56 protein-coding genes (2 of these 56 only partly in view) are annotated in these 56227 nt (G+C 71.5%); 25 read left to right on the top strand and 31 right to left on the bottom strand.

Translation table 11 applies throughout. From position 1 onward, the window contains the following. Both ACQP00_RS08430 and ACQP00_RS08425 read left to right on the top strand, forming a co-directional pair. Positions 1-775: the end of an RNA polymerase sigma factor gene (locus ACQP00_RS08430; RefSeq protein WP_433216778.1), read on the top strand. Its footprint begins 914 nt before the window's first position; only the last 775 of its 1689 coding nucleotides appear in the window; the start codon falls outside the window, past its left edge; it ends in the stop codon at positions 773-775. 315 nt (positions 776-1090) lie between these two features. Next, entirely contained in the window at positions 1091-1324 is a 234-nt protein-coding gene (locus ACQP00_RS08425; RefSeq protein WP_433216775.1) for a DUF7455 domain-containing protein, read from the top strand. A gap of 531 nt (positions 1325-1855) precedes the next feature. On the opposite strand, the gene ACQP00_RS08420 is transcribed toward ACQP00_RS08425, so the two are convergent. Together ACQP00_RS08420 and ACQP00_RS08415 are read right to left on the bottom strand one after the other, a co-directional pair. Next, complete coding sequence (locus ACQP00_RS08420; protein WP_433216772.1) at positions 1856-3580, bottom strand: DEAD/DEAH box helicase; 1725 nt, start codon at positions 3578-3580, stop codon at positions 1856-1858. 528 nt (positions 3581-4108) lie between these two features. After that, complete coding sequence (locus tag ACQP00_RS08415; protein ID WP_433057605.1) at positions 4109-4387, bottom strand: DUF3039 domain-containing protein; 279 nt, start codon at positions 4385-4387, stop codon at positions 4109-4111. 320 nt (positions 4388-4707) lie between these two features. On the opposite strand from ACQP00_RS08415, the gene ACQP00_RS08410 reads away from it, so the two are divergent. Continuing rightward, positions 4708-5616 carry a pseudouridine-5'-phosphate glycosidase gene (locus ACQP00_RS08410; RefSeq protein ID WP_433216769.1) on the top strand — a complete coding sequence of 303 codons (909 nt, stop codon included), beginning with the start codon at positions 4708-4710 and terminating at the stop codon, positions 5614-5616. Positions 5617-5697: 81 nt separating this feature from the next. Beyond that, entirely contained in the window at positions 5698-6612 is a 915-nt protein-coding gene (locus tag ACQP00_RS08405; protein WP_433216766.1) for a carbohydrate kinase family protein, read from the top strand. Between the two features lie 141 nt (positions 6613-6753). Here the strand turns inward: ACQP00_RS08405 and ACQP00_RS08400 are convergent, their stop codons facing one another. Both ACQP00_RS08400 and mscL read right to left on the bottom strand, forming a co-directional pair. Next, positions 6754-7101: a DUF3099 domain-containing protein gene (locus ACQP00_RS08400; protein WP_433216763.1), complete on the bottom strand. Its 348-nt coding sequence runs from the start codon at positions 7099-7101 to the stop codon at positions 6754-6756. A 38-nt stretch (positions 7102-7139) separates the two neighbouring features. Further along, a complete protein-coding gene (gene mscL / locus ACQP00_RS08395; protein ID WP_433216760.1) occupies positions 7140-7589 on the bottom strand; it encodes a large conductance mechanosensitive channel protein MscL in 450 nt (149 codons plus the stop codon). A gap of 76 nt (positions 7590-7665) precedes the next feature. On the opposite strand from mscL, the gene ACQP00_RS08390 reads away from it, so the two are divergent. After that, positions 7666-8229, top strand: coding sequence for a phosphotransferase (locus ACQP00_RS08390; RefSeq protein ID WP_433216757.1), 564 nt, complete (start codon positions 7666-7668; stop codon positions 8227-8229). Next, complete coding sequence (locus ACQP00_RS08385) at positions 8211-8360, top strand: hypothetical protein (RefSeq protein ID WP_433216754.1); 150 nt, start codon at positions 8211-8213, stop codon at positions 8358-8360. Before ACQP00_RS08390 ends, ACQP00_RS08385 begins: the two co-directional genes overlap by 19 nt. Before the next feature lie 51 nt (positions 8361-8411). Here the strand turns inward: ACQP00_RS08385 and sigB are convergent, their stop codons facing one another. From sigB to ACQP00_RS08350, 7 genes are all read right to left on the bottom strand, one after another. Continuing rightward, complete coding sequence (gene sigB, locus ACQP00_RS08380; protein WP_433216751.1) at positions 8412-9416, bottom strand: RNA polymerase sigma factor SigB; 1005 nt, start codon at positions 9414-9416, stop codon at positions 8412-8414. A 118-nt stretch (positions 9417-9534) separates the two neighbouring features. Beyond that, complete coding sequence (dtd, locus tag ACQP00_RS08375) at positions 9535-9957, bottom strand: D-aminoacyl-tRNA deacylase (protein ID WP_433057592.1); 423 nt, start codon at positions 9955-9957, stop codon at positions 9535-9537. Continuing rightward, the gene (locus ACQP00_RS08370) at positions 9945-11414 is read right to left on the bottom strand and encodes a DUF7059 domain-containing protein (protein WP_433216748.1); all 1470 of its coding nucleotides are present in this window, start codon (positions 11412-11414) and stop codon (positions 9945-9947) included. The genes dtd and ACQP00_RS08370 overlap by 13 nt, the downstream gene beginning before the upstream one ends. 9 nt (positions 11415-11423) lie before the next feature. Continuing rightward, positions 11424-11780: a hypothetical protein gene (locus tag ACQP00_RS08365; RefSeq protein WP_433216745.1), complete on the bottom strand. Its 357-nt coding sequence runs from the start codon at positions 11778-11780 to the stop codon at positions 11424-11426. Between the two features lie 24 nt (positions 11781-11804). Continuing rightward, positions 11805-12239, bottom strand: a complete 435-nt coding sequence (locus ACQP00_RS08360) for a hypothetical protein (protein ID WP_433216742.1) — start codon at positions 12237-12239, stop codon at positions 11805-11807. A 27-nt stretch (positions 12240-12266) separates the two neighbouring features. Continuing rightward, on the bottom strand, positions 12267-12602 hold the full coding sequence (locus tag ACQP00_RS08355; protein ID WP_433216739.1) for a hypothetical protein: 336 nt from the start codon (positions 12600-12602) through the stop codon (positions 12267-12269). Between the two features lie 181 nt (positions 12603-12783). Then, a complete protein-coding gene (locus tag ACQP00_RS08350) occupies positions 12784-13251 on the bottom strand; it encodes a heme-degrading domain-containing protein (protein ID WP_433216736.1) in 468 nt (155 codons plus the stop codon). A gap of 84 nt (positions 13252-13335) precedes the next feature. Between ACQP00_RS08350 and ACQP00_RS08345 the strand changes: the two genes are divergently transcribed. Further along, the gene (locus ACQP00_RS08345; protein WP_433216733.1) at positions 13336-13743 is read left to right on the top strand and encodes an SRPBCC domain-containing protein; all 408 of its coding nucleotides are present in this window, start codon (positions 13336-13338) and stop codon (positions 13741-13743) included. 489 nt (positions 13744-14232) lie between these two features. Here the strand turns inward: ACQP00_RS08345 and ACQP00_RS08340 are convergent, their stop codons facing one another. Then, complete coding sequence (locus ACQP00_RS08340) at positions 14233-15759, bottom strand: glycosyltransferase 87 family protein (protein ID WP_433216730.1); 1527 nt, start codon at positions 15757-15759, stop codon at positions 14233-14235. 396 nt (positions 15760-16155) lie between these two features. Beyond that, the gene (locus ACQP00_RS08335; RefSeq protein WP_433216727.1) at positions 16156-16632 is read right to left on the bottom strand and encodes a toxin-antitoxin system HicB family antitoxin; all 477 of its coding nucleotides are present in this window, start codon (positions 16630-16632) and stop codon (positions 16156-16158) included. Between the two features lie 111 nt (positions 16633-16743). On the opposite strand from ACQP00_RS08335, the gene ACQP00_RS08330 reads away from it, so the two are divergent. From ACQP00_RS08330 to ACQP00_RS08310, 5 genes are all read left to right on the top strand, one after another. Continuing rightward, positions 16744-17790, top strand: coding sequence for a thiamine pyrophosphate-dependent dehydrogenase E1 component subunit alpha (locus tag ACQP00_RS08330; RefSeq protein ID WP_433216724.1), 1047 nt, complete (start codon positions 16744-16746; stop codon positions 17788-17790). 104 nt (positions 17791-17894) lie between these two features. Further along, the gene (locus tag ACQP00_RS08325) at positions 17895-18836 is read left to right on the top strand and encodes an ATP-binding cassette domain-containing protein (protein ID WP_433216721.1); all 942 of its coding nucleotides are present in this window, start codon (positions 17895-17897) and stop codon (positions 18834-18836) included. Beyond that, positions 18833-19585: an ABC transporter permease gene (locus ACQP00_RS08320; RefSeq protein WP_433216718.1), complete on the top strand. Its 753-nt coding sequence runs from the start codon at positions 18833-18835 to the stop codon at positions 19583-19585. The genes ACQP00_RS08325 and ACQP00_RS08320 overlap by 4 nt, the downstream gene beginning before the upstream one ends. A gap of 111 nt (positions 19586-19696) precedes the next feature. After that, a complete protein-coding gene (locus ACQP00_RS08315; protein ID WP_433216715.1) occupies positions 19697-20728 on the top strand; it encodes a virulence RhuM family protein in 1032 nt (343 codons plus the stop codon). A 53-nt stretch (positions 20729-20781) separates the two neighbouring features. Then, the gene (locus ACQP00_RS08310) at positions 20782-21360 is read left to right on the top strand and encodes an HhH-GPD-type base excision DNA repair protein (protein ID WP_433216712.1); all 579 of its coding nucleotides are present in this window, start codon (positions 20782-20784) and stop codon (positions 21358-21360) included. An 8-nt stretch (positions 21361-21368) separates the two neighbouring features. Here ACQP00_RS08310 and ACQP00_RS08305 read toward each other — a convergent pair whose 3' ends face one another. Continuing rightward, the gene (locus ACQP00_RS08305; RefSeq protein WP_433216709.1) at positions 21369-23981 is read right to left on the bottom strand and encodes a GNAT family N-acetyltransferase; all 2613 of its coding nucleotides are present in this window, start codon (positions 23979-23981) and stop codon (positions 21369-21371) included. Between the two features lie 38 nt (positions 23982-24019). Between ACQP00_RS08305 and ACQP00_RS08300 the strand changes: the two genes are divergently transcribed. Next, positions 24020-24289, top strand: coding sequence for a DivIVA domain-containing protein (locus ACQP00_RS08300; RefSeq protein ID WP_433216706.1), 270 nt, complete (start codon positions 24020-24022; stop codon positions 24287-24289). Here ACQP00_RS08300 and ACQP00_RS08295 read toward each other — a convergent pair. Beyond that, positions 24286-25461 (bottom strand): acetoin utilization protein AcuC, encoded by a 1176-nt coding sequence (locus ACQP00_RS08295; RefSeq protein ID WP_433216703.1) that lies wholly within the window; start codon positions 25459-25461, stop codon positions 24286-24288. The two genes, ACQP00_RS08300 and ACQP00_RS08295, sit on opposite strands and share 4 nt — an antisense overlap. Continuing rightward, on the bottom strand, positions 25458-26267 hold the full coding sequence (locus ACQP00_RS08290) for a sulfurtransferase (RefSeq protein ID WP_433216700.1): 810 nt from the start codon (positions 26265-26267) through the stop codon (positions 25458-25460). The genes ACQP00_RS08295 and ACQP00_RS08290 overlap by 4 nt, the downstream gene beginning before the upstream one ends. Before the next feature lie 82 nt (positions 26268-26349). Here ACQP00_RS08290 and ACQP00_RS08285 point away from each other — a divergent pair, with 82 nt between their 5' ends. From ACQP00_RS08285 to ACQP00_RS08275, 3 genes are all read left to right on the top strand, one after another. Beyond that, positions 26350-27000 carry a metal-dependent transcriptional regulator gene (locus tag ACQP00_RS08285; protein ID WP_433066383.1) on the top strand — a complete coding sequence of 217 codons (651 nt, stop codon included), beginning with the start codon at positions 26350-26352 and terminating at the stop codon, positions 26998-27000. Positions 27001-27271: 271 nt separating this feature from the next. Next, positions 27272-27640 carry a winged helix-turn-helix transcriptional regulator gene (locus ACQP00_RS08280; protein ID WP_433223770.1) on the top strand — a complete coding sequence of 123 codons (369 nt, stop codon included), beginning with the start codon at positions 27272-27274 and terminating at the stop codon, positions 27638-27640. A gap of 201 nt (positions 27641-27841) precedes the next feature. Next, the gene (locus ACQP00_RS08275) at positions 27842-28792 is read left to right on the top strand and encodes a hypothetical protein (RefSeq protein WP_433216697.1); all 951 of its coding nucleotides are present in this window, start codon (positions 27842-27844) and stop codon (positions 28790-28792) included. Between the two features lie 174 nt (positions 28793-28966). On the opposite strand, the gene ACQP00_RS08270 is transcribed toward ACQP00_RS08275, so the two are convergent. Together ACQP00_RS08270 and lhgO are read right to left on the bottom strand one after the other, a co-directional pair. Then, positions 28967-29503, bottom strand: a complete 537-nt coding sequence (locus ACQP00_RS08270; protein WP_433216694.1) for a hypothetical protein — start codon at positions 29501-29503, stop codon at positions 28967-28969. Positions 29504-29513: 10 nt separating this feature from the next. After that, entirely contained in the window at positions 29514-30695 is a 1182-nt protein-coding gene (gene lhgO, locus ACQP00_RS08265; RefSeq protein ID WP_433216691.1) for an L-2-hydroxyglutarate oxidase, read from the bottom strand. Positions 30696-30764: 69 nt separating this feature from the next. Here lhgO and ACQP00_RS08260 point away from each other — a divergent pair, with 69 nt between their 5' ends. Beyond that, complete coding sequence (locus ACQP00_RS08260) at positions 30765-31805, top strand: lysylphosphatidylglycerol synthase transmembrane domain-containing protein (protein ID WP_433216688.1); 1041 nt, start codon at positions 30765-30767, stop codon at positions 31803-31805. Between the two features lie 46 nt (positions 31806-31851). On the opposite strand, the gene ACQP00_RS08255 is transcribed toward ACQP00_RS08260, so the two are convergent. Together ACQP00_RS08255 and ACQP00_RS08250 are read right to left on the bottom strand one after the other, a co-directional pair. Then, a complete protein-coding gene (locus ACQP00_RS08255) occupies positions 31852-32589 on the bottom strand; it encodes an SDR family oxidoreductase (protein ID WP_433216684.1) in 738 nt (245 codons plus the stop codon). Between the two features lie 214 nt (positions 32590-32803). Then, on the bottom strand, positions 32804-33952 hold the full coding sequence (locus ACQP00_RS08250) for a LysR family transcriptional regulator (protein ID WP_433216681.1): 1149 nt from the start codon (positions 33950-33952) through the stop codon (positions 32804-32806). A gap of 156 nt (positions 33953-34108) precedes the next feature. Here ACQP00_RS08250 and ACQP00_RS08245 point away from each other — a divergent pair, with 156 nt between their 5' ends. Together ACQP00_RS08245 and ACQP00_RS08240 are read left to right on the top strand one after the other, a co-directional pair. Next, positions 34109-34522, top strand: a complete 414-nt coding sequence (locus ACQP00_RS08245; protein ID WP_433216678.1) for a RidA family protein — start codon at positions 34109-34111, stop codon at positions 34520-34522. A 58-nt stretch (positions 34523-34580) separates the two neighbouring features. After that, positions 34581-35264, top strand: coding sequence for a hypothetical protein (locus ACQP00_RS08240; protein WP_433216675.1), 684 nt, complete (start codon positions 34581-34583; stop codon positions 35262-35264). Here the strand turns inward: ACQP00_RS08240 and ACQP00_RS08235 are convergent. Continuing rightward, on the bottom strand, positions 35247-35645 hold the full coding sequence (locus ACQP00_RS08235) for a GNAT family N-acetyltransferase (RefSeq protein WP_433216672.1): 399 nt from the start codon (positions 35643-35645) through the stop codon (positions 35247-35249). The genes ACQP00_RS08240 and ACQP00_RS08235 overlap by 18 nt on opposite strands. Continuing rightward, entirely contained in the window at positions 35642-36733 is a 1092-nt protein-coding gene (locus ACQP00_RS08230) for an acyltransferase family protein (RefSeq protein WP_433216669.1), read from the bottom strand. The genes ACQP00_RS08235 and ACQP00_RS08230 overlap by 4 nt, the downstream gene beginning before the upstream one ends. A 56-nt stretch (positions 36734-36789) precedes the next feature. Here ACQP00_RS08230 and ACQP00_RS08225 point away from each other — a divergent pair, with 56 nt between their 5' ends. Next, the gene (locus tag ACQP00_RS08225) at positions 36790-38649 is read left to right on the top strand and encodes a hypothetical protein (RefSeq protein ID WP_433216666.1); all 1860 of its coding nucleotides are present in this window, start codon (positions 36790-36792) and stop codon (positions 38647-38649) included. Between the two features lie 9 nt (positions 38650-38658). Continuing rightward, on the top strand, positions 38659-39654 hold the full coding sequence (locus ACQP00_RS08220) for an ADP-ribosylglycohydrolase family protein (RefSeq protein ID WP_433216663.1): 996 nt from the start codon (positions 38659-38661) through the stop codon (positions 39652-39654). 55 nt (positions 39655-39709) lie between these two features. Here ACQP00_RS08220 and ACQP00_RS08215 read toward each other — a convergent pair whose 3' ends face one another. The 3 genes from ACQP00_RS08215 to ACQP00_RS08205 all read right to left on the bottom strand — a co-directional run bounded on the left by ACQP00_RS08215 (position 39710) and on the right by ACQP00_RS08205 (position 44257). Continuing rightward, positions 39710-42547, bottom strand: a complete 2838-nt coding sequence (locus ACQP00_RS08215) for a vitamin B12-dependent ribonucleotide reductase (RefSeq protein ID WP_433216660.1) — start codon at positions 42545-42547, stop codon at positions 39710-39712. Positions 42548-42704: 157 nt separating this feature from the next. Beyond that, positions 42705-43211: a transcriptional regulator NrdR gene (gene nrdR, locus ACQP00_RS08210; RefSeq protein WP_433216657.1), complete on the bottom strand. Its 507-nt coding sequence runs from the start codon at positions 43209-43211 to the stop codon at positions 42705-42707. Positions 43212-43936: 725 nt separating this feature from the next. Continuing rightward, positions 43937-44257, bottom strand: coding sequence for a LysM peptidoglycan-binding domain-containing protein (locus ACQP00_RS08205; protein WP_433216654.1), 321 nt, complete (start codon positions 44255-44257; stop codon positions 43937-43939). 754 nt (positions 44258-45011) lie between these two features. Between ACQP00_RS08205 and lexA the strand changes: the two genes are divergently transcribed. Next, positions 45012-45692: a transcriptional repressor LexA gene (lexA, locus tag ACQP00_RS08200; RefSeq protein WP_433223768.1), complete on the top strand. Its 681-nt coding sequence runs from the start codon at positions 45012-45014 to the stop codon at positions 45690-45692. Between the two features lie 76 nt (positions 45693-45768). On the opposite strand, the gene ACQP00_RS08195 is transcribed toward lexA, so the two are convergent. After that, positions 45769-47403, bottom strand: a complete 1635-nt coding sequence (locus ACQP00_RS08195) for a hypothetical protein (protein WP_433216651.1) — start codon at positions 47401-47403, stop codon at positions 45769-45771. A gap of 111 nt (positions 47404-47514) precedes the next feature. Next, on the bottom strand, positions 47515-48975 hold the full coding sequence (gene hflX, locus ACQP00_RS08190; protein ID WP_433216648.1) for a GTPase HflX: 1461 nt from the start codon (positions 48973-48975) through the stop codon (positions 47515-47517). 94 nt (positions 48976-49069) lie between these two features. On the opposite strand from hflX, the gene ACQP00_RS08185 reads away from it, so the two are divergent. Then, complete coding sequence (locus ACQP00_RS08185) at positions 49070-50515, top strand: NAD-dependent malic enzyme (protein ID WP_433216645.1); 1446 nt, start codon at positions 49070-49072, stop codon at positions 50513-50515. Here the strand turns inward: ACQP00_RS08185 and dapF are convergent. The 3 genes from dapF to ACQP00_RS08170 are packed head-to-tail and all read right to left on the bottom strand — an operon-like array spanning position 50512 to position 52935. Then, positions 50512-51360, bottom strand: a complete 849-nt coding sequence (gene dapF, locus ACQP00_RS08180; RefSeq protein ID WP_433216642.1) for a diaminopimelate epimerase — start codon at positions 51358-51360, stop codon at positions 50512-50514. The two genes, ACQP00_RS08185 and dapF, sit on opposite strands and share 4 nt — an antisense overlap. Before the next feature lie 4 nt (positions 51361-51364). Beyond that, on the bottom strand, positions 51365-52273 hold the full coding sequence (miaA, locus tag ACQP00_RS08175; protein WP_433216639.1) for a tRNA (adenosine(37)-N6)-dimethylallyltransferase MiaA: 909 nt from the start codon (positions 52271-52273) through the stop codon (positions 51365-51367). Next, positions 52264-52935, bottom strand: coding sequence for a class III extradiol dioxygenase subunit B-like domain-containing protein (locus ACQP00_RS08170; protein WP_433216636.1), 672 nt, complete (start codon positions 52933-52935; stop codon positions 52264-52266). The genes miaA and ACQP00_RS08170 overlap by 10 nt, the downstream gene beginning before the upstream one ends. A gap of 196 nt (positions 52936-53131) precedes the next feature. On the opposite strand from ACQP00_RS08170, the gene ACQP00_RS08165 reads away from it, so the two are divergent. Continuing rightward, complete coding sequence (locus ACQP00_RS08165; RefSeq protein ID WP_433216633.1) at positions 53132-54340, top strand: DUF349 domain-containing protein; 1209 nt, start codon at positions 53132-53134, stop codon at positions 54338-54340. Positions 54341-54438: 98 nt separating this feature from the next. Next, the gene (locus ACQP00_RS08160; RefSeq protein WP_433216630.1) at positions 54439-55203 is read left to right on the top strand and encodes a maleylpyruvate isomerase family mycothiol-dependent enzyme; all 765 of its coding nucleotides are present in this window, start codon (positions 54439-54441) and stop codon (positions 55201-55203) included. Here ACQP00_RS08160 and miaB read toward each other — a convergent pair whose 3' ends face one another. Continuing rightward, on the bottom strand, positions 55204-56227 hold the 3' portion of the coding sequence (gene miaB, locus ACQP00_RS08155; protein WP_433216627.1) for a tRNA (N6-isopentenyl adenosine(37)-C2)-methylthiotransferase MiaB. The gene runs 437 nt beyond the window's last position; 1024 of the gene's 1461 nt are visible here — the last part of the coding sequence; its start codon lies off the right edge, out of view; its stop codon occupies positions 55204-55206.

Below are 56227 nucleotides of genomic sequence, written 5' to 3'. Positions count from 1 at the left end.
GCCGATGCAGATGCCGGGCCGCCGCGACTTCCTGTGGATCTCGCGCGACGGCGAGCGGGCCAAGAACCACCTGCTCGAGGCCAACCTGCGGCTGGTCGTGTCGCTCGCCAAGCGGTACACGGGACGCGGCATGGCCTTCCTGGACCTCATCCAGGAGGGCAACCTCGGCCTCATCCGCGCCGTCGAGAAGTTCGACTACACCAAGGGCTACAAGTTCTCCACGTATGCCACCTGGTGGATCCGGCAGGCGATCACCCGCGCCATGGCCGACCAGGCCCGCACCATCCGCATCCCGGTGCACATGGTCGAGGTCATCAACAAGCTCGGCCGCATCCAGCGCGAGCTGCTCCAGGACCTGGGCCGCGAGCCCACCCCGGAGGAGCTGGCCAAGGAGATGGACATCACGCCGGAGAAGGTGCTGGAGATCCAGCAGTACGCGCGCGAGCCCATCTCCCTCGACCAGACCATCGGCGACGAGGGCGACAGCCAGCTCGGCGACTTCATCGAGGACTCCGAGGCGGTCGTGGCCGTCGACGCGGTCTCCTTCTCGCTGCTGCAGGACCAGCTCCAGCAGGTGCTGCAGACGCTCTCGGAGCGCGAGGCGGGCGTCGTGCGGCTGCGGTTCGGCCTCACCGACGGCCAGCCGCGCACCCTGGACGAGATCGGCCAGGTGTACGGCGTCACCCGCGAGCGCATCCGCCAGATCGAGTCCAAGACGATGTCAAAGCTCCGCCACCCGTCGCGTTCCCAGGTGCTGCGCGACTACTTGGACTGACCCTGCCTGAACGATCGTTTTTCGCTCTGCGCGAACCCGGGCCGCCTCTTTTGGGGCGGCTCGGTGTGTTTCGGGTCACCGCGGGCATTACAGACCCGTGGCGGCGCGCCAACCCACTTGTGATCGCAAGCCTGGCGCGATAGGAAGCATGTGGCGGGTATTCGGTGACTGTTGGGACCGGCGCCCGCCGAGCACGACGGAAATGTGACATCGCACTCTCGCAGCCAGTGGGAACGATGTCGGGCACCACGGTGTTGAACCAACTGTGAACGACGCAAGGAAGCGTTCGTCGGTGACGATCAGAGGAGGAAGGCGATGACCCCGACCCTCACGCCGCCGCCGGAGACGGCGGCGCCCCCCGCCGCCGAGGAACGGTGCGACCGCTGCAACGCGGCAGGGAAACTTCGAGTTCGGCTCGCCGAAGGTGGCGATCTGATCTTCTGTGGACATCACGCCAACAAGTACGCCGACCAGCTGGTCAAGATTGCTGTCGAGTACGCCGTGAGCCCGGACTTCTCCTGGCGCGGCACCGAACTCTCGGCCGGCTGAGACCAATACGCCGACCGCAGGGCGGCCCTTCGGGGTCCCCTGCGGTCTTTTTTGTGCCGGTCCCTTTGCGCCGGTCTCTTTGCGCCGGTGGGACGGGTGGACGATATGTCGGGCGCTGACGCGCCGCGACATATCGGATTTATACCCTGACAGGCGATATTTCCGTTTCGTGGAATTGCGCAGCCTGCATAAGGGACGAAACGGTCACGGCGCAGCGCTTCTCCAGGCGGTAGCGCGGGACGCTTCCCCAAGCGCTAGCGGGACGCCCCTCAAGCGCTAGCGGGACGCCCCTCCAAGCGCTTGCGCGCGACGCCTCTCCAAGCGGTAGCGCACGACGCCTCTCCAAGCGGTAGCGCACGACGCCTCTCCAAGCGCCAGCGCGCGACGCCTCTCCAAGCGCCAGCGCGGGATGCTTCTAGAGCGTCCGGATGGGTGGCGATCCGCTCTTCCAGCTCCTCAATCGTCGCCCGCGCCGTGAGCGGCCCCCCGCACAGCCGGCGCAGCGCTTCTCCAAGCGCGAACGCGCGCTTTTCAGAGCGTCTGGATGGTGGCGATCCGCTCTTCCAGCTGCTCGATCGTCGCCTGCGCGCTCGGCGGCCCGCCACACAGCCGGCGCAGCTCCGCGTGAATCTTGCCGTGCGGCAGCCCGGTGCGGTGATGATGGGCCGCGACCAGGGTGTTGAGCTGCCGACGGAGCACGATACGCCGCTCCCCCGCCGTACGCGGCTGCGCCGGAATCTCCGGCGCCGCCTGGGCCGCCGCCGCCGGGGCGCGCCGCTTCTCGGCCGCCATCTGCTCGGCCTGGCGCTTGTTCAGCAGGGCGGTCACCTGGTCGGCGGTGAGCAGGCCGGGCAGCCCGAGGTACTCCTCCTCCTCGGCCGTACCCGTCGCCGCGGGCATGCCGAAGGTCGCACCGTCGAAGATGATCTGGTCCAGCTCGGCCGTGGCGCCGAGGGCCTCGAAGGTGCCCTCCAGCTCGCCGCTGGCCTTCTCCTCGCGGTTGGCCCGGTCCATCTCGTCGTCGTCGTAGCCCTCTTTCGTCTTGGGCTCGCCGAGGACGTGGTTGCGCTGGGCCTCCATCTCGCTGGCCAGCTCCAGCAGGTGCGGGACGCTCGGCACGAAGACGGTGGCCGTCTCGCCGGGCCGGCGGGAGCGCACGAACCGCCCGATGGCCTGCGCGAAGAACAACGGCGTGGAGGCGCTGGTGGCGTACACCCCGACGGCGAGCCGCGGAATGTCCACGCCCTCCGACACCATGCGCACCGCGACCATCCACTTCTCCTGCGACGCCGAGAACGCGGCGATGCGCCCCGACGCCCCCACGTCGTCGGAGAGCACGACGACGGCCTTCTCGCCGGTGATGTCATGGATCGCCTTGGCGTACGCCCGCGCGTTCTGCTGGTCGCTCGCGATCACCAGCCCGGCCGCGTCCGGCATACCCCCCGCGCGAAGCTTATTGAGCCGCGCGTCGGCCGCCCGCAGCACCTGCGGCATCCAGTCACCCTTGGGATCGAGGGCGGTCCGCCAGGCCTGCGCGATGAGGTCCTGCGTCATCGGCTCACCCAGCCGCGCCGACAGCTCATCCCCGGCCGACGTGCGCCATCGGGTCTCCCCGGAGTACGCCAGGAAGATCACCGGCCGCACGACGCCGTCCCGCAGCGCCTCGGAGTAGCCGTACACGGTGTCGGACCGCGACCGCTGAATCCCGTCGGGCCCCCGCTCGTACTCGACGAACGGAATAGGGTTCTCGTCGGAGCGGAACGGCGTCCCCGTGAGCATCAGCCGCCGCACGGCCGGCTCGAACGCCGCCTTCACCCCGTCACCCCAGGACTTCGAGTCCCCGGCGTGGTGGATCTCGTCGAGCACCACGAGGGTCCTTCTGGTGACAGTCCGCCTCTTGTGTACCGCCGGTGCGATCCCCACCTGCGCATACGTCACCACGGTGCCGTGGAAGTCGGTGGACGTGTGCAGGTCGGAGTTCCGGAACCCGGCATCGAGGTCGATCCCGACCCGAGCGGCCGCCTCGGCCCACTGCGTCTTGAGGTGCTCGGTCGGCGTGACCACCGTCAGGTTGTCGATGGTCCCGTCGCTGAACAGCTCGAGCGCCACCCGCAGCGCGAACGTGGTCTTCCCGGCACCGGGCGTCGCGACCGCGAGAAAGTCCTCCCGCTTGCCGCGCAGATACTCCATGAGGGCCTTGCGCTGCCACAACCGAAGCGTCTGACCTTGCTGCAGAACCACCGGACGCGGCGGCATGCGGCACCCCTCCCCGATACGTCTCCCACGCCCCGGCCTCAGTCCCGGACCGCGCCGTCCCCTCACGCGCGCAAGCACGCCATTCCGTCCCGCGCCCGCGCCTCGCACTGCCGCTGGCACGACTCGCACCGTCTCCGGCCCGACCCACGCCACGCGGCCGACTCACAGCGCCGCCGGCCCGACTCGCACCGCGCTGGCACGACTCGCACCGTCTTCGGCCCGACTCACGCCCACGCGGCCGACTCGCACCGTCTCCAGCCCGACTCGCGCCGTCGGCAGAAAGCCCGTGGTCGCACGAACGCGCGCTCTGCGGCCTCACAACGCCCGGTTCAGCCGTGGCGCACCGGAGGTCCGGCGCGTGCACGGCAAATCCCCCACCGCGCGTGATGCGGCCTCTTCACGCGGACCCGGCGCGCGGATGATCTCGGCCGGGCAGGCGCATGAAAACGCCCTCGCGTCAGCGCGGACCGCGAAGGCGTTGACAGCCTAGCGGGCATCGGCCGGCCATGCGCCGAACCGAGCCGAACGTCACGAAGTCGGGTCGTCGTTCTGGACGACGTTCTCGTACAGGTCCTTGCACACGGGGCAGACGGGGAACCGGCTCGGGTCGCGCGAGGGCACCCAGAGCTTCCCGCACAGCGCGCGCACCGGCGTGCCCTCGATCATGGCCTGCATGATCTTGTCCTTCGGCGCGTAGTGCGAGAACTTCTCGTGGTCGCCGGCGTCGTAGCGGTAATCGGTGCTGGTCTGCTCGTCGACGCGCTCGTCGGTGAGAGTCCCGCCACCGTTCTCGGGAGTGGTCGTCACGCCCCCCAGTCTGCCAGGCCCAGCCGAAATTGGCCCGCACCGCCGTCCCCCTGTGGACAACCCGGCTCACCCATGTGCACAACTCGACCCGAGCATGTGGAGGAACCCGACGCGAGCAAGCTGACGAACCCGACGCGAGCATGTGGAGAAACCTGACGCAGGCATGTGCACAACCCGACGCGAGCATGTGCGCAGCCGGGCGCGAGCGTGTGCGCAACCTGACGGGAGCATGTGCACGAACCCGGCGCGAGCATGTGGGCAAGCCGACGAACCAAGCTCGCGCTCCCGGCCCCTCAGACCCCGGCAGCTATCGTGAGCTGGTGATCAACCACGTCATCCGGTACGGCGCCGAGGTCGAGGCCGCCCGCAACAGCGGCGCCCCCATCGTCGCGCTCGAGAGCACCATCATCTCGCACGGCCTCCCCCGCCCGGCCAACCTGCGGGTCGCCCAGGAGATCGAGGCGACCGTGCGCGCGGCCGGAGCCGTGCCCGCCACCATCGGCATGATCGCCGGCGAGATCGTGGTCGGCCTGTCCGGCGACGAGATCAAGCACCTGGCCGAGCGGGACGACGTGGTCAAGCTGTCCGTACGCGACCTCGCTCCCGCCGCCGCCGCCCGAGTCGACGGCGCCACCACGGTGGCGGCCACCTCGGCGATCGCGGTGCGGGCGGGGATCGCGGTGTTCGCGACCGGCGGCCTGGGCGGAGTACACCGCGGCGCCGCCACCACCTTCGACGAGTCCGCCGACCTGACCGCCCTGTCCCGCCTGCCGATCGCGATCGTGTGCGCGGGTGTGAAGTCGATTCTGGACGTACACGCGACGCTGGAACGACTCGAGACCCTCGGAGTCAGCGTCGTCGGTTATGGCACCCGCCGCTTCCCCGGCTTCTATCTCACCGACGCCGGCTTCGACCTCGACTGGTCCGCCGACGACCCGGCCGCGGTCGCCGAGATCATCCGCGCCGCCCAGGGCCACGACCTGCACCACGGCGCCCTGGTGGTGGCCAACCCGCTCCCGGTGGACGAGCAGCTCGACCCGGCTCTGCACGACCGCGTCCTGCACGAGGGACTGGAGGGACTCGAGCGGGAGGGCATTACGGGCAAGGACGTCACGCCGTACCTCCTGTCGCACTTCCACACCGCCACCGAAGGCAAGAGCCTGGACGTCAACGTGCGCATCATCCTGCGCAACGCCGACCTGGCCGCCCGCATCGCCGCGGCCATCTGAGCCCCGCACCGTGACCGCCCGCGCACCCCGGCCCGCCCCGCGCCCACACTCGCGCCCGCGCCCGCGGCCACACTCGTGCCCGTGCCTGCGGCCACGGACCGCCGTGGACCGCCGCACGTCGGGGCCGGCGTCGTGACCGTCCTCGTGATCGGTGACGTGGTCACCGACATCCTCACCGTGCACGAGGGCCCGCTCGCCATCGGCTCGGACACGATAGCGTCGGTACGCATCGCCGGCGGGGGCTCGGCCGCCAACACCGCGGTCTGGCTGGCCGCTGCGGGGTCTGCGGTCGCGTTCGCCGGGGTGGCGGGCGAGGACGAGCCGGGCGACGCGCGCCTCGCCGAGCTGCACCAGGCCGGGGTCACCACGAGCGTGCGCCGGGTCCCGGGCGTGGCGACGGGCACCGTGGTGGTGCTGACCTCGGACGCGGAACGCACCATGTTCACCGACCGCGGCGCCAACCGCCTCCTCGCCCGCGCCGACATCGAGCGCGCGCTGGCTCTGCCCGGGCTGCGCCACCTGCACCTGTCGGCTTACGTGCTCTTCGATCCCGACTGCGCCCCCGCGGGCCGGTTCGCGCTCGAAGAGGCCCGCCGCCGAGGGCTCACGACCAGCCTGGACGCGGCCTCGGCGGCACCGTTGGAGCAGTTGGGAGGGGCGAAGTTCCTGTCTTCGGTACCGCGAACAAGCCTCCTCTTCGCCAACCTCGACGAGGCCCGCGTCCTGGGCTCGCCCGACCCGGCGGACCTGCGCCACCTCGCGGACGGGGTGATCGTGAAGTCGGGCGCGGCCGGCGCGTCCTGGGCCGGCCCGGACGGCACCGCGTCCGCGCCCGGCCGGCGCCTACCGGCGATCGTGGACCCGACGGGCGCCGGAGACGCGTTCGCCGCCGGTTTCCTCACGGCTTGGCTGGCTGGAGAGACCCCGCACGCAGCGCTGGATGCGGGCAACAAGCTGGGCGCCCGAGCGGTGGCAAAGCTCGGCGGCCGCCCGTAGCGACCAAGCGATTCAGACGCGCACGACGGTAAGCGAGCGACCAGCGGTCGCGCCCGAAGCGACCAAGCGATTCAGACGCGCACGGCAGTGAGAAAGCGACCGCGGGACCGAGAGGCACACGCGCGGAAGCGACACGCGGTGTTAGTCGGCGTCGATGACTTTGTGTTCGCGGTCGGGGATGGCGTGGCCCGGGTCCGGGTGGGAGGTCTCGCGGCGGCGGAACATGTTGCGGAAGCGGGCCTCGGGGCGTACCGGAGCGTCGTTGGCCAGCAGGACCGCGATCATCGGCAGGAAGACCGCGCCCGCCACGCACAGGGAAAGCCAGAGCCACAGCACAGGCGGGCGGGTCGCCACCAGGATGGCGGCGACCACCACGCACGCGGCGCGCAGGAGCGTCATGAGCACGTAGCGGATCTCGCGGGCGCGAAGCTCCTGTTCGGGGCTCCGCGCCGCGTCGGTGATCAGCTGTGGGCGATCCCTGCGGGCCATTGCTTCGAGTCTGCCACGAGATCGTGGCATGTGGTGACTCAGGTGTCGGTGGGCTTCACCGGCGCGTTCGGCCCGGTGCCGCCGGCGGGGCCGCGGTCACGGTCGGTGGTACCGGTGGCGAGCAGGTCGCGGATCTCGGTGAGCAGCCGGATCTCGTCGCTGGGCGCGGCGGGCTCCGGAGCCTCGGCCCGCTTGCGGCGTTCGGCGAGCTTGTTCATGGGCAGGACGACGAGGAAGTACACCGTGGCCGCCGTCAGCAGGAACGTGATGATGGCGTTGACGAAGCCGGGCCAGTCAAGGACCTGACTTCCGATGTGTACGCCCTGAGCGTCGTTGATCCCGATGCCGCCGCTCAAGTTGATCAGCGGGGTGAGGAACCCGTCGGTGAACGCGTTGACGACTTTGGTGAACGCGGCCCCGATGACGACGGCGACCGCGAGCTCGATGACGTTGCCACGGGAGATGAAATCCCGGAATCCCTTCAGCACAGAGGCACCTTACGACCGGTCGGGTCCCCGCGCATCCGTTGCCGTTCTACCTGTCGGCATGACAGGGTCTCGTGGCGTGGACGGCTTACCGGAAGCGGTCGCGGCGCGCCATGGCGTGCCGCCCGAGAAGGTGCATCCCGCTCCGGTCGGTGGAGCCAACCAGGTGTACCTCCTGGGCGACGACCTCGTCCTGCGCTTCCCCCGCACCCGCGCGGACGCGCCCCGGCTGTTCACCGAGGCCGCCATCATCCCGTCGGCCCGCCGCGGCGGCGTCCTCACCCCGGCCGTCGTCGAGTTCGACGCCACGGTGCCCTACCTCGTGACCGAGCGCGTGCGGGGGGTGGAGGCACAGGGAGTACAAGATGCGCGGTTATTTGAAATGGTGGGCCGGGAACTGGCAAAATTGCACCGCGTCCCGCCCCCGCCCGACCTGCCCGTCGACGGCCCGGCGCTCGATCCGTGGGCCCTGGTGTCGGACCTGCGCGCGGAGGGCCGGCTGGACCAGGACGGCGCCGAGTGGCTGGCCGGCTGGTTCGACCGCCTGGCCCCGCGCGTGCCGATCGCCCCGCTCCGCGTCCCCATCCACTGCGCGGGTACGGGGGCATCAACATGGCGCCGCGGGTGCTCTGGCACCACCTGATCTGGGCGCTGGCCCGGCTGCGGGATCCGGCGCCTTCGCACGACCGGCACTGGTCGGCGCCCCCGGCGAGCCGGCTGCTGGGGCTGCTGCGGTTCTTCGCCACCGACCCGGCGTGGCGCGACCTGGCCTGAACATGGCGGAAGGGCCGCCCCCGCCAGGACGGCCCTTCCTCGGTGTTCGGCTCAGGAGGCGTACGCCTCGAGGCGCTTCGCGCGCGACGGGTGGCGCAGCTTCAGCAGCGTCACCTTCTCGATCTGCCGGATGCGCTCCCGCGACAGCCCGAACTCGCGGCCCACCTCGTCCAGGGTGCGCTGGCGGCCGTCGTCGAGGCCGAAGCGCAGCCGGATCACGGCCTGCTCGCGCTGCGAAAGGGTGGAGAGCACGATCTCGACCTCGGAGCGGAGCATGCCCTGGGACACGCTGTCCGCGGGCTCCTCGCGGGGGTCGATGCGGGCCACGAAGTCGCCCAGGGCGCTCTCGCCGTCCTCGCCCACGGCCTGGTCCAGGCTGACCGGCTCGCGGTCGTACGAGATGAGCTCGATGACCTGGTACTCCTCGACGCCCAGGGCGGCGGCGATCTCGGCGACCACCGGCTCGCGGCCCAGCGAGGCGGCGAGGTCGCGGCGGACCCGGACCATGCGGTTGACCTGCTCGACCATGTGCACCGGGATGCGGATGGTGCGGGCCTGGTCGGCCATGGCGCGGGTGATGGCCTGGCGAATCCACCACGTCGCGTACGTCGAGAACTTGTAGCCCTTGGTGTAGTCGAACTTCTCGACGGCGCGGATGAGGCCCAGGTTCCCTTCCTGGATGAGGTCCAGGAAGGCCATGCCGCGGCCGGTGTACCGCTTGGCGATGCTCACGACCAGGCGCAGGTTCGCCTCGAGGAGGTGGGCCTTGGCCGCGCGGCCCTCGCGGACGACCACGTCGTACGTGTTCATCCAGGCCGGGTGGACCATGCCGGTCGCGAGCTTCTCCTCGGCGTACAGGCCGGCCTCGATCTTCTTGGAGAGGTCGACCTCCTGCTCGGCGGTGAGGAGCTTGGTGCGGCCGATCGTGTTGAGGTACGCGCGAACCAGATCCGCTGAGACGCCCGTGTTGTCGAGCGCGTGCTCCTGCTCGTGCTGCTCGTCGGCCTCAACGTCGACGGCACTGAAATCCGTGTTCTCACTCAGCGGCTGGGCCACTTCGCTCGCCTCCCGTGTGGATTGACAAGTGGCGCGATCATTCCTGCGAGAAGTAGCTTCGCTGAGCGGGCGTGAAGTGACGGTGAGGCGACCGAGCCGTGGCACGAATCCGTGAGTCTTAGACCTCCAGCAATACGGTCCGCGGTCCGACGTTCACACTTTCGACGAGCATGTGCGTGCGGAATCGCCCGGTTTCCACGATTGCGCCCCGGTTTCGCAAGGCGGTGCAGAACGCCTCGATCAGCGGCTCGGCGGCCTCCGGGCGGGCGGCGGCGATCCAGGTCGGGCGCCGGCCCTTGCGGGCGTCGCCGTACAAGGTGAACTGTGAGACAACGAGGAGTGGCGCCCCGGTGTCGGCGGCCGATTTCTCGTCGTCCAGGATCCGCAGCTCGTGCACCTTTCGAGCCAGCGTTTCGGAGATTTCCGAGTTGTCGGAATGCGTGACTCCCACCAGAACCAGCAACCCGTCCGCGATCGAACCGACCACGGCACCATCGACCGTGACCGACGCCCGGCTCACCGTCTGCACTAGGGCGCGCACAGCAGAATCCCCCGCTCCACGAGGTGCGACACCAACGGCACAGCGACGGATGCGAGCACCTCAGCCGGTACACCATGTGCAGCAGCGAGAATGTCGACCTGATCCTGCAGGGTGACCGAGCCGTCGCACGCGCCGACGAGCGCCAGCGCGACCGGATCGACCTCCTCGACCCAGCGCAGGCCGTCGGTCAGCACGAGCATTTGCTGCCCGACCTCCCACCCCTCGGCACCGAGCGCGGCGTCCTGGCGAAGGCGCAGGTCAGGCGCGGCGACGAGGCGGCTGCGCATCAGGTCTGCGTTGCGCAGGAAATCCTGGCGGGAGAACCAGTCGCCGATCAGCGGGCCGAGGTCGCCCCCGACCGTGTGCCGCAGATCCTCGATCCGCACCGTCGGGTCGTCGTGCCCGGCCGCCCGCAGCGTGATCAGGCCGAACCCGACCGCGTCCACCTTCTGCGCGTCGAACCAGTCCAGCCACGCCGCGGCCAGCGCCGGCTGCCGCGCCGGGTCCTCGGAGGCGTCGGCGAGCCACAGATTGACGTACGCGAGGGGATCCGACACCTCCCGCTGGATCACCCACGCGTCCAGCCCGGTGCCGGCCAGCCAGTCGTTCACCCGGTCGCGCCAGTCCTCGCCGGACACGTGCAGCCAGTTGGCCAGGAACTGCATGTGCCCGCCGTCGGCCAGCAGCGCCGGCGCGGCCGCGACCAACTCGGCGCAGACGGCGTCGCCCGGGCGGCCGGAGTCGCGATACGTGTGCGCGGTCGAGCCGGGCCCGGCCACGAACGGCGGGTTCGACACCACCAGGTCGAAGCGGCGCCCCTCGACTGGCCGCGTCATGTCACCCCGCAGCAGCTCCCAGTCGAGCCCGTTGAGCGCCGCGGTGGTGGCCGCGAACCGCAGGGCCCGGGGCAGGACATCGGTCGCCGTCACGCGCTCGGCGTGCGTCGACAGGTGCAGCGCTTGTACTCCACAGCCGGTACCAAGATCCAGCGCGCTCGCGACCGGGCGGCGCAGCGTCGCGGCGGCCAGGGTGGTGGACGCGCCGCCGATCCCGAGCACGTGATCGCCGGGCAGCGGCCGGCCGGGGCGCATGCCGGCGGACAGGTCGGCCACGACCCACCAGTCGCCGTACGGCTCCAGCTCCACCCCCGCCCGCACGCCGTCCCCGTCCGCTTCCAGCAGCGGTGCCGCCGCCTCCAGGGACAGTGGCGCGAGCGCGGCCGCGACCCGGTCGAGGGATTCGGTCTGCCCGCAGATGAAGAGCCGGATCAGGGTGTCGAGCCGCCCACCCGCCTCGGTGACGCGCAGCGCGGCGCGGAAGTCGTTGCGCGCGCACGCGGCCGTCGCGTCCTCGCCGAGATGGTTTCTAATGCCGTCCGAGGTGTACTCCGCGGTGCCCAGCGCCTCGCGCAGGCGCCCCAGGTCGGAAGTGTCCAGCAGTGCGTCCACACCGCCCATCCTGGTACGTCAGCGTTGATCGATGCTTATGCAGGCCACAACCCGGGACGCGTCCTCGGTCAGGAACAGCTGGAAGTGGGTCGGCGGGTTCTCGATCTTGGCCTCGCCGACCCGCAGCGGGCGGTCGCCGGAGGTCTGCAGCACGTCGATGGCCTCGGCGCTGCCGAGCATCGGGTTGCCGATCCTCGCCATGTGCTGCGCCCGGCGCGAGTAGCTGCGCGCGAGTTGATCGGCGGGCAGGGTGTGGTCCCAGACGACGTACTCGGCACCGGCGCGGATCGCCGCGCGACATGCCTGGAAGGCTGCCCCCGGCTCCTCGGCGAGAAGCCGGAGCAGTGCTTCACGCTCCATGAGCGATTTGACCATAAACCATGGAATTTGACCAGGTTCCTAGACGCAGTTCTTGAGCTGTTTGCGGACGTCGGCGGGCGCCTCGTCGCAACCGATCTTGAGACCGCCATTGACCGCGATCCACATCTTCTGGTTGCCGTCGTAATGGAACAGCACGGTCGCGCGGTCGCCCTCGGTGTGCGCGGTCGCGTAGTCGGTCGCGCAGCTGATGTCGGTGAGCCCCTTGCCGAGCTGCACGGACGAGGAGAGCTTGGGGTCGGCGGCGAGCGCCTTCTCGAGGGTCGCGGCGTCGACCGGGCAGCCGGCCTGGGGGCTGGCCCCGGGCTTGAGCGGCGCCGGCCCGGTCTGCGGCAGCAGCGAGGTCTGATCCGGCGTGGGCAGGTTGGGAGTGGACGAGGCCTGGGGTGACCCGCCGGAGCAGGCCGCGAGGGTGGCGGCCGCCCCGGCGAAGACAGCGAGGAGTGTGTATCTCACCCCGGCAATTTACGACACTCGATCGGGTTAGTTCTGGCAACCCTTGAGGTGTGTCGCGACATCCTCGGGCACGGTGTCCCGGCAGATGCCGTCGGTGCCGCCGGAGACCGCGGCCCACGTCTTCTTCGCGGCGTCGTACTTGAACAGCACCGTCGCCGCGTCCATGTTCAACGGCTGGGCGACCGCGGTGGCCCAGCCCCCGTAGCAGCTGGCGTCCTTCAACCCCTTGCCGAGCAGGATGTTGTCGGCGATCTCCTTGTTCGCCTTGAACGCCTTCTCCAGCGCGGCCACGGTGACCGGGCAGCCCGCCGCCGCGCCGCTCGCGACCGGGGCCTTGCTGCTCGGCGCCGAAGTGGGCACCACCGGCGCCTCACTCGCGGGCACGATGGGCGCGCGCGACGTGGCCGGGGCAGCGGACTCGGTCGCGTCGCCGTCGGCGCAACCGGCCAAAGCGGTTGCCGCGACCATTGCGGCAACCGGGAGTGCGAATCGAATATTCACGCGGAGGATGGTGAGCCCTCCGCGCCGCCGGGGCGAGTCGTCTTTACGACACCTGGCCGAGGTACCGCTCCAGCACCTCGACGACCAGCGCATGATCGTCGGCCTGCGGCAGCCCCGACACCGTCACGACGCCGACGACGCCCACATTGCGGACACGGATCGGAAACGCCCCGCCGTGCGTGGCGTAATCGGCGGGATCGACCCCGTACCCGGCGTCGAACGTCTTCCCACGCGCGTCCAGCCGCCGCCCCACGAGGTACGACGACGCGTGCAGCCGCTCGACCACCCGCACCTTCCGCTCGATCCACCGGTCATTGTCGGGCGCGGTGCCGGCCAGCGCGGCGTGGAACAACTGCTGCCCCCCGCGCCGAATGTCGACGGTGATCCCGTGCCCGCGCTCCTTGGCCGTCTCCACGAGCAGGCACCCCAACGCCCACGCATCATCGTTGTCGAACCGGTCGAACAGCAGCCGGGCCTCCTGGGCCTCCAGCTCCTTGATCAAGTCGTCCACAGGCCCCATCCTTCCAAAACCCGACTGTCTTGTACCAGCCTGGGCCACCCCCCGCCGCCCGCCCCACGCGAATGATTGACGGGCATGAGGACCCGGACCTTCACGCTGTACATCGCCGCGACTCCCGAGCGCGTCTGGCAGGCGCTGACCGAGCCCACCCTGACCCGCCGCTACTACCTCGGCCTGGCCGTAGAGTCCACCTGGCAACCGGGCACCCCGATCCTGTTCCACGCCCGCCGCGGCCCGATCAACGACGTCCTGTACGGCGAAATCGTCCACGCCGTACCCCACTTGCTGCTGATACACAGCCTCCTGGCCGCGCGCTGCTGGCTCACCTGGGAGATCACCGAGACCCAGCCGGGCCTGACACGGGTCGCCCTGGCCGTCGACGACCTCGAGCCCGACCCCGACCCTGAGCGCGACGAGGCCTGGTCGCGCGTCGTGAGCGGCCTGAAAACGGTCCTGGAGACTGGGGCGCCTTTGATCAGCTGAACCCACTACAGCCCACCACCGCGCCGCCCATCTGCCACCACCCGCCGTCGCCGGCCACCATGCCACCACCCGCCGTCGCGCGCCACCACGCCACCACCCGCCGTCGCGCGCCACCACGCCACCGCGCCGCAGTCCGCCCTGCGCGGTCGCCCGCCGCCGCACCGTCGCCCGCCGCCATGCCGCGCCGTCGACCGCCACCACACCACCACCGCGCGGTCGCACGCCATCACCCGCACCGTCGCCCGACGCCACGGCACCGTCGCACGCGAGCACGGCACGCGGATGGCGCGCGGACACGGCGTGCGGGCACGACGCGGCCTGACGCGGCGCGGGCACGACGCGCGGGCACGACGCGCGGGCACGACGCGCGGGCACGACGCGCGGGCACGACGCGCGGGCACGACGCGGCCTGACGCGGCGCGGGCACGACGCGCGGGCACGACGCGGCCTGACGTGGCGCGGGCGCGGGGCGGCCTGACGCGGCGCTGGTCAGTTGAACGAGGTGTAGCTGGCCAGCACGGTGCCGTCGGTGGTCAGGGCGTCCAGGCGGCCGTGGGTCAGGCTGGCGCTGCGGAACGAGAACGTGCGCACCCCCGCGGCCGGGGACAGCAGCGGGATCGGCCGGGCCGCGCCGCCGGGGGCTGAGGTGTAGCGCAGGCCGGCCACGGACTCCCCCACCACGCCGTTGACGCGGGTCTTTGTCTTCTCGCGGCGTACCTCGAAGGTGACCGGCGCCGGGCCGGGTGCGGCGGCGAAGTAGAAGTAGCGCGGGTTCGCGAGGTCGGCCGCGGTGTACGCCTTGAACGTCGGGTCCGCCCCGGCCGGCAGCGGCGTCAGGGCCAGCACCACGAGGGCCGCGACGACCGCCACGACCGGGCGCAGCCAGACCCGCCGCCGGACGGTTGCCACCGCGCCGCCGAAGCCCGCCAGGCAGACGGCCACGACGGCCAGGCTGCGTGCGTTCTCGAGGACGAACTGCCAGCTCTGGTACGGCACGAGCCCCCGCAGCACCACGCCCAGTGACAGCGTCATCGTGACCAGCAGGCCGACTCCCGCCGCCCGCCGCCACGCTCCCTCGGCTGCCACGAGCAGCATCGCGGCGAGCACGGTCCACACCTGGTGGTGCGTCCACGACACGGGCGAGGCGGCGACCGTCGCGCAGCCCACGAGCACCGCCGCGCGGACGCGTTCATCGTGCTGGTCGAGGGTGCGGGACCGCCACAGCGCGGCCGCGCACACGGACGCGATGAGCACGGCCCAGACGATCGGCAGCGCGGCCGGGGACAGGCCGGCGCGCATCAGCATGCCCTGCACGGACTGGTTGCCCAGGGAGGCCAGGTCGCCGATGCGGCTGGTCTGCAGCATGGTTCCCGTCCAGTACCGCAGGCTGTCGCCCGGCAGCACCAGCGCCCCGAGCACGGCCGCCGCCGCGAATGCCGCGCCCGCGCGGGCTGCGTCCTTGTAGCGCCTGGTCGCGAGGAAGTAGACCACGAAGAGCAGTGGCGTGAGCTTGATGGCGCCGGCGAGGCCGACGAGGATCCCGCGGTACCGCTGCGGCAGGAAACCCATCGCGTCGACCAACGCCAGCAGCACGATGAAGATGCTCACCTGGCCGAAGCGCAGATTGCTCTGCACGGGCGCGGAAACCAGCAGCCCACACGCGATGGCGGCGACGGCCAGGCGCGACGCCGACAGCCCGCGGCCGACCGCGACGGCCAGGGCCACGACGGCGGCGCAGGTGAGGGCCAGCCACGCGACCTGGAGCCCGGTCTCCGGCAGCAGCGCGAGGGGGCGGAACAGCAGCACCGCGAACGGCGGGTACGTGAACGGCCCCCCGTTCTCCGCGACGTAGTCGTACAACGGCCGGCCCTCGTTGACCGCCCGCGCCGCGCCGTAGTAGATGTGCAGGTCGGACAGGCGGTCGGAGGCCGGGCGCAGCCAGACGAGCACGGCGGAGACGACCGCGGCGATCCCGAAGACCGACCAGACCCCGACCACCCTCGACCGCTGCGACATCGGCCCAGGGTAGGAACCGCGCGCCAGCCCACCCGGCCGACAAACGACTCCTCGCCGCCAGGACGCGCGGGCGCGGCCCGGCTCGACGACGACGGCTCGACGACGACGGCTCGACGACGACGGCTCGACGACGACGGCTCGACGACGACGGCTCAGCGACGACGGCAGCTCAACAACGACAGCTCGACCGCAACGGCAGGGACCGTGCGCTAACCCACCCAGCCGACGAAGGTGCCCTTGCCGCTCGGACGCGCGGGCGCCGCCAGGACGCGCGGGCGCCGCCAGGACGCGCGGGCGCCGCCAGGACGCGCGGGCGCGGCCCGGCTCGACGACGACGGCTCAGCGACGGCGGCAGCTCTACAACGACAGCTCGACCGCAACGGCAGCGACCGTGCGCTAACCCACCCAGCCGACGAAGGTGCCCTTGCCGCTCGGGCGCGCGGGCGGGGCCGGTTCGGCGGAGACGACCGCGGCCAGGGTGCGGGTCAGCCAGGCGTTGACCGACAGGCCCTCGCGCGCGGCGGCCTCCTCGATGCGTTGCTTGAGCTGTTCCGGCGGGCGGAAGTTGATCCGGCCGACCGGGCCCTCGGCCGCGACCTCGGCGTGGGGCGGCGGGGACGGCGGCGCGACGGGGTCGCCGTCCGGGGTGGTGACCACGAAGTACGGGTTGCGGTCGCGCACCCGGATCTCGACCGAGCCCGGGGCCAGGTCGCGGGTGATCTCGTCGGCCGCGTCGGACAGGACGTCGAACATGGCCAGCCGGGTCGCGGAGGCGACCGCCCCGGCGAGGCGTTCGGCCAGCGCGGCGTCGTCGGGACCCGCGGCCGCGAGCAGTTCGGCGCGCAGGCCCTCGACGTAGCGGGTCAGGTCCATGCCCGCCAGTATCGCGCAAGTATGGCGAATTGCATGGCGCCAGCGGCGCCATTGATCGGGCACCGGCGGCAGGATGATGATGCAGGCAGGTGACCCACACGGGAGATGGACATGATCCAGTTGTTGGCGCCGGACGGAACCCTGCGCCCGGACGAGGATGCGCCGCTCGAGGTGACCCCTGAGCTGTGCCGGGATCTACTGCGGGACATGGTGCTCGCGCGCCGCTTCGACGAGGAGGCCCACGCATTACAACGTCAGGGTGAGCTCGGGCTGTGGCTGATGGCGCTGGGCCAGGAGGCGGCCCAGGTCGGCTCGGTGCGGGCGCTCGACCCGCGCGACTACGTGTTCCCCAGTTACCGCGAGCAGGCCGCCGCGCGCTGCCGGGGCATCGGGCCGGCCGAGCTGATGGCCCAGTGGCGCGGCGTGACCCATTCGGGCTGGGATCCGGCCCGCTACCGCTTCCACATCTACAGCCTGGTGCTGGGCACCCAGACGCTGCACGCCACCGGGTACGCGGTCGGCGTCCGCCTCGACGGTGCCGACGAGGTCGTCCTGGCCTACTTCGGCGACGGCGCCAGCAGCCAGGGCGACGTCAACGAGGCGCTGAACTGGGCCGCGGTCGCGAACGCCCCGATCGTGTTCTTCTGCCAGAACAACCAGTGGGCCATCTCGACCTCGACGAGCCGGCAGATGGCGGCCCCGCTGCACCGCCGCGCGGTCGGCTTCGGGCTGGAGTCGTACCACGTGGACGGCAACGACGTCCTGGCCGTGCACGCGGTCACGGCGCGGGCGGCGGAGTCGGTGCGCGCGGGCGGGCCTCCGGTGCTGATCGAGGCCATGACGTACCGGATGGCGGGCCACAGCACCTCGGACGATCCGCGCCGGTACCGGTCGGACGCAGAGGTCGAGGCCTGGCGGCACCGCGACCCGATCGCCCGCCTGGAGCTGCTGGTCCGCACGCGGGGCTGGGCCGACGACGCGTACTTCGCTTCGCTGGCGGCTGAGTCGGACGCGGTGGCGGCAGAGACCCGGGCCGCCTGCCTGGCCATGCCGGACCCCGTGGTCAACGAGATGTTCGCGCACGTCCTGAGCGAGGAGACGGAGCTCGTGCGGTACCAGAGGGAATGGATGGAGGCTTATCACTCAACCCTTCTGTGAACGAAAAATGCCTTTTGTGAGCGATGCGCGCTTGTGCACATGGAACATCCGCACCCTCGGAGATGGCGCTTGAATGGCGCCATGAGTGGTGCCATAGTGGTGCCATGACCGACTCGGGCATCACGGTTTCCGGGCTGCGCAAGTCCTACGGCGGCAGCGCCGTCCTCGACGGCATCGACCTCGACGTCCCCGCCGGCGCGATCTTCTCCCTGCTGGGGCCCAACGGCGCCGGGAAGACCACGATGGTGCACATCCTGGCCACGCTGCTGCCGGCCGACGGCGGGACCGCCACCGTGGCCGGCCACGACCTGCGGCAGGACCCGGCCAAGGTACGTGGCGCCATTGGCGTCACCGGCCAGTTCTCGGCCGTCGACAACCTCCTCACCGGCGAGGAGAACCTGCTGCTGATGGCCGACCTGCTGCACCTGGGCCGGCGCGCGGGCCGGCGCCGCGCGGCCGAGCTGCTCGAGCGCTTCGAGCTGACCGAGGCGGCCCGGCGCACGCCCGCGACGTACTCCGGCGGCATGAAGCGCCGCCTCGACCTCGCCATGACCCTCGTCGGCGACCCGCGCGTCATCTTCCTCGACGAGCCGACGACCGGCCTCGACCCGCGCAGCCGCCGCACCGTCTGGGACATCGCGCGGCAGCTCGCGGCGGGCGGCGTGACGATCTTCCTGACCACGCAGTACCTCGACGAGGCCGACGAACTCGCCCGCCGCGTCGCGGTGCTGGACCACGGCCGCATCGTCGCGGAGGGCACCCCGGCCGAGCTGAAGCGCCGCGTCCCCGGCGCGCACGTCCGGCTCGCGTTCACCACGCCGGAGGCGCTCGCCGCGGCGGCCGCCCTGCTGCCGGGCGCGACCCGCGACGAGGAGGAACTGGCGCTTCGGGTCCCTGGCGACGGTACCGTCGAAGCCCTTCGGATCTTGCTCGACCGCCTCGAATCGGGCGGCGTCGAGCCCGACACGCTCACAGTGCACACCCCGGACCTCGACGACGTCTTCTTCGCCCTGACCGGCCACCTCACCGAGGAGCGCGTGGCATGACCGACGCCCTGACCATGCTGCGGCGCGACCTGCTGCACAACCGCCGCAACCCGTCCACGATGTTCGGCGCCCTGATCGCGCCCATCCTGATGCTGCTCATGTTCGTCTACATCTTCGGCGCCGCGACCGACGTCGGCACCGCCGCCTACCTCGCCTACGTCACCCCCGGCATCGTCGTGCTCTGCATCGGCTACAGCGTCGGCCAGACGGCGGTGGCCGTGGCCACGGACATGAACGAGGGCATCATCAACCGCTTCCGCACGATGGGCATCTCCCGCGCCGCGGTCCTCACCGGCCGGGTCCTCGGCACGGTCCTGCGCACGCTGCTGTGCGTGGCCCTCATTCTCGGATTGACGATCCTTCTGGGGTACCGCCCGCACGCCACCCTCCTCGGCTGGCTCACGGTCGCGGGCATCGTGGCGCTGGCCTCCTTCGCCGCCGCCTGGCTGACGACCGCCATGGGCCTGTCAGTACGCACCGTCGTGGCCGCGTCCTACGCGGCGTTGCCCGTGACCCTGCTGCCCATTTTGAGCAGCGCGTTCGCCCCGGCCGAGCGGATGTCGCCGGGGGTGCGGGCGTTCACGGAGCATCAGCCGTACACGCCGATCATCGAGTCGTTGCGGTCCGCGCTGAACGGGGCGCCGGGTGGGGCGGATCTGGTGTGGGCGGTGGGCTGGTCGGTGGCGATGGCCCTGCTGGGGTACTTCTGGGCCCGGGCGCGCTTCACCCGCCCGCCAACCCCCCGATGAGGCGGTTCGCCCCGATGCGCTCCGGCGTCGACGGGGAACGGTTTCGCATCTAATGGCCACACGGCCTATAGTGATCCCGCACTTTGCCGATGCGGAACCGGACGGAGAGTTATGGTTGACCATGCCGGAGAGATCATCCTCTATCGCAGCGATGACGGTGGCTCGGTCGTGCAGCTGCGGGCTGTCGATGGGACGGTCTGGCTGACGCAGCTGGAGATCGCCGAGTTGTACGGAACCTCGAAGCAGAACATCCAGCAGATCATTGACCGCGTCTTGACCGACGGCGAAGTGAGCGAGGCAACTGTCAACTCTGAGTTGACAGTTCGAACCGAGGGCTCGCGTCAGGTGCAGCGCGAGTTGAAGATCTACAACCTGGACATGATTCTGGCGATCGGCTATCGCGCGACCACTCCACGAGCCGTGCAGTTTCGGCAGTGGGCCACCACGGTGCTGTCGGAGTATCTGGTCAAGGGCTTCGCCATGCAGGACCAACGCCTCAAGGACGCTCAGGCGGCCGATTACTTCGAAGAGCTGCTGGCGCGCATCCGGGACATCCGTGCGTCGGAGAAGCGGTTCTACCAGAAGGTGCGGGAAATCTTCGCCACCACGAGCGCTGATTACTCGCCGACCGCCATCGTCGCCAAGACGTTCTTCGCCACGATCCAGAACAAGCTGCTCTATGCCGTCACCGGCCACACGGCCGGCGAGCTCATCGTGGCCCGGGCGGACGCCTCTTCCCCGTCGATGGGCCTGACCACCTGGGCCGGTCGGCAGATTCGAAAGTCGGACGCCACAGTCGCGAAAAACTACCTTGCTCAGGAAGAGATGACCGACCTCAATCGGCTCACCAACATGTTCCTGGACTTCGCGGAAGATCGGGCCCGACGGCGGCAGCAGATCCTGATGGCGGAATGGGTCGAGCGCACGGACGCGTTCCTGACCTTCAACGAGCGCGACGTTTTGAGCAACGCGGGTCGAGTGTCGGCCGCCGACGCGGAGGGGGAGGCCGGTCGCGTGTACGCCGAGTTCGACGGTCGGCGCCGCGAGCGCGAAGCGCAGGAAGCCCGCGAGGAAGAGGAACGCGATCTCGCTGCTCTAGCGGAAATCGAACGGCGCCTTCAGGGGTCGGCCGGCCCAGGATGAACGGTCGTCGGTCCGGTGTCGGTCGAGGGCTCCAGCGGTGGAAGATGGTTGGCATGGCCATGACGCTGCCGATCGACGATGCCGCGAACGAATACCTGACACGCAGCCCGCTCGCCTTGCTTCTGGGCATGACGCTCGACCAGCAGATCCCGCTCGAAAAGGCGTTCTCCTCGCCGTACGTGCTGGCCCAGCGGCTCGGCCACGAGCCCACCGCGCACGAGCTGGCCGAGTTCGACCCCGAGGCGCTACTGCCCATCTTCGCCACGCCGCCGGCGTTGCACCGCTTCCCCAAGGCCATGGCCGTCCGCGTGCAGGAGGTGTGCCGCGCCCTGGCCGACCGCTACGACGGGGACCCGGCCGGGCTGTGGGAGGGCGTCGCGGACGGCAACGAGCTGCTCCGCCGCGTGCAGGGGCTGCCGGGCTTCGGCAAGCAGAAGGCCCAGATCTTCGTCGCCCTTCTTGGCAAGCAGTACGGCGTCCAACCCGAGGGCTGGCGCGCGGCCGCGGGCGCCTATGGCGACGAGGGCTCCCACAAGTCGGTCGCCGACATCGTGGACGGGCCGTCGCTGGCGAAGGTGCGCGAGTACAAGAAGCAGATCAAGGCCGAAGCCAAGGCCGCCAAGGCGCAGTAGGGCTCGGGTCAGAGGCGGCGGGGGCCGCTGTCCGGGCGGGGCTGGTGGGGCGCGAACTCGGCGCTCGCGTGCAGCACCGCCAACCCGGACGGCCGGGCCAGCACCGGGTTCAGCGTCAGCGAAGACAGCGCCGGCTGCTCGTCCACCAACCGCCCCACCCGCAGCAGCAGGTCGGCCAGCGCGTCGAGATCCACAGGGTCGGCCCCGCGGTACCCGGTCAGCAACGGCGCCGCTCGCGGGGCTCGTACCAACGCGGCCGCGTCGCGGTCCGTCAACGGAACGGGGCGCCACGCGCGGTCGCCGAGGAGATCCGCCGCCTCGCCGCCGAGGCCGAAACCAACAACTGGCCCGAAGGACGGGTCATCGACGACCTCGACGACGCACGCGACGCCGGGCGCCACCATCGGCTGCACGACGACCTCGACGCCCAGGCCGAACAGCCGCTCCAGCTCCTGGTACGCCTCCGCCACCGCCGCGGGAGTGGTCAGGTTCAGCCGTACGGCGCCCAGGTCGATCCGGTGCCGCCACGGCTTCGTCGCCACCTTCAAGGCCACCGGCAGCCCCGCTGCGACGGCCACGGACACGACCTGCGGGCCGGAAGCCCAGGCGCTCGGTACAACAGGAATGCCATAGGCGGCGAGCAACGCATCCGCCTCGCCGCGGTCGCCCAGGCCCGAGACGGCCAAGCGGGTGGCGATCTCGGTGCCCTGCGCCGAATGCACGCCGGGAAGGTCGGGGAGCGAACCGATCGGCTCGCGACGCCACGCGGCGTAGCGGGCCACGCGGCCCAGGGCGCGTACCGCCTCCTCGATGGCCGGGAACATCGGCAGGGCGATCGGGTCCTCGTCGCCGTAGGCCGGGGCCACCGTGAAGGACGGGTCGGCCGGCATGACCACGGCGAGGGGCCGGGGCGCGCCCGCCGTGGACACCCGCAGGAGCTCGGCCACGCCCAGCTGGTCGCGCTCGGCCAGGGCCGGGGCATACGCCGCGACCACCGCGTCCACGGACTCGTCGTCCAGGGCGGCGTGGACGGCGCGCACGAAGTCCACGTCGTTGACCGCAGGACCCAGATCCCGTGGGTACCCCTCAGCTATCCGCAATCCCGCCGCCGGGGCCTTGGCCACGGTCAGGACGCCCAGCGCGGCCGCGTTGGTGACGACGGCGATGCGGTCGCCGGTCGGCAGCGGGCGCCCCGCGATCAGCAGGCCGACGTCGAACAGCTCGGCCACGGTGTCCACGCGGATGACGCCGGAGCTGGCGAACAGGGCCGCCACGCCGCGCGCGTCCGGGCCGACCGTGACCGCGTCCAGTGCGGGCGGGCGGACGGGGCTGGCCACGGCCGCGACGGGCTTGCGGCGGGCCAGTTCCCGGGCGATGCGGGCGAACTTGCGCGGGTTGCCGAAGGTCTCCAGATAAAGCAGTACCGCGTCGGTGTGCGGGTCCTCGCGCCAGTACTGCAGCGCGTCGTTGCCCGACACGTCCGCGCGGTTGCCGGCCGAGATGAACGTCGACAGGCCCAGGCCGCGGCGGTCGGCCTCGGCCAGCAGTGCCGTGCCCAGCGCGGCCGACTGGCTGAAGAAGCCGACGCGGCCCGCGCGCGGGAGCAGCGGGGCGAGGGTGGCATTGAGCCGTACACCCGGATCGGTGTTCGCCACACCCAGGCAGTTCGGGCCGACGAGGCGCATGCCGTGCTCGCGCACCGCCCGCAGCAGGGCCGCCTGCGCGTCCGCGCCCGCGGGGCCGGACTCCGCGAAGCCGGCGGAGACGATCACGAGGCCGTGCACGCCCGCCGCGGCGCAGTCGGCGAGCACCGTCGGGACTACGTCGGCGGGGACGGCGATCACGGCGAGGTCGACACCGGCAGTACCAGAGAGGCTTGAAACCGCCGGAAGCCCGCCGACGACTGGCGCCGATGGATGGACCGGCACCAGCTTTCCGGCGAAGCCGGCGCCCTTGAGGTGGGCCAGGAGGGCGGCGCCGATGCCCGAACCGCCCGCGCGGGCGCCGTAGACGGCGACGCCGCGCGGGTTGAGCAGCCGGGCGATCGAGCGGGCCTCCGCGCGCTGCTCGCGGGTCTGCTGCACGCGCAGGGAGTCGGGGGTGGCCTTGATCGGGAACCACAGGTGCACGACGCCGTCGGCGAACTCGCGCTCGATGTGGAAGCCGGCGGCCATGAACACGCGCAGCATGGGCTGGTTGACGGGCAGGACGTCGGCCTCGAACTCGGTGATGCCCTCGGTGCTCGCCGCGGCGACCAGGTGCTCGATGAGCACCGAGCCGATCCCGCGGCCCTGGTGCGCGTCCTCGACCACGAACGCGACCTCGGCCTGATGGGAGCCGGTGCCCAGCCGGTCGTACCGGCCGACCGCGATCAGTTCGCCGGAATGCTCGACGACGAACGCCTCCCGATCGTGGTGATCGACGTTCACGAAGCGGTCGAGGTCGCGCTGCGGGATCCGGGGGTACGCCGAGAAGTACCGCAGATACCGCGTGCGCTCCGAGAACCGCGAGTGCAGCGCCACGATCCGGTCGGCGTCGTCGGGCCGGATCGGTCGCAAGTGGACGGTGGTGCCGTCGGAGAGCAGCACATCCGCGGCCCGCGTGGCCGAAACGTCGTTCACCCGCATAGTTTCCACCCGTCTGGGTTACGGTGTCTGCCATGATGCTGACCCCGGCGGATGTGCAGGCGGTGCGGTTCGCCAAGGCGCCGTTCGGCAAGCGCGGGTACGACGAGGACGAGGTCGACCAGTTCCTCGACGTCGTCGCGCAGACCCTCATCGCGCTGCAGGACGAGCTCGCCACCCTGCGCCTGACGGCCGCGCCGGACGCGTCGTACGGCACGTCGCCGGCGGCCGAGACCGAGATGCTCGCCGAGCTCGACCGCATCAAGCAGCGCCTGTCCCGCCTGGAGGCCGCGGTCCGCCATTAGTCGCGGGGGTCGTGAGGGTCCAGGCCGAAGAAGGGGAACGACAGCCGCCTCGTGGCCATGATGGTCCGGTCGATCGCGTCCGGGGACTCGCCCGGCACCCAGGGGACGTAGCTCGTGCCGCCGCCGTCGGTCATCGTGCGCGGCAGCGGGGCGCCCGGCCGGCGCGCGGACGCGAGCGCGCGCCACTCCTCCGGCAGCTCCAGCGCCGGGTCGAGCTCCTCCCCCGTCACCACCGCGAGCAGGTGCGTCCAGGCCCGGGGCACGCACTCGACCAGCGCGTAGCCGCCGCCCCCGCTCGCCACCCACTTGCCGCCGGCGACCTCCTGCGCCAGGTCGCGCAGCGCGAGGTACGCCGCGCGCTGGCCGTCCACGGTGAGCCGGAGGTTGGCCAGGGGGTCGTGGTGGTACGTGTCCGCGCCGCACTGGGTGAACAGCAGCTGAGGCCGGAACGCGCGCAGCACGCCGGGCACCACCGCGTGGAAGGCGCGCAGCCAGCCCGCGTCGTCGGTGCCGGGCGGCAGCGCGACGTTGACCGCCGAGCCGGGCGCGTCCGGGCCGCCGGTCTCGTCGGGGAAGCCGGTGCCCGGGAACAGCGTGCGCGGCGACTCGTGCAGGCTCACGGTGAGCACCCGCGGGTCGTTCCAGAACACCGTCTGCACGCCGTCGCCGTGGTGCACGTCGATGTCGACGTACGCCACGCGCTCCGCACCGAGCTCCAGCACCCGCTTGATCGCGATGGCCGGATCGTTGTACACGCAGAAGCCCGCTGCCCGGTCCGGCATCGCGTGGTGCAGCCCGCCGGAGATGCTGACCGCGCGGTCCGCGTCCCCGGTCCAGACCGCCTCGGCCGCGCGCCGCGTCGCGCCGGTGATGAGCGCGCTCGCGTCGTGCATGCCGGCGAAGGTCGGATTGTCGGTGGTACCGAGGCCCATGATGTTGATCCGCCGGCCCGTCGAGGCCGCCTTGACGACCGCGATGTAGTCGGGATCGTGCACGGTTTCGAGCATGGCGTCGGTGGCCTGCTCGGCCCGCTCCAGCCTGACCCCCGCACGGTCGAGCACGCCGAGGCGACGGGCCAGGTCCATGGTCAGCTCGACGCGCACCGGGTCGAGGGGATGATCCCCCATGTCGTACTGCAGGAGCCGCTCGTCCCACACCACCAACGTGCTCATGCGGCCTCCGTTTCGATCGGGCGGCTCGGATCGGTGATCCAGTGGCTCCACGATCCCACGTAGAGCGCGGCGTCCTCGCCCTGCTCATAGAGCGCGAGCACGAGCTGGGCCGCGGTGACTCCGGATCCGCAATAGGCCCCGACGTTTCCGGTTTTTCGCGTCGGTACCGTCTGCAGAAGCCCATCCGCGTCAACCGTTTCGGCCGCCGGAAGGTTGACGGCGCCCGGGATGTGGCCGGCGACCGGATCGACGGGTTCGGTCTCGCCGCGGTACCGGGCGGGGACGCGCGCATCGAGCAGAGTGTTAGCTGGATCGCTCGCGTCGGCCTCGGTCCAGACCGGCATGCCCCCAGGTGCGACCGTTACGTCGCCTTCGTCCGGTTCGGCGGCCTCGGTCGTCACGGGCTGTCCGGCTTTGATCCACGTGGCGTAACCGCCATCGAGAACTCTGACGTTCTCGATGCCCGCCCAGCGCAGCGTCCACCAGGCGCGCGCCGCGGCCCCGGTAGGATTGGGCCCGCCTGCGTCGTACACCACTACCGGGTGGCCGGCGCGGACCCCAAGTCTCCGCAGCGTGACCTCCAGCGCCGCGGGATCGGGCAGCGGATGGCGCCCACCGGCGCCCGGCGGCCCACAGAGGTCTTCGTCGAGATCGGCGAAGACCGCGCCAGGCAGATGACCGGCGTCGTACGCGACCCGGCCGTCCTTCGCGAGGGTCCAGCGCACATCGAGAAGAGTCGGCGGTTGGGCGGACCGCACCAGCTCGGCGAGAGCGGCGACGTTCAAGATCGCCCGGTTGGCTGTCACGCTCCAATCTTGTCGTACGCAGCGAGTACCATCGCGTACCGGGAGGGCATGGGCAGTGAACGACTTGGTCGACACCACCGAGATGTACCTGAAGACGATCCTCGAACTCGAAGAGGAGGGCGTCGTCCCCAAGCGCGCCCGAATCGCGGAGCGCCTGCACCAGAGCGGCCCCACCGTGAGCCAGACCGTGGCCCGCATGGAGCGCGACGGCCTGCTCATCGTCGAGGGCGACCGCCACCTGGCACTGACCGACCTGGGCCGCGAGCACGCGGTCGCGGTCATGCGCAAACACCGCCTCGCCGAGCTGCTGCTCGTGAACGTGATCGGCCTGCCCTACGAGGAGGCCCACGAGGAGGCGTGCCGCTGGGAGCACGTCATGAGCGACGCGGTCGAGCAGCGGGTCTACGAGCTGCTGGGGCGGCCGACGCGCTCGCCGTACGGCAACCCGATCCCCGGCCTCGACGGCCTGCGCGGCGACGCCCCTGACGAGGACCCCGACCCCGAGCGCAACCTGGCCTTCCCGGGCCTGGCCGGCGCCGTGGTCGTGAGCCGCATCTGCGAGTCCGTCCAGACCGACGCCGACGTCCTGCGCCAGCTCCACACCGCGGGCATCGACCCCGGCGCCACCGTCACCGTGGCCCAGGAACGCGACGGCGTCTCGATCGACCGCGAGGGCGAACGCATCCGCCTGCCCCGCGAGGTCGCATCGCGCGTCTTCGTGGCCGCGGCTTAGTTCTGCTTCGGTCGTCGCCGTGTCTGTCGCTCCCGAGGTCCCACCGCCCGGGCTCGCCCACGACACGGCGTCGACCACCCACGGCGGCCCCGCCGGCTCGACCGGCGATGGTCCAGCCGCGGCCGGCCTGACCACCGCTGGCCCAACCACCGCTGGCCCAGCTGTGGCCCTGCACGGCGGCCGCGGATCGAACGTGGCCCAGCAGGACACACGTGGGCCGCACGGGGCGCCGATCCCACCTGGTTCGCCCGACTCGTGCGACGGCCCCTCGGTGGCCACGTCGGCGGCGTGCGACGGGGCGCCGTCGTGCTCGGTCGAGGACGTGCTGGATCGGATCGGGTCCAAGTGGAGCGTGTGCATCCTGGTCGCCGCCTCACCGGGGCCGATCCGGTTCTCGGCGCTGGAGCGGACCATCCCGGGGATCAGCCGGCGGATGCTGACGCTGACCCTGCGCAACCTGGAACGGGACGGGCTCGTGGTGCGGACGAGCTATCCGACGGTGCCGCCGCGCGTCGAGTATTCGCTCACACCGATGGCGCTCGAGTTGCAGGCCGCCCTGGTCGCGCTCACCACCTGGGCCCGCCGCCATCAGACGGACGTCGCCGAGTCGCGGGCCCGCTACGACGACCGCGCGCCGTAGCCGGGGCCTCGTCCTCCCCGGAGATCGCGCGCCCTGGAGATCTACACGCAGCGAAATTCGCTCCATGCGCACAATCCGACATTTCACGATTTGTCGCCTGGGCTGCTTTGGGCGTGGCGGGATGAGATTGGTGCCACCCCGACGGCATGACTGGGGTCGCAACCGGCCGGCGGGGGAAATTTCGGCACTTAGCCTGAGTTGGTGGGATTCGACCGCGCCTTCTCCGACGAGCCGCTCGAAAAGGCGCTCTGGGCCCTGGCCGACGACGGCGACCCCTCCGCCGCGCTCGAGCTGATCGCCGCCACCGACGACCCGGTGCACCGGGAGCACGCGGTGGCCATCCTCGGGGGCGGCGGGGCGCTGCGGGTCGAGGTGCTGCGGGAGGTGGCGGCGCAGCAGGCGTACCGGCCCGAGCGGTGGCTCCTGCTCGGCGCCTCGCTCGCGGCCGCGGCCTGGTCGGTGCGCGAGGACAACCACGCCAAGCCGGTGGTGACCGAGCGGCTGGTGCAGGAGCAGCAGGCGCTCGTGGCGGAGGCGCGCTCGGCCCTGCGGCAGGCCGCCGCGCTCTCGCGGGACGACCCGGTGCCGTGGAGCGAGCTCTCCGGGGCCGTGGTCTGCGCGCCGCTGCACCGCACCGAGGCGGCCGACACGTTCAAGCGGGCCTGCATCCTGGCCCCGGACCTCTACGGGGCGCACACCCGGCACCTCACCGGCCTCACCCGACGCTGGTACGGCAGCCAGGACAAAGTTATCGCCTTCGCCCGCACCCGCACGGAGCAGCGGCCGGACGGTCACCCGCTGCACGCCCTCGTCGCGCTGGCGCACATCGAGGGCTACGTCGACGGCCTGCTGCGCGGCACCGTGGTCGGCCGGTTCTGGCGCGCATGGCGGTACTTCGCCGACTCCACGGTCCGCCGCGAGACCGACGCCGCCGCCGAGCGCCTCCTCGCCGGCTACGACGACTTCGTCGACCACCCCTGGACGATGAGCGCCCACCAGGCGTTCGCGGCCCTGTACCACCAGGCCGGCGAGCCCGACCGGGCCAAGGTGCACCTGGAACTGGGCGGCGAGCGCGCGGCGGTCTGGCCCTGGCGCTACTTCGGCGAGCCCGAAGAGCTCTTCGCCGCCGCCCGTACCGCGTCGGGGCTCTAAAGAGCGAGCGCGCGGCGGTCTGGCCCTGGCGCTACTTCGGCGAGCCCGAGGAGCTCCTCGCCGCCGCCCGTACCGCGTCGGGGCTCTGAAGAGCGAGCGCGCGGCGGTCTGGCCCTGGCGGTACTTCGGCGAGCCCGAGGAACTCTTCGCCGCCGCCCGTACCGCGTCGGGGATCTAGAGGCTGCTGAGATCGATCAGCTTGGCCAGCTCGATCATCTTCGGCATCGCCTCGGCCGCCTTGTCGTCGGGGTTGCCCGGCGCCAGGCGCAGCGAGAGCTTGATGATGCGCTTGTTGCCGGCCAGCCAGCCGACCTCCACGCCCGGGCCGGCCTTCTCGGCGGCAGGGGTCTGCATCTGGTACCCCACCAGGCCCAGCCCCTCGACCGTCTGAGCGTCCTTCGGCTGTACGTCCGAGCCGAACACGTCGGGCCCGATGCCCGTCGTGCTGACGGAGAGCACCAGGTCCGGGTAGGAGCCGCCGGCCGACTGCAGCACGCAGGAGAACGTGTTGTCCATCGAGGCGCCGGCGGCGATCGACAGGTTCAGCCCCAGCTTGGTGTTGACCATGCCGAAGTCGAGCAGCTGGCAGGCGCCCCCGGCGGCGGCCGCCGGAGCGGTCGAGGCCTGGGCGGCCGGGCTCGCGCCGGCGTCGTCGCACCCGGCGGCGAGCGTCGCGGACAGGGCAACAACAGCGAGCAGCACCCTTCGCACGACGCGCACCCTATACCGGCAACCGGGCGGTGATGTACTTGGCGATCTCCAGTGAACTCGTCGCGGCCGGCGAGGGCGCGTTGAGGACGTGGACCTGGCGACCTTCCGTGACGATGAGGAAGTCGTCGACCAGGTCCCCGGCCGGCGTGATCGCTTGCGCGCGGACGCCCGCCTCAGCCGGTACAAGATCCGCGGTTGTGATTGAAGGCACCAGACGGGCCAGGCTTTCGGCGAATCGGCGCTTGGACAGGGAGCGGCGCACCTCGGTCAGGCCGTAGCGCAGGTGCTTGCGGCCGAGCGCCCACAGGCCCCGGTAGGTGGCGGCGTCGGCCACGTCGCGCGGCCGGACCCGGCCCCACGTGTAGCCCTCGCGCGCCATCGCGAGCACCGCGTTCGGCCCGGCGTGGACGCTCCCGTCGACCATCTTCGTGAGGTGCACGCCGAGGAACGGGAACTGCGGGTCGGGCACCGGGTAGATGAGGCCGTTGACGAGGTGGCGGCGGTCGGGGCGCAGCTCGTAGTACTCGCCGCGGAACGGGATGATGCGCGCGGGCGGGCTGATGCCGGCCATCCGAGCCACCCGGTCGGCGTGCAGGCCCGCGCAGTTGACGACGGCGTCGGCGGTCAGGTCCCCGGTCGTCGTGCGCACCACGACCTCGCGCGCGGACGCGCGGATGCCCACCACGGCGGTGTTCAGCCGCAGCGTCGCGCCCGCCTTCTCGGCCAGCTCGGCGAGCTTCACGCAGACGGCCTTGTAGTCGGCGATCCCGGTCGACGCGACGTGGATGCCCTCGACGCAGGCGACCTCCGGCTCGTACTCGCGCGCCTCGCCCTGGCTCACCATGCGCACCGGCAGCCCGTTGGCCGACGCCCGCTCGTACAGCGCGCGGAGGCGTGGCAGCTCCTCCGCCGCGGTCGCGACGATGAGCTTGCCGGTGACCTTGTGGGCGATGCCGTGCTCGGCGCAGAACTCGACCATCGACGCGCTGCCGGCCTTGCACAGTGTGGCCTTGAGGCTACCGGGCTTGTAGTACACCCCGGCGTGGATGACGCCGGAGTTGTGCCCGGTCTGGTGGACACCCCAGCCGGCCTCCTTCTCCACGACCGTGACCCGAGCGTCGGGCCGGTCCTGGACGAGCCGCTGGGCCGTCGCCAGCCCGACGATGCCCCCACCGATGACGATGTACCGCACGGGCCGACTCCATTCACCTCGGATCGCGCCATCTTAGGGGTCTCAGATGGCGTGCTAGCGTGACCGACCGTGAGTGGGGTGGCAATGGACGACGGGACGCAGGCCCCGGCGGTGGCGAAGAAACCGGCCCGCCCCTGGCGCGCCCGCGCGATCCAGGCGGTCCGCATCCTCGCGGCGCTGGCGATCGCGTACTTCATCGTCGCCACCACGGTCCAGCAGTGGTCCTCGGTCTCGGCGACCTTCCGCAGCCTCTCGTGGCCGTCCCTGGGCGCCTCGCTCGCCTGCGCGGTCGCGTGCCTGTGGGCCACGATGATGGCCTGGCGCGCGATGGTCGGCAATCTCGACCACCCCCTGCGCGTGCGCGACGCCGCGCCGATCCAGCTCATCGGAGCGTTAGGAAAATACCTCCCTGGTACCGTCTGGGCGTACGTCGTCCAGATGGAGCTCGGCCGCCGCGTGGGCGTCTCCCGCGCCAAGGTCTTCATCGGCTCGGCCGTCGTCACCGGCCTGGGCGTCACCGTCGGCCTGGTGCTGACCGCTCCGGGCTTCGGCGTGGCCTTCGACGGCGCGGACGCGAGCGAGCACCGCACCTTCGCCCAGCTGGCCGTCTGGTGCGCGGTGATCCTGCTGCCGTTCGGCCTGGCGTGCTGCTACCCGCCGCTGCTGACGTACCTGGTCGGCCGGGCCATGCGCATCCTGCGCCGCCCCGCCCTGGACCGCCCGATCACCTGGCGCCCGGTCCTGGTGAGCAGCGCCTGGTGCGCGGTGGGCTACCTCGCGGCGGGCCTGCACATCTTCTTCCTGGTGCGCTCGCACCTGCCCGGCATCCACGGGATCATCGGGTCGGTCTTTGCCATGGCGCTCGCGATGAGCATCAGTACCTTCGTGATCGTCGCGCCGTCGGGCCTGGGCGCGCGCGAGTTCCTGATGGCGATCGCGCTGGCCGGCTTGGGCGTACCGTGGCCGACCGCCTGGGCGCTGACCCTGGTCTCGCGGCTGCTGTTCACGCTGGCGGACGTGGCGGCGGCGGGCGTGTCGGCGGCGGTGGGGCTGCGGCGGATCCGGCACACGGCTCCGCCGGTGCAGCCGGAGCCGGACGTCGCTTCCTGAGCTACGCCTCCGCGCGGTGGCGCAGGTAGTCCAACCCGGTCGCCGTTCACGCCTCCGCGCGGTCGCGCAGGTAGTCCTCCCAGGTCACCGTGCCGAGGGCGTGGTTCGGTGCCAGGTGGCCGCCCGCGCGGTAGCCACGGAACGTCTTGCCCGGTAGGCGGAGCGGGGCGAGGGGGCGGCGCTTGCCGTACACCTGGAGGAATCCGCGGAACAGGTCCTTGACCGGCCGCACCTCGGGCCCGCCGAAGTCCTCCTCCACGGGCGCCGCGCCGTTGCGGAGGGAGGCGCTGACCGCCGCCAGCCGCCGCGCGACGTCGCGGGTGTCGACCGGCTGGAGGTCGAAGGCGGGGTAGAACATGACCGGCAGTCGCGCGGACGCGCGGGCCAGGGTGAAGAGCAGGTCGTGGAACTGCGTCGCGCGGAAGATCGAGCCGCCGCGCGCCCGCACGAGGTGCTCGACGGCCAGCTTCTGGCGGTAGTACGGCAGGGGCACGCGGTCGACGCCGACGATCGAGACGTACAGCAGGTGCTGCTCGGGCTTGAGCGCACCCAGCAGCCGCTCGGCCGCGCGTACGTCCCGCCGCCCGTCGGTCGCGGCGTGGATGACGAGCCCGGCCCCGTCGAGCGCGGCTGCCAGGCCCTCGCCCGTCAGCAGGTCGGCCCGCGCCATGCCGGACGCCGACCGGCTCATACCGCGGGCGGGGAGGCCGCGTTCTTCGAGCTCCCGCATCAGGACGCGACCGAGCTTTCCGGTCGCGCCGGTCACCAGCGTCACCCCGTCCACCTGGCCGCCTCTCCCTGGAACGTCGTCAGACCGTCCACCTGACCGCCCCTCCCCCCGAGCGTCGTCACCCGTCGACCTGTCCGGCCCTCACCGGAACGCCATCGTCACGTCGACCTGTCCGGCCCTCACCGGAACGCCATCGTCACGTCCACCTGTCCGGCCTCACCGGAACGCCGTCACCCCGCCCACCTGGGCGCCGCTCCTTGCAGCGTCGTCACCTCGCCTCGCCGAGCATGCCATCGCCGGGCGTCACTTCGCTGACCGCGGCCTCGCGGAGCGTTGCGAGGAAGGCCTCGACCGCCGCCGGCACCGTGCGCCCGGCGAGCGTCGCGGCCACGACCGTCCGATGGGGCACCTCCTCGGGGTCGAGCGGCAGCAGCACCACGCCCGCGGGCGCCGTACGCGCGGCGAGACCCGGCACCAGCGTCACCCCGAGGCCGGCCGCCACGAACCCGAACTTGGCCGTCCATTCCTGCACCACGAACTCGATCCGGGGCCGGAACCCCCGCCGCGCGCTGGCCGCCAGCAGCGTCTCCTCCGGCCGCGCCGAACCCGCGATCCACGCCTCGTCCGCCACCTCCGCAAGCCGCACCACCGGCCGGATTCGCTCCGGTCGTCTGGTTTGCGGTCCCGTCGGCGACATTTCCGACATTGGGACAATGTCGGGAAGAGTGAGCACTTCCGCGACCCGCTCAACCATTGGAACAAGGTCAGAGGCAGCGGGCGCTCCCGCGGCGCGCTCAGCCATTGGACCAAGGTCGGAAGCAGCGTTCACGCCCGCGACGCGCTCGGCCAGCGGATGTCCCGACGCGACCGCGAGCAACAGCGGTTCGTCCACCAAGTGGTGCAGCCGGAACCGATCGTCGGCGAACGGCCGGTCCGCGCTCGCGTTGACCAGCACCACGTCCGCATCGCCCACCAGCAGCGCCGCGAGCAGCCGTGCCGTCAGACCCTCGACCAGCGAGATCTCCACGCGCGGATGTGACGCGCGGAAGTGGGCCAGCGCCCGCGGTACCACTGCCGCATCCGCCGTGGCGAACGCTCCCACCCGCAGCCGTCCGATCAGCGCGTCCCGCACCGCCCGCACGTCCCGCCGTGCCGTGGCCAGGCGGTCCAGCACCGCCACCGCGTGCTCCAGCAGGCATTGCCCCTCCGCGGTCAGGGCCACCCCGCGCGGCAGGCGGTCGAAAAGCCGGGCGCCGAACTCGGCCTCCAGGGCGGCCATCTGGCGGGACACGGCCGACTGCGTGTACCGCAGCGTCGCCGCCGCGCCGGTGATCGAGCGCTGCCGCGCCACCTCGCGGAAGACCTCCAGCATTCCCGTCTGCACGACCATGACATTCGCACAGCGCATGCCGGCCATGCCAGACATTCGCTGGTGGCATGCGTCCGCGCGCCATAGCGTCGGGCGCATGATGATCCTCGACAGCCCCGCCGGTGTGACGCCGCCCGCCGGGCTCTATTCGCACGTCGCGCGGGTCGACGGTGGCATGCGTCCGCGCGCCATAGCGTCGGGCGCATGATGATCCTCGACAGCCCCGCCGGTGTGACGCCGCCCGCCGGGCCCTATTCGCACGTCGCGCGGGTCGACGTCGGCGGCGTCGCGCTGCTGTTGCTGGCCGGGCAGATCGCGGTCGACGAAGACGGCGAGATCGTCGGGGCGGGCGACATGGCGGCCCAGGCGCGGTACGTCTTCGAGGTCGTCCGCGGCATCCTCGCCGCGCACGGGGGCGGGTTCGAGCACGTCGCGCACATCCGCACGTTCGTCACCGATCTGGGGCTGCTGCCGGAGTACGGTGCCGTGCGGCGCGAGCTCTTCCCGGACCCGCCGCCGGCCAGCACGACCGTTGAGATCTCGAAGCTCTTCCGCGCGGGCGCGCTGCTCGAGGTGGAGATCACCGCGGCCGTGCCGACCTCCCGGGAAGGCAGCTGACCGAATCCTTACGTTGGGCGGCCGGGAACGCTTACCCACGGACCGCACGATGGCCGCCATGAGACGAACGCTCGCCATCGCCCTCGCCGCCGGTGTGCTCTTCGTGGGCGGCTGCGGCCGGGTGCACCAGCAGCAGGCCCCGAGCACGGCCGTGGACACCATGCTGACCCTGACCGCCGACGACCTTACCGACGACGACGCCCAGGCCGCGGACGACGAGATCACCACCGTCGCCATCGCCGAGACGGTCAAGGGCAAGGCGCCCGACCTCGACAAGGCCAAGCAGGCCGTGGCGGCGCGCATCGACAAGCGGCTCGAGGCGCTCAAGAAGGACGACGCCGTGATCGCGAAGGCCGGTCAGCTCACCGCGGCGCACAAGGACACGCTCACCAAGCTCGTGGCCGACCAGCGCAGCGGGCTCACCGCCCTCAAGACCAAGGTCCAGGGCGAGACGACGGCCGAGGCGATCAAGGCCGACGCGCAGAGCATGGTCGTCGACTACCGCGTCTTCATGCTCACCGGCCCGAAGGTACGCCTGACCGCCGCCATCGACACCGAGCTCGCGGTGGCCACGAAGCTCAAGGCCGACGCGGTCAAGCAGCACCTCGACGGCAAGACCGACGCGCTGCTGGCCCTCAAGCCCGGCAAGGACGGCGACGCCATCAAGGGCGCGGTCGCCCCGATCCGGCAGGCCGCCAAGACCGCGCACACCGACCTGAAGGCGCTACGCAAGACCAAGTGAGATCACCCCGGCCGGCGTCGGGGTGAAGCCGCACGACTCCAGGTAGAACTTCGCGAGGTGGGGTTCGAAGTCGACGTGGAGCCAGCGGCATCCGGTGGCCCGGGCCTCCTCGGCGGCCCGGGCCACCAGCCGTGTCGCGACGCCGCCGCGGCGGTACGCGTCGGCGACCATGGTGTCCAGGATGAACGCGTGCTCCCCGCCGTCCCACGCTACGTTCACGAAGCCGGCAAGGACGTCGCCGTCGTCGCGGGCCACCACCCACCCCAGGCTGTGCGCATTGACGCGCGTCCACCAGTCGACGGGCGCGACCGAGCCGAAGCACGAGTGATGCAGCGCGGAAAGCTCGGCCGAGGTGAATGGGGCGCGCCAGGCGAGGTTCATCGGGCCAAGGTTAGGTGCGCCGGAATCGTCCGGTGCTTGAGGGCCAGCGCCGGCCGCTCCACGAGATGCCACGACGCCGCCGCCGCGAGCAGGACGGCCGGGACGCACAGCGCGACGAACGGCAGCACGCCCCAGGCCGCGCCGCCGAAATGCGCCACGGTCTGCTGGATCGGGAATGCGTAAATGTAGATCCCGTACGAGTAGTCGTGCGTCCGGCCGACCGCGTGCAGGCGGGGCGGAATGGTGCACGCGGCGTACAGGAGAAGGTAGGCAAAGGCCGGGTAACCGAGCACGAAAAAGCCCCCGAAGCCGAGACTCGCCGCCATGACCAGGGCCGCGAAGATCGCCAACAACGGATGCAGTGGCACCCGGTGGGCAAACAACTGTGCGCTTGCGCCGAGCAGGAACAGGAAACCGAGATAGACGGCGAGCTGCAGATCGACATAGCCCCACAAAGGAAAAGGACCAAGGCCGCCACGGTACCGTGGTGTCGCCGGATCATGCACCGCATCGATCACGAGCACGGCGTAGGCCACGCCCGCGAGCACCGGCACCGCCCACGGCGCGCGACGTGGCAGCCCGGCCGCGATGAGCACGGTGAGGCCGCAGTAGCACAGCAGCTCGTACACGAGGCTCCACAGCGACCCGTTGGCCACGCTGGTCTGCACGAGCCGGCCGTACGGCGTGTCGAGGAACAGCGTGCCGATCCCCCACTGGTGGATCGCGCCGAAGACGTTGGCCCGCACGAACCCGAAGCCGCCCGCGTGCCCGGTCACGGCGGCGGCGAGCGCGGTTGCGGCCAGGCACACCCACAGGCCGGGGAAGATGCGCAGGAAGCGGTGCCAGGCGAAGCGCAGCGGCCCGGTCCGGCGCGCGGACGCGGCCACCAGGAACCCGGACAGCACGAAGAACCCGTCGACGGCCAGGGTGCCCAGGTCGACCTGGCCGCGGGTCAGGCTCTGCCCCGGGTTCGGCCGGCCCACACCGAGCGGCCACGAGTGCGCGACCAGCACCGACAGCGCCAGGACGAGCCGAATCAAGCCGAGCCCGTTGGCCTTCGAGTCATACCGATCGCGCAGGGTCGTCACGCAAGGACCAACGAACCGGACAGACACGAAGTTTCCCGATAAATCGTTACCTGTACGTGCCGGTCCCCTCCCCCTGGCGTGTTCAACTGCGCATCCTCGCCCTGGTCGCGGCCGCGTGGCTGCTGGTCACGGCCCTGTACGCGGCCCACTGCGCCCTCGTCGTCCCGCCCCTGCTGCTGCTCGCCACGGCGTCCCTCCTGCGCGGGGGCCGTGGGCTGCTCGACCGGGTGATGCTCGCCGCCGCGCTGCTGCTCGGGGCCACCTGCGTCGCCGGGCTCGGCTTCGCCTACTGGCCCTGGGGCCTGCACCCGGTCGCCGTGGCGGGCACGGCCGCCACCGTGCTGATCCTGCTGGCGGCGTGGTCGGGGCGGCGCCCGAGCCTCCCGCGGCCGCGCTGGTCCGACGCCGTCGCCCTCGCCGCGGCGGGCGTCGTCGGGCTGGTCGCGGCGTGGCCGGCCTGGCACACAAACCAACGAACAAAGCTGGCGATCATGCTCGACGGCGAGGACCTCGGCCGGCACGCGGCGGTCTTCGACGCGATCCGGCGCACCGGCGGCTACCTCTTCGCCGATCACGCCCGCGCCGAGCGCTACGTCTACGGCGGGATGATCGACTATCCGCAGGGCTCGCACCTGCTGGCCGGCCTGCTCGACGGGTTCGTCCGGTCCTCGGCGGACGATTTCGGCGTCGGTACCGCCATGCTGACCCACTATCTCTGGTTCACGATCGTGGGGTACACCTTCCTGGCCCTGGCTCTTGTCTGGTCGGCCCAGTGGATCGCCGCGGGCGCGCTGACCCCGGCCCGTTGCGTGCCCCTCGCCGCGCTGATCGCCGCCGTGTGCGCGGCCGGGGAGATGCTGGAGCTGCTGAGCTTCGGCTATCCGAGCCAGGTGCTGGGCCTGGCCGAGGCGGTGCTGCTGATGGCCCTGCTGGCCCGCCCGGTCGCGCGCACCCGGGACCAGCTGCTGCTCGTCGCCGCGCTGCTGGCCGCGGTCGGCTTCACGTACTACCTGTACCTCCCGCCGGTCGGCCTGGCCGCGCTGATCTGGCTGGGCACGCAGTGGCGGCGCGTCATCCGGCGCCCGGGCGCGCTCGCCCTCGCCGCGGCGTGCGGACTGGCCGCGGCCGCGCCGATGGCGTACGGGCTGCTGTACGCCGATCAGGCCGGCGCGCTGTTCGTCATCGGGTACCTCGTGCTGAGCCGCGACGCGCTCGCCGCCCTGGGCGCGCTGGTCGTCACCGGCCTGTTGTCGCGGCGCGGGCGGCACAGCCGGATCTGGCGGCGGTACGCGCTGGGCTTCGTCCCCGCCGCCGCGTTCGCCGGGGTGCTGCTGGTGGGGCAGCGGCTGTTCGGGGTCGGCAGCGGGTACTACGCGAACAAGGCGCTGTACCTCGTCTTCGCCCTGCTGCTCGTGGGCGCGGGCGCGCTGGCGCTGCACCTCCCGCCGCCGGCCGTGTCCCGCCGCCACCGCTCGCTGCCGGTCGCGGTGCCGGCCCTGGTCGCGATCGTCGCGCTCACCGGGGCGGGCCGGGGCGACACCCCGTACACCGGCGGCTTCTGGGGTCGTTCCTGGGTGCGGGGCCCGGACGCGGCGCGCCTCGCTCAGGCCGACCTCCTCCTGGTCGCGGCCGCGCGGCTGCCCGACGACGCGCCGGTCCTCGTGGTCGGCGACGACACGGGCTACGAGTCGTACCGCCTGACCCTCTTCCTCTCCGCCATCCAGCGCACCTCCGGGGCGACCGCGGGCGCCATCTACAACCACCTGCCCGTGACCAACCCGGACCGCCTCGATGCCTCGATCGCCACGATGCCGGGCCCGGTGCGGCTCCTCGCGCTCTCCGACGCGTCCGCGCGGCGGGCCGAGGCGGTCCGCGACCGCCACCCTGCGTCACGGGTCGAGGTGGTGCGGGTATAACTTTCGATCATGTCAGTGAAGGCCTCCCTGTTCGGCCTCGCATTCGGCGACGCCCTGGGCTACCCCACGGAATTCCGGACCTACGAGTCGATCACGGCGACGTTCGGCCCGCGCGGCCCTCGCGAGCTGCCGACCCCCGCGCTCGTGAGCGATGACACCCAGATGACACTGGCGGTGGGGGATGCTGTGGTGAGCGCGCTGGAGGAGCCGCCGCTGACCCCCGACCGGCTGGAGCCCCGCCTGCGCAACCGGTTCCTGGAATGGGCGCGCAGCGACGACAACAACCGCGCGCCCGGCAACACGTGCATGGCCGCCTGCGCCAACCTGGCCCAGGGCCTGCCGTGGTGGGAGGCGACCGTGGCCGGCTCCAAGGGCTGCGGCGCCAACATGCGCGTCGCCCCGATGGGCCTCGCCCCGGGGCTGAGCGAGGACGAGCGCGCGGGCGCGGCCCAGCTGCAGGCCGCCCTCACCCACGGCCACCCGACCGGCCTGGCCGCGTCCGAGCTGACCGCCCTCGCCGTCCGCTGGCTCCTCGACGGCCTGCCGGTGGCCGAGCTCCCGGCGGCGCTGCGGGCGCGGTGCGATTCGCAGCACACGGTGTACCGCGGCGACTGGCTCGGCGACCACCTCTGGCGCCAGCCCGCGATCGCCTCGCCGGAGGCTTTCATCGCCCGCGGCTGGGAGGAGTGCAAGGCCGCCCTCACGGGCCTCGAGGACCAGGTCCGCTACCTGGGCCCGGACGCCGACCCGTGCGCGGCCGGCGGCGCGGGCTGGATCGCCGAGGAGGCCCTCGCGACCGCGGTCTACTGCCTGCTGCTCTTCCCCGACTCCCCGGTGGACGTCATCGCCCGCGGCGCCGCCTCCTCGGGCGACTCGGACTCGATCGCCTGCATCGCCGGCTCCTTCGCCGGCGCGGCCTACCCCGACACCGCCTGGCCGGCGGAGTGGTACGAGCGGATCGAGTACAAGGACGACCTCAACCGCCTGTCGAACGCCTGGTCCTAGGGCACGCGAAACGGCCCGGCCGAGGTGGCCGGGCCGTTCCCTGTTGCGACGTGTGTCAGCTGCAGCCGCTGGTGGAGCCGCAGCCCTCGCAGACGTAGCAGCTGCCGGCCGGGCGCATCTTGGTGCCGCAGGTGAAGCACAGCGGCGCGTCGGCGGCCTTGCCCTGAACCAGTTCGAGCAGCTCGGTCGAGGAACCGATGCGGCGCGGGGCCTCGACCTCGGCCGGCTTGGCCTTGTCGGCCGCGGGCTTCTCGACCGGGGCCGAGTTGCGCATCTCGGTCAGGTCGACGTCGGACTCGCCGGCCTCCGCGCGCAGCTGGGCGGCGCGCTCGCCCGAGGTCAGGATGCCCAGCTCCGAGCGGGTGTCGAAGTCCAGGAAGTCCAGCGCCAGGCGGCGGAAGACGTAGTCGACGATCGAGGTGGCGAGGCGGATGTCCGGGTCGTCGGTCATGCCGGCCGGCTCGAAGCGCATATTCACGAACTTCGAGACGTACGTCTCCAGCGGCACCCCGTACTGCAGGCCGATCGAGATGGCCACCGAGAACGCGTCCATGACGCCGGCCAGGGTCGAGCCCTGCTTGGACATCTTGAGGAAGACCTCGCCGAGACCGTCGTCCGGGTAGGACGAGGCGGTGAGGTAGCCCTCCGCGCCCGCGACCGAGAACGACACCGTCGAGCTGGGCCGCTTCTTCGGCAGCCGCTTGCGCACCGGGCGGTACTCGATGACCTTCTCGGTCTTCACCACGACCTCGGCCGGCTTCTCCTCGACGGCGGTCTTGGAGGACGAGACCGCCGACAGCGGCTGGCCGACCTTGCAGTTGTCGCGGTAGATCGCCAGCGCCTTGAGGCCGAGCTTCCAGCCCTGGTAGTAGATCTCCTCGACGTCCTCGACGGTCGCCGACTCCGGCATGTTGACCGTCTTGGAGATGGCGCCGGAGATGAACGGCTGGATGGCCGCCATCATGCGGACGTGGCCCATCGGCGCGATGGTCCGCTCGCCCATGGCGCAGTCGAAGATGCTGTAGTGCTCGAGCTTGAGCCCGGGCGCGTCGACCACGTGGCCGTGCGCCGAGATGTGCTCGACGATCGCCTCGACCTGCTCCTCCTGGTACCCCAGGGTGCGCAGCGCCCGCGGCACGGTCTGGTTGACGATCTGCATCGAACCGCCGCCGACGAGCTTCTTGAACTTGACCAGGGCCAGGTCGGGCTCGACGCCGGTGGTGTCGCAGTCCATCATCAGGCCGATGGTGCCGGTCGGGGCGAGCACGCTGGCCTGGGAGTTGCGCCAGCCGTTCTTCGCGCCGATCTCGTTGCCCAGCGCCCACTGCGCCGTGGCCGCGGCCTTGATCGCGGCGTCGACGGCACCGACAGTACCGATGACGGCGTTTGCTTCTTGGTGCTTGTGCATGACGCGGGCGTGCGCGCTGGCGTTGCGGGCGTAGCCGTCGTAGGCACCCACGACGCCGGCCAGCTCGGCCGAGCGGCGGTAGGCGGTGCCGGTCATCAGGCTGCTGATCGACGCGGCGACGGCCCGGCCGCCCTCCGAGTCGTACGCGAGGCCGCTGGCCATGAGCAGCGCGCCCAGGTTGGCGTAGCCGATGCCGAGCTGACGGTACGCGCGGCTGGTCTCACCGATCTTCTCGGTCGGGAAGTCGGCGAAGGAGATCGAGATGTCCATCGCGGTGATGACCAGCTCGACCGACTTCACGAACTTCTCGACGGCGAAGGTGCCGTCGGCGTTGAGGTACTTGAGCAGGTTCAGCGAGGCCAGGTTGCAGCTGGAGTTGTCCAGGTGCATGTACTCGCTGCACGGGTTCGACGCGGTGATCCGCCCGGTCTCGGGGCAGGTGTGCCAGTCGTTGATCGTGTCGTCGTACTGGATGCCGGGGTCGGCGCACTCCCACGCGGCCTGGGCGAGCTTGCGGAACAGCTCCTTGCCCTTGACCGAGGTGATGACGCTGTTGTCCAGCCGCGAACGCAGGCCGAACTCGGTGTCGTCCTCGACCGAGCGCATGAACTCGGCGTTCACGCGCACCGAGTTGTTGGCGTTCTGGTACTGGACGCTGACGATGTCCTTGCCGCCCAGGTCCATGTCGAAGCCGGCGTCGCGCAGGGCCCGGATCTTGTCCTCTTCGCGGGCCTTGGTCTCGATGAACTCCTCCACGTCGGGGTGATCGACATCGAGGATGACCATCTTGGCCGCGCGCCGGGTGGCGCCACCGCTCTTGATCGTCCCGGCCGACGCGTCCGCGCCGCGCATGAACGACACCGGGCCGCTGGCCGTGCCACCGCTGGTGAGCAGCTCCTTGGACGAGCGGATCCGGGACAGGTTGACGCCGGAGCCGGAGCCGCCCTTGAAGATCAGCCCCTCCTCCTTGTACCAGTCGAGGATCGAGTCCATCGAGTCGTCCACGGCGAGGATGAAGCAGGCGCTGACCTGCTGCGGCGACGGCGTACCGACGTTGAACCACACCGGCGAGTTGAAGCTGAACACCTGGTGCAGCAGCATCCAGGTCAGCTCGTGGCCGAAGACCTCGGCGTCGGCCTCGGTCGCGAAGTACCCGTACTGCAGGCCCGCCTTGGTGTAGGTGGACACGACGCGGTCGATCAGCTGGCGCAGCGACTGCTCACGCTGCGGCGTGCCGACGGCCCCGCGGAAGTACTTGGTGGTGACGATGTTGGCCGCGTTGACGCTCCACGTCGTCGGGAACTCGACCCCCCGCTGCTCGAAGTTGATCGAGCCGTCCCGCCAGTTCGTCATCACGACGTCGCGACGCTCCCACGTCACCTCGTCGTACGGGTGTACACCCTCGGTCGTCCAGACGCGCTCGACCCGCAGCCCCTCCCGCGTGTCCTTGCGCGCCGACGCCTTCGTCTTCGTCTCCCCCGCCATCCGCGGCCCCCTCAGTCAGCGTTTTGTCAGTTCGTTCTGTGTCTGGTTTCGCTGGTACCGCATGTGCGTACCGCTCCACCGCAAGCTTTTTGGTGCGGTTTGTCCGCTTCCTCGTGCTGGTCCCTCGCGGACCGTCCCGTGCTGTTCGTCCCGGCCGTCAGCCCACGCGCGCGGTCGGCACGGCCGAGCCGTCTCCCGGCTCGTCCCTGACCGGCGCCTCCGCCCCGGCCCGCAGCGCCGCGATCTCGCGCTCGAAATCTCCGAGCGAGTCGAACGACCGGTACACGCTGGCGAAACGCAGGTAGGCCACTTCGTCAAGCTCCCGCAGCGGCGCGAGAATGGCCAGCCCCACCTCGTGGCTGGGCAGCTCGGCCGCCCCTCGCGCGCGGACGGTCTCCTCGACCTTCTGCGCGAGCAGCGCGATCGAGTCCTCGTCGACCGGCCGCCCCTGGCACGCCTTGCGCACCCCGGCGATGATCTTCGTCCGGCTGAACGGCTCGGTCACGCCGCTGCGCTTGACCACCGCGAGCACCGCCTCCTCGACGGTGGTGAACCGACGCCCGCACTCCGGGCAGGACCGGCGCCGCCGGATGATCTGCCCATCCTCGGCCTCCCGCGAGTCCACCACCCGCGAGTCGGCGTGCCGGCAGTACGGGCACCGCATGTCGATGGACCTCTCTCAACGATACTCCGGACGAACCGGACAAAGGGCGCGCAAAACCAGACGAGCGCCCTCGTGAGGCCTACCCGTCGGTCAACTACGGTCTGTGAACAGTGACTGCCGATTCCACAACCTGTGGACGACTTACAGCCCTGTAACTACTACATCTAGGGGTAGACGCTATGCCGATGCCTACGCCGACGCAAGTCAAACGAGGATCCCGACTCTTTTGTGTCGCGGCTCTCGTTGCCACCTGGACTTTTGCGATAAGTCGGGCACTACGTGCCACGACTTATCGGATTTATACTCCGACGGGCGAAATATCCGGTACGTGGGGGTTCGAAGGTCTCGTTCATGCACGTTCTCCTTGCACGGCTTTTTCGGCATGCCTTGTGGTCACGCCACGCTCGTTGCAGGCGCCTCTCCGGTCACACGGCGCAGTGTCGCGCCTCGCTTGATCAGCGACCCCCGCATTGCTTCACGGCCGGTTCCTGCTTCGGCTGCCGCCCGCTTCCTTGAGCCACCCGCTTCCATGGCCGGCGCTGTTCACGAGGCCCGTCCGCTCCTGCTGTCCCGCGTGCTTCCGAGCGCCTCGTCTACTGCCGCTTGACCGCCCCGCCTGCTGCCTAAGCGCCTCGCCATCTCCCGTCGTCCCGCCGCGGTCGGGTGGCTTTCCAGCTGCCGACTCGATGCGGCGGCGCGCGATCAGCGGGAGTTTCCCAACTCGATCAGCGTCGGCGCGGCAGGACGAGTCGCTGTCCCGCGTCGATGTCATAACCGGTCAGGTTGTTCAGCCGCCGAATCTCCTCCACCGTGGCGTCGCGCCCCTCGCGCCCCTTGTTGCGGGTTGCGATGTCCCACAGCGTGTCCCCCGGCTGCACAATCACCGTCGGCGCCGGCCCCGGCGGGTCGGCCGCCTGTCCGGGAGCTGACACAAGCGCCGCGAGCCCCGCGACCACCGCCACGAGGAAGCCGAGCACCACGATCCGCCCCCGCCGCGTCAGGCGGATCGGCCCCGGTTCGTGCCCGTTTCCGGCTCGCCGTCCCATGTCGGCCCCCTTTTGCGTACACCCGTTCGATAGAACAGTCGTACGATGGTCTACCAGAGCGGGAAGACCCATGTCGAGCCAACTCGCCGAAATTTCGGCGCGCCACGTAGTACAGATGTTTGAAACTGTCGTACCTCGGCGATACGGTGATCCACACACGATCAGCTTTTGATCGGGATTACCGGACCTATGTGACATCCGGGCGCCCGCCCCCGCGGGAACCCGGCAACGGACTTCCGTGTCGCGCGGAAGCCCCGGCGAACGGTCAAGCCATGGCCGCCGCCACCCCTCGCACCAACCCGGGCGCCGCAGCCAACGGAGTCCAGGTGGCCAGCCGCATCCCACGGCCGGCCGCCAGCTCGACGCACCACCGGGCGCCGCGACAGCGGAGCCCGAGGCGACCGGCCGCATCCCACGGCCGGCTGCCAACCACCGCGAAAAACGGTTCTCGCACGCGCGCGAGAGCCGAGCAACACACGGCGCCTCGCGATTGCGTGGAGCCATCGATGCGACGACCGGAGCCCGCACCCGCGCGGGAGCCGGGAGACGGGCCACCCCACGGTCCGTCAGCAGCCGCGGCAAACGCCCCGCGACTGCCAACACGAGGGAGGACGACGTGTCAGCCGACGACCGCACCGACGCACCCGCGAGCGAGCCGGACGAACTCATCGACGGCCCCGGCGCCGAGGTCACCGCCATCGGCGGCCGCGCGAGCGCCAAGCGCGCCACCCGCCGCCGCGGCGGGGAGCCGGAGATGCGCGCGGTCACCGCCGTGGTCAGCGCCTTCCCCGACCTGTTCGCGGCCGACCTGACCGTCCGCCAGCGCCGCATCCTGGAGTTCATCCGCGCCGCGGTCGAGCGCAACGGCTACCCGCCGTCGGTGCGCGAGATCGGCGAGGCGGTGGGCCTGGTCTCTCCGTCGAGCGTGGCGTACCAGCTCAAGGAGCTCGAGCGGAAGGGCTACCTCCGCCGCGACCCCAACCGTCCGCGCGCCGTCGACGTGCGCCCGCCCAGCGAGCTCGTCACGGTCGACGAGGAGGCGGCCCGGGCCGCGCGTCCGGCCCCCGCGTACGTGCCGGTGCTGGGCCGCATCGCCGCCGGTGGTCCGATCCTGGCCGAGCAGGCCGTCGAGGACGTCTTCCCGCTCCCCCGCGAACTGGTCGGCGAGGGCACCCTCTTCATGCTCCAGGTCAAGGGTGACTCGATGCTCGACGCCGCGATCTGCGACGGTGACTGGGTCGTCGTACGCCAGCAGCCCAACGCCAACAACGGCGACATCGTGGCCGCCATGCTCGACGGCGAGGCCACCGTGAAGACGTACCGCAACCGCGACGGCCACGTGTGGCTCATGCCGCAGAACGCCGCCTTCGACCCCATCCAGGGCGACCACGCCACGATCCTGGGCCGCGTCGTCACCGTCGTCCGCCGCATCTGACCCCACAGGCCCGATCGCAGGAGAAACCGCCGCCGCCCGCACCCCTCAGAGTCGGGCGGCGGCGTCACGCGATCCGTCAGCGATGCGGGGCGAAGCCGCGGTCGCCATAGCCACCCCGGCCCTCGCGCGGAGGCGGGCCCTGCGCGAAGCCCTGCTGATCGCCGTAGCCACCCTGCCCGCCGCCGTACATGCCGCCTGAGCCACCCCCAGGACCGCCGCCGCCGTAGACATTGCCGCCGCCGCCCTGACCGCCTCCGCCCGGCCCGCGACCACCGCCGCCACCGCCAGAGCCACCGCCGCCATAGACGCCGCCACCGCCGCCACGGCCACCGCCACCCTGACCGCCTCCGCCGCCAGGACCGCCGCCGTAGACATTGCCGCCGGGGCCGCCGTCACGCCCGCCGCCAGGGCCGCCACCGCCAGGACCGCCGCCATAGACGTTGCCCCCAGGTCCGCCGTCGCGGCCGCCGTAGACGCCGCCGCCAGGACCACCAGGACCACCAGGGCCGCCGCGGCCGTAGACGCCGGGAGCGCTGCCCACCCCGGCGGGAGCGAAGTCGTCGTCCGGCCCGTCGCCGCGCACGTTGCCCGTGTTCTGCCCCGCCGCGCGCCGGGCCGCCCGGGAGCGCCGGATGCCCACCACCCCCGCGATGACAAGGGCGAGACCGAGGATGCCGATCGCCGCCACCGCGTACGTGATGTCCTCGAGCGTCAGCGCCTGCAGGAACGACTGGTCCTTGGCCTTCGGCGTCGGCACGTTCGCCCCGCCGCCGCCCAGCGAGGCCGAGATGTCGGTCGGCGCGTACTTCAGCAGCGGCGCCTTCTTCGAGGATTCCACGTCCGAGGCGGTCACGTAGTTCTTGCCGTCGGGCGTGTAGGTGATCGCCTCGCCCTGCAGTTCGTTCGGCAGCGGGGTGATGCGTGGCTTGCCGGTGGTGAGCGCCTTGACCACGTCGCCGCCGGCCACGTCGAACTCGTAGGCGTCCGACATGGTGCGCACGACGACCTTGGAGCCGTCCGGCGAGGAGGCCGCGCCCGTCACGAGCTTCCAGCCCAGCAGGGCGAGCGGGTTGGACGTCTTGGTGTCGACCAGCGCCTTGAAGTCGCCGGCCTTGCGCAGCTTCACGCCGTCCTTGGTGTTCGGCACGAGCGGGCCCTCGGGCACGTAGATCTCGTTCGGGGCGGCCTTGGTGATGATGACCGGCAACCCGTCGCCGCCCAGCAGCATGGCCTCGGCGTCGTGCTTCTTGCCGTCGGGGTACACGAGCCGGTTGATCACCGGCGTCGTCGCGCCCGCGGTGAGGGTCCAGACCGCCACGGTCGGGCGCGGGTTCTTCGAGCCGCCGGAGGACTCGTCGTTGTCGCCGATGTCCGCCACGAACAGCGTGCCGTTCTTGTCGAGCGCGGCGTCCTCGGGATCGAGTGCGCGGCCCGGGTCGTACTTGATGGTCTTCGTCAGCTTGCAGGCGTCGTCCAGGACGTAGATCTTGGCGCGCGCCGGTTCGAGCTGGCTGTCCTGGATGGCGTAGTACCCGCCGTCCGGCTTGGCCACCAGGCCCGAGATCTCGTTGACGTCCTTCGAGCTGGGGGTGCAGACCGTGGCGCCCGCCCCGGCCGCCGCCGTTGGCGAGGGTGCGGCCGTGGCCGGTGCTGAGACTCCGGCCGACAGACACAACACCGCAGCCGAACTGAGCACCACCCGTCGTCGCATCCCGCAAGTCTGGCAGAGCCGGACCGGCTTTGGGGTTGCCCGGTCCGGCTGTCACTCCAGGTAACGGCTAGGCCCAACAGAGCGTAACCATAAGCGAATTATCCAAAAAGATCAGGACGAAACGGCGTACGGCGCCAGCTCCGCCGCGAGACCCTCGGTGACCCGCGCCCGCAGCCGCGTGCCCTCGGCCAGGTGGGAGGTCTCCAGCACCTCGCCGACCGAGTGCACCCGGGCCACCAGGTCGCCCCGCTCGTACGGCACGACGGCGGTCAGCTCGATCGCCGGCCACGGCAGCCCCTGCTCGATCGCGGCCCGGACATCGTCGATGCCCATGCCGGTGCGGGCGGAAGCGAACACGGCCGTCGGCCACAGGCCCTTCAGCCGCAGCTGGGTCTCCTCGTCGGCGGCGTCGATCTTGTTGATCACCAGCAGCTCGGGGACCGCGTCCGCGCCCACCTCGGCCAGCACCTCGCGCACCGCGCGGACCTGCGCCTCGGGGTCGGGGTGGGATCCGTCGACCACGTGCAGTACAAGATCGGCTTCGGCAACTTCTTCAAGCGTGGATCGGAACGCCTCGACCAGTTGGTGGGGCAGGTGGCGGACGAACCCGACCGTGTCCGACAGCGTGTAGATCCGCCCGTCGGCCGCCCGGGCCCGGCGGGTGGTCGTGTCCAGGGTGGCGAACAGCGCGTCCTCGACCAGCACACCCGCCCCGGTCAGGCGGTTGAGCAGGCTGGACTTGCCGGCGTTGGTGTAGCCGGCGATCGCCACGGCCGGCACCCGGTTGCGCCGCCGCGTCGCCCGCTTGGTGTCGCGGATCGTCGCCATCGCCGCGATCTCGCGCTTGAGCCGCGAGATGCGGGTGCGGATGCGCCGCCGGTCGATCTCCAGCTTGGTCTCACCGGGACCGCGCAGGCCCACGCCGCCGTTGCCGCTGGCCGAGCCACCGGCCTGCCGGCTGAGCGCCTCACCCCAACCGCGCAGCCGCGGCAGGAAGTACTGCAGCTGCGCCAGCTCGACCTGGGCCTTGCCCTCCTTGCTCTTGGCGTGCTGGGCGAAGATGTCCAGGATCAGCGCCGTACGGTCGATGACCTTGACGTTGACCCGCGACTCCAGCTGCCGCAGCTGCGACGGGGACAGCTCGCCGTCGCAGATCACGGTGTCGGCGCCGGTGCTGACGACGACGGCCCGCACCTCGTCGACCTTGCCGCGGCCGATGAACGTGGCCGAGTCGGGCCGGCTGCGCCGCTGGATGAGGCCCTCGAGCACCTCGGAGCCGGCCGTCTCGGCGAGCGCGGCCAGCTCGGTCAGGGAGTTCTCGGCGTCGGTGACGGTGCCCTCGGTCCAGACCCCGACCAGCACGACGCGCTCGAGGCGCAGCTGGCGGTACTCGACCTCGGTGACGTCGGCGAGTTCGGTGGACAGTCCGGCGACCCGCCGCAGGGCGTGCCGCTCCTCGAGTTCGAGATCGCCGTCGTCAACGAAGTCCTCGAACTCCTCGGCGTCCGCGTCGTAGGCGTCGGCGGAAAAGCTCGTTCGTGCGCGCAATGCAATCTCCTCGGTAAACGGCACTCAACCCATCAATCCTGACACTGATCAGGGTGAGACGGCACGCCATATACACACCCGGTCGTGACCGGGGGACGCGCGGGGTGAGAATGGGCCGGTGACACCAGCCACACACAGACTGCCCAGCGCCGGGTTCAGTATCACCATCCGTGTCTCCGTCATCGCCGACGCCTCCGCCATCGGCCGCCTGACCACCTCGGTCGGCGGGTCCGGGGGCATCGTCACCGCCGTGGACGTCGTCGACTCCGACAACCAGAACGTCGTGGTCGACCTCACCTGCGACACCGCCGACTCCTCCCACGCCGAGCAGGTCGTGGCCGATCTGGAGAAGCTCGACGGCGTCGACGTGCGCAAGGTCTCCGACCGCACCTTCCTGCTGCACCTCGGCGGCAAGATCGAGGTCGCGCCCAAGGTCGCCCTGCGCAACCGGGACGAGCTCTCCCGGGCGTACACGCCGGGCGTGGCCCGCGTGTGCCTGGCCATCGCCGAGAATCCCGAGGACGCCCGCCGCCTCACGATCAAGCGCAACACGGTCGCCGTGGTAACCGACGGCTCGGCCGTGCTGGGCCTGGGCAACATCGGGCCGTACGCCGCGATGCCCGTCATGGAGGGCAAGGCCGCGCTGTTCAAGCGCTTCGGCGGGGTCGACGCCTGGCCGGTCGTGCTCGACACCCAGGACACCGACGAGATCATCAAGATCGTGAAGGCGATCGCACCGGCCTACGGCGGGATCAACCTCGAGGACATCGCCGCGCCGCGCTGCTTCGAGATCGAGGAGCGGCTGCGCGAGCAGCTGGACATCCCGGTGTTCCACGACGACCAGCACGGCACGGCCATCTGCGTCCTGGCCGCGCTCACCAACGCCCTGCGCGTGGTCGGCAAGTCGATCGGCCAGGTGAAGGTCGTGGTCAGCGGTTCGGGCGCGGCCGGCACCGCGATCATGAAGCTCCTGCTCCGCCAGGGCGTCGGCGACGTCATCGCCACCGACCGGCCCGGCGCGCTGCACCGCGGCATGACCGGCCTGTCCCCCGCCTGGCAGTGGCTGGTGAACAACACGAACAAGGAGAACTACGCCGGCGACCTGCGCGGGGCGATCCGCGGCGCCGACGTGTTCATCGGGGTCAGCGCGCCGAACCTGCTCACCGGCGACGACATCGCCACGATGGCCAAGGACTCGATCGTCTTCGCGCTGGCCAACCCCGACCCGGAGGTCGACCCGCGGGAGGCCCGCGAGCACGCCGCGATCGTCGCCACCGGCCGCTCCGACCAGCCGAACCAGATCAACAACGTGCTCGCGTTTCCCGGCGTGTTCCGGGGCATGCTCGACGCGCAGGCCCGCGAGTTCACCGACGCGATGGCCCTGGCCGCCGCGCGGGCGATCGCGGACACGGTCGGCGAGGACAAGCTCAACCCGACGGTGATCGTGCCGAGCGTGTTCGACGCGCGCGTCTCACCCGCGGTGGCCGCCGCCGTGCGCGCCGCGGCGAAGGGCCCGCAGCTCGACTCGATGCCCGACGGCGAAGCCTCGGAGAACCAGAACTAGGAGAAGACCAGCTGCCGGACGGCCTGCGCGTCGACGTCGCCGTGCGCGACGATGACCGCAGGCCCCCGCAGCAGGCACTCGGTCGGCGACACGGTCACCGTGAGCCGCCCGCCGAGCACGTCGACCACGACGGTCCCGTTCTCCAGCCCGGCGTGGTGCACCGCGACGGCCGCGACCGCGCAGGCGCCGGAGCCGCAGGACTGCGTCTCGCCGGAGCCGCGCTCGTAGACCCGCATCCGCCGGTAGAGGTCGGCGCCGTCCGGGGCCGGTCCCACCGCGGCGAACTCGACGTTCACCCCGGCCGGGAAGATCAGCGGGTCGATGCCGGGCGCCTGCGACAGATCAAGCTCCCCCAAAAAGGCAGTCTCGACAGCACACACGAGATGCGGGTTGCCCACATCCACGGCTGTACCGGTAAAGTCGCGGCCGGCAACCTGCGCGTCGCTCTGGACATACACCCGCGGCACCGGCATCCCGGCCGTGATCTCCTCGCCCATGGTCACCGGCACCACACCGGCCCGCGTGACGAGGTCGAACGTGCCCTCGGGGTCGACCAGCCCGGCCTCGGCCAGGTAGCGCGCGTACACGCGGACCCCGTTGCCGCACATCTCCGACTGCGACCCGTCCGCGTTCCAGTAGTCCATGAACCACTCGGCCCCCGCCGCCGAGGCCTCCGCGTCCGGGTGGGCGGCGCTGCGCACGACCCGCAGCACGCCGTCGGCCCCGATGCCGCGGCGCCGGTCGCACAGGGCGGCGACGAAGGCCGGGGTCAGAGGCAGGGTGCCGTCGGGGTCGGGCAGGATGACGAAGTCGTTGCCCGTGCCGTGGCCTTTCGCGAAGCGCATGGCGTCAATCTTGCCGCACGACTCCCAGGGCCGCCGCAGTGATGTCCGCCGCCGCCCCGTCGAGCCAGACGATCCGCTCGTCGCGGCGGAACCAGGAGCGCTGCCGCCGCACGAAACGCCGGGTGGCGCGGGCGGTCTCCGCGCGGGCCTCGCCGGCGTCGCAGAGCCCGTCGAGCAGGTTCATGATCTGTCGGTACCCCAACGCCCCCGCCGCCGTCCGCCCCTCCCGCAGCCCGCGGCCGAGCAGCCCGCGCACCTCGTCGACGAAGCCGTTCGCCCACATCTGCTCGACCCGCGCGTCGATCCGCGCGTCGAGCACCGCCGTGTCGACGTCCACGCCGAGCTGCAGCGCGTCGTACACGGGGCGCGGCTGCGGCAGTTGCGCGGTGAAGGCGGTACCGGTGAGGGCGTTGACCTCCAGCGCCCGCACGATGCGCCGCCCGTTGCTGGGCAGGATGCGCTCGGCCGCGACCGGGTCGGCCGCCAGCAGCCGGGCGTAGAGCGGGGCCGGCCCGGCCTCCTCCAGCTCCCGCTCCAGCTCGGCCCGCAGCTCCGGGTCGGTGCCGGGGAACTCGAAGTCCTCCAGGACGGCGCGGATGTACAGGCCCGAGCCGCCGACCAGCAGCGGGACGCGTCCGCGGGCGGCGATGTCGTCAATCGCGGCGCGGGCCAGGCGCTGATAGACCGCGACGCTGGCCGGCTCCGTGACGTCCCAGATGTCCAGCACGTGGTGCGGCACGCCGGCCCGCTCGGCCGCGGTGAGCTTGGCGGTGCCGATGTCCATGCCGCGGTACAGCTGCATGGAGTCGGCGTTGACGACCTCCCCGCCCAGCTCGTCCGCGAGGCGCAGGCTCAGCGCCGACTTGCCCGCGGCCGTCGGGCCGACGATCGCGATGACGCCGGTCATGCCCATGTGGCCACGAAGTACGCGACGCCGTACGGAGCGGAGTCGTACAACAACTCCCCGCGCATGTCGCCGTCCTTGGCCCCGGCCAGCACCTGCCACGGCGCGCGCCCGGCGGCGAGCAGCTCGGCCGCCTCCACCGGGTCGATCGCCGCCAGCGCGCCGTCGTCGGCCCGGGCCAGGGCGCCCGCCACGGCGGCGTCGAAGGCCTCCGCGCGGGGGTCGAAGAAGCCAGGCGCCTTGTCGGTACGGCATGCAGACCCGTCGCCCAGCACCAGCAGCCCGACCCGCTCGGCCTCGCCGGCGAGCTTCCGGCCGAGGCGCGCGCACTCGGCCGGGTCGGCGTCGGCGGCCACGCTCTGGAAGTTTCGGGCCGCTGGTATCAACCAGGCTCCGATGAGCAGACTCAAGGGCAACTGGGCGGCACCTGGGTCGCCGACCGTCAGATCAATGCCCCACGGCGACAGGGTCCCCCCGAACGGGGCGTCACGGCGTACCGTCGTGGTATCGGAACCGAGGACGATGAGCGAGTCGACCGAGGCATTCGCCAGGTGCGCCACCGCGGCGCGACAGGCCGCCCGCAGGTCGTCGAGCTCGGACGCCGCCCCGGCGGCCAGCTCCGGCACGAGCAGTGGCGGATGTGGGCAGACCGCGGCGGCGACGAGTGACACGACCTAACGTTATCGGGGACGGTCGCTATGGGACGCTGCGGCCTGTGAATGGCACCGGAATGGTCACGGTTCGGCCGCAGGCCCTCGACCGGCCCCGGGGCACACCTGTGAGAATGCCCTGGGGAACTTTGCTGTGCGATGGCGGCGTGACGGTGGGATACCCGATCCTACGGGCGCCGGGAGCGAGGATGGGCAGATGAGCGACCCTACGGAGTTTGGACGGATCGACACCGACGGGAACGTCTTCGTGAAGACGGCCGCCGGTGAGCGCCCCATCGGGTCCTGGCAGGCCGGGACACCCGAGGAGGGCCTGGCTCATTTCGCTCGCCGGTTCGCCGACCTGGTGACCGAGGTCGACCTGATCGAGGCGAGGCTCGGCAGCGGCGCCGCCGACGCCGGCCAGTCGCTGTCCACCATCCGACGCCTGCGCAGCGGCCTCGACGAGGCCCACGTCGTCGGTGACATCGACGGCCTCGCCGCCCGGCTGGACAAGCTCACCACGATCGCCGAGGAGAAGGCCGGGGCCGCGCGGGCCGCCCGCGACGCCGCCCGGGCCGAGTCGCTCGCCCGCAAGACCACCCTGGTCGAGGAGGCCGAGGTCATCGCGGCCGAGGCGACCGGCTGGAAGGCGGCCGGGGACCGGCTCAAGGAGATCCTCGACGAGTGGAAGTCCATCCACGGCGTGGAGAAGAAGGCCGAGAGCGAGCTCTGGAAGCGCTACGCCGCCGCCCGCGACGCCTTCACCCGCCGCCGGGGCGCGCACTTCGCGACCCTGGACGCCTCCCGCAAGCAGGCCCAGGGCCGCAAGGAAGAACTGGTCATCGAGGCCGAGGGCCTGTCCGAGTCCACCGAGTGGAACGCGACGGCGGCCCGGCTCAAGGACCTCATGACCGAGTGGAAGACCGCCCCGCGCGCGGCCAAGGACACGGAGCAGAAGCTCTGGGAACGGTTCCGGGCCGCTCAGGACGCCTTCTTCAAGCGCCGCAGCGAGGTATTCTCGGCTCGGGACGCCGAGTTCAAGGGCAACCTGGACCGCAAGCAGGAGCTGCTGGCCCAGGCCGAGGCGCTCGACATCGACGGCGACCCGAAGGGCGCGCAGAACAAGCTGCGCGAGATCCAGGGCACCTGGCACGAGGTCGGCCGCGTGCCGCGCGAGGCCCAGGCCGGGCTGGACCGCCGTCTGCGCAACGTCGAGGACAAGGTCAAGCAGGCCATGGACGCCGCGTGGCGGCGCACCCCGCCGGAGGCCAGCCCCCTGCTCGCGCAGATGCGCGAGCAGGTCGCGCGGGCCGAGCAGCAGCTGGCCAGCGCCCAGGCCGCGGGCGACCAGCGGCGCATCAAGGAGGCCGAGAAGGCCCTGGAGTCCAAGCGCAAGTTCCTCGCGATGGCCGAACACACCGGCTGACGACTTACCCCGTGACGGGCCGAACCCGTCCGACATAGAAAGTTGGCCACTACACGCCGAGTGCGTGTAGTGGTCAACGCTTTTCAGGGGGTTCTTCCATGACCGATCCGCGACAGGCCATCGTCGAGCACACCCGCCGCCTGGCCGACGCGGCCGCCGCGGCCGGACCGGACGCGCCCGTGCCGACCGCACCGGGGTGGACCATCACCGAGCTGGTGGAGCACCTGGGCCAGACCCAGCACTGGGCGGCCGAGATCATCGAGCGGCGCATCACCGACCCGGCCCAGCTGCCGGCCGAGATGGCCGAACTGCCCGCCGACCCGGGCGCGTGGCCGGCCTGGCTGGCCGGCTCGGCCCAGCGGTTCGCGGACGCGTGCACGGACGAGGCGCTGGCCGCGCCGGTGTTCAACGCCGCGGCCGACGAGCGGACCGGGGGCCGGTTCTGGTTGTCGAGCATGCTCAACGAGGCGGTCGTGCACGGCTTCGACGGGGAGCACGCGGCCGGCCGCCCGCCCCGGGTCGCCCCGGACGTCGCGGCGGCGCTGATCACCAACCACCTGAAGATGCTGACCTCGCCGACGTGGGGCCTGTTCCGCGCCGAGTCGGCTCAGGCCGTCCGGGGCACCGGGCAGACCCTGGCGCTGCGGGCGACCGACGCCGCCGACGCCTGGCTCATCGAGCGCCGCCCCGAGGGCGCCACCTGGCAGTCCGGCGCGCACGACGCCGACGTGACGGTCTCCGGCCCGGCCGGAGTGCTGCTGCTGACCCTGACCCGGCGGCTCCCGCTGACCGCGGTCACCGTGGCCGGCGACGCCGCCCTGATCCAGCACTGGCTCGACAACACGGCGCACGTCGCCGGTTGATCAACAAGCCGTCGCGGGAGCCGGTGGGGTGCCGATGGTCGGCATGCCGAGGGAGACCCCGGGCGTGCGGGTGACCCGCCCGGCCTCCCAGGCGTCGCCCGCCCGCGTGCGCCGGTGCGAGACCAGCGGCGCGTCGGAGTTCAGATGGTGCGGCGCCGCGTACGTCACCGTCGCGTGCACGATGTCGCCCGGCCGGATCCCGGCGGCGGGGTCGGCGGTGAAGTGCACCAGCCGCCCGTCGCGGGCCCGGCCCGACATCCGGCCCGTCGCGGTGTCCTTGCGGCCCTCGCCCACGGCGACCAGCACCTCGAGCGTCGAGCCGGTCAGCTTCTTGTTCTCGTCCCAGGAGATCGTCTCCAGGGCCGAGATCAGCCGGTCGTAGCGCTCCTGGACGACCGCCTTCGGCACCTGCGACTCCATGGTGGCGGCCGGGGTGCCGGGGCGCTTGGAGTACTGGAAGGTGAAGGCGCTGGAGTAGCGGGCCGCGCGCACCACGTCCAGCGTGCGCTCGAAGTCCTCGTCCGTCTCGCCCGGGAAGCCGACGATGATGTCGGTGGTGATCGCCGCGTCCGGCATGGCCGCGCGGACCTTGTCGATGATCCCGAGGTACTTGTCCGACCGGTACGAGCGCCGCATGGCCCGCAGCACCGAGTCGGAGCCCGACTGCAGCGGCATGTGCAGCGAGTGGCACACGTTCGGCGTCTCGGCCATGGCCGCGATGACGTCGTCGGTGAAGTCCTTCGGGTGCGGGGAGGTGAACCGCACGCGCTCCAGGCCCTCGATGTCCCCGCAGGCGCGCAGCAGCTTGCCGAAGGCGAACCGGTCGCCGAACTCGACGCCGTAGGAGTTCACGTTCTGGCCCAGCAGGGTCACCTCGAGGACGCCCTCGGCGGCCAGCGCCCGGACCTCGTTGAGGATGTCGCCCGGGCGGCGGTCCTTCTCCTTGCCGCGCAGCGCCGGCACGATGCAGAAGGTGCAGGTGTTGTTGCAGCCGACCGAGATCGACACCCAGCCCGCGTAGGTG

The sequence above is a fragment of the Dactylosporangium sp. CS-047395 genome (genome assembly GCF_050942185.1).
Classification (GTDB): domain Bacteria; phylum Actinomycetota; class Actinomycetes; order Mycobacteriales; family Micromonosporaceae; genus Dactylosporangium.
The sequence above is the reverse complement of the archived record's forward strand: the minus strand, read 5'-3'. Positions and strand labels throughout refer to the sequence as shown.

Excerpts from the sequence above, each read along its gene's own strand:
- ACQP00_RS08425 (WP_433216775.1), top strand. The coding sequence starts at position 1,091 with ATGACCCCGACCCTCACGCCGCCGCCGGAGACGGCGGCGCCCCCCGCC.
- ACQP00_RS08420 (WP_433216772.1), bottom strand. The coding sequence starts at position 3,580 with ATGCCGCCGCGTCCGGTGGTTCTGCAGCAAGGTCAGACGCTTCGGTTG.
- ACQP00_RS08400 (WP_433216763.1), bottom strand. The coding sequence starts at position 7,101 with ATGGCCCGCAGGGATCGCCCACAGCTGATCACCGACGCGGCGCGGAGC.
- ACQP00_RS08370 (WP_433216748.1), bottom strand. The coding sequence starts at position 11,414 with ATGGGCGGTGTGGACGCACTGCTGGACACTTCCGACCTGGGGCGCCTG.
- ACQP00_RS08365 (WP_433216745.1), bottom strand. The coding sequence starts at position 11,780 with ATGGTCAAATCGCTCATGGAGCGTGAAGCACTGCTCCGGCTTCTCGCC.
- ACQP00_RS08345 (WP_433216733.1), top strand. The coding sequence starts at position 13,336 with ATGAGGACCCGGACCTTCACGCTGTACATCGCCGCGACTCCCGAGCGC.
- ACQP00_RS08340 (WP_433216730.1), bottom strand. The coding sequence starts at position 15,759 with ATGTCGCAGCGGTCGAGGGTGGTCGGGGTCTGGTCGGTCTTCGGGATC.
- ACQP00_RS08335 (WP_433216727.1), bottom strand. The coding sequence starts at position 16,632 with ATGGACCTGACCCGCTACGTCGAGGGCCTGCGCGCCGAACTGCTCGCG.
- ACQP00_RS08330 (WP_433216724.1), top strand. The coding sequence starts at position 16,744 with ATGATCCAGTTGTTGGCGCCGGACGGAACCCTGCGCCCGGACGAGGAT.
- ACQP00_RS08325 (WP_433216721.1), top strand. The coding sequence starts at position 17,895 with ATGACCGACTCGGGCATCACGGTTTCCGGGCTGCGCAAGTCCTACGGC.
- ACQP00_RS08320 (WP_433216718.1), top strand. The coding sequence starts at position 18,833 with ATGACCGACGCCCTGACCATGCTGCGGCGCGACCTGCTGCACAACCGC.
- ACQP00_RS08315 (WP_433216715.1), top strand. The coding sequence starts at position 19,697 with ATGGTTGACCATGCCGGAGAGATCATCCTCTATCGCAGCGATGACGGT.
- ACQP00_RS08310 (WP_433216712.1), top strand. The coding sequence starts at position 20,782 with ATGGCCATGACGCTGCCGATCGACGATGCCGCGAACGAATACCTGACA.
- ACQP00_RS08300 (WP_433216706.1), top strand. The coding sequence starts at position 24,020 with ATGATGCTGACCCCGGCGGATGTGCAGGCGGTGCGGTTCGCCAAGGCG.
- ACQP00_RS08295 (WP_433216703.1), bottom strand. The coding sequence starts at position 25,461 with ATGAGCACGTTGGTGGTGTGGGACGAGCGGCTCCTGCAGTACGACATG.
- ACQP00_RS08285 (WP_433066383.1), top strand. The coding sequence starts at position 26,350 with ATGTACCTGAAGACGATCCTCGAACTCGAAGAGGAGGGCGTCGTCCCC.
- ACQP00_RS08250 (WP_433216681.1), bottom strand. The coding sequence starts at position 33,952 with ATGGCCGGCATGCGCTGTGCGAATGTCATGGTCGTGCAGACGGGAATG.
- ACQP00_RS08245 (WP_433216678.1), top strand. The coding sequence starts at position 34,109 with ATGATGATCCTCGACAGCCCCGCCGGTGTGACGCCGCCCGCCGGGCCC.
- ACQP00_RS08240 (WP_433216675.1), top strand. The coding sequence starts at position 34,581 with ATGAGACGAACGCTCGCCATCGCCCTCGCCGCCGGTGTGCTCTTCGTG.
- ACQP00_RS08235 (WP_433216672.1), bottom strand. The coding sequence starts at position 35,645 with ATGAACCTCGCCTGGCGCGCCCCATTCACCTCGGCCGAGCTTTCCGCG.
- ACQP00_RS08220 (WP_433216663.1), top strand. The coding sequence starts at position 38,659 with ATGTCAGTGAAGGCCTCCCTGTTCGGCCTCGCATTCGGCGACGCCCTG.
- ACQP00_RS08215 (WP_433216660.1), bottom strand. The coding sequence starts at position 42,547 with ATGGCGGGGGAGACGAAGACGAAGGCGTCGGCGCGCAAGGACACGCGG.
- nrdR (WP_433216657.1), bottom strand. The coding sequence starts at position 43,211 with ATGCGGTGCCCGTACTGCCGGCACGCCGACTCGCGGGTGGTGGACTCG.
- ACQP00_RS08205 (WP_433216654.1), bottom strand. The coding sequence starts at position 44,257 with ATGGGACGGCGAGCCGGAAACGGGCACGAACCGGGGCCGATCCGCCTG.
- lexA (WP_433223768.1), top strand. The coding sequence starts at position 45,012 with ATGCGCGCGGTCACCGCCGTGGTCAGCGCCTTCCCCGACCTGTTCGCG.
- ACQP00_RS08195 (WP_433216651.1), bottom strand. The coding sequence starts at position 47,403 with ATGCGACGACGGGTGGTGCTCAGTTCGGCTGCGGTGTTGTGTCTGTCG.
- dapF (WP_433216642.1), bottom strand. The coding sequence starts at position 51,360 with ATGCGCTTCGCGAAAGGCCACGGCACGGGCAACGACTTCGTCATCCTG.
- miaA (WP_433216639.1), bottom strand. The coding sequence starts at position 52,273 with ATGGGCATGACCGGCGTCATCGCGATCGTCGGCCCGACGGCCGCGGGC.
- ACQP00_RS08165 (WP_433216633.1), top strand. The coding sequence starts at position 53,132 with ATGAGCGACCCTACGGAGTTTGGACGGATCGACACCGACGGGAACGTC.
- ACQP00_RS08160 (WP_433216630.1), top strand. The coding sequence starts at position 54,439 with ATGACCGATCCGCGACAGGCCATCGTCGAGCACACCCGCCGCCTGGCC.